Annotated in this window: 43 protein-coding genes and 1 tRNA gene (1 of these 44 only partly in view); 23 read left to right on the top strand and 21 right to left on the bottom strand. The window is 45.3% G+C overall.

What is annotated here, in order from left to right; translation table 11 throughout:
* On the top strand, positions 1–837 hold an 837-nt coding region (locus QUB06_RS00885; RefSeq protein ID WP_333433828.1), incomplete at its 5' end, for a tetratricopeptide repeat protein.
* Positions 838–1,043: 206 nt separating this feature from the next.
* On the opposite strand, the gene QUB06_RS00880 is transcribed toward QUB06_RS00885, so the two are convergent.
* Positions 1,044–1,283 (bottom strand): hypothetical protein, encoded by a 240-nt coding sequence (locus tag QUB06_RS00880; protein ID WP_333433827.1) that lies wholly within the window; start codon positions 1,281–1,283, stop codon positions 1,044–1,046.
* A gap of 77 nt (positions 1,284–1,360) precedes the next feature.
* On the bottom strand, positions 1,361–2,050 hold the full coding sequence (rppA, locus tag QUB06_RS00875) for a two-component system response regulator RppA (protein ID WP_333433826.1): 690 nt from the start codon (positions 2,048–2,050) through the stop codon (positions 1,361–1,363).
* Between the two features lie 307 nt (positions 2,051–2,357).
* Between rppA and QUB06_RS00870 the strand changes: the two genes are divergently transcribed.
* The 4 genes from QUB06_RS00870 to QUB06_RS00855 all read left to right on the top strand — a co-directional run bounded on the left by QUB06_RS00870 (position 2,358) and on the right by QUB06_RS00855 (position 5,838).
* The gene (locus QUB06_RS00870) at positions 2,358–3,362 is read left to right on the top strand and encodes a multicopper oxidase domain-containing protein (protein ID WP_333433825.1); all 1,005 of its coding nucleotides are present in this window, start codon (positions 2,358–2,360) and stop codon (positions 3,360–3,362) included.
* A 160-nt stretch (positions 3,363–3,522) separates the two neighbouring features.
* Complete coding sequence (locus QUB06_RS00865) at positions 3,523–4,551, top strand: helix-hairpin-helix domain-containing protein (protein WP_333433824.1); 1,029 nt, start codon at positions 3,523–3,525, stop codon at positions 4,549–4,551.
* Between the two features lie 87 nt (positions 4,552–4,638).
* Positions 4,639–5,583, top strand: a complete 945-nt coding sequence (locus QUB06_RS00860) for an FTR1 family protein (RefSeq protein ID WP_333433823.1) — start codon at positions 4,639–4,641, stop codon at positions 5,581–5,583.
* Positions 5,584–5,703: 120 nt separating this feature from the next.
* Positions 5,704–5,838 carry a hypothetical protein gene (locus QUB06_RS00855; RefSeq protein WP_333279970.1) on the top strand — a complete coding sequence of 45 codons (135 nt, stop codon included), beginning with the start codon at positions 5,704–5,706 and terminating at the stop codon, positions 5,836–5,838.
* On the opposite strand, the gene QUB06_RS00850 is transcribed toward QUB06_RS00855, so the two are convergent.
* From QUB06_RS00850 to QUB06_RS00825, 6 genes are all read right to left on the bottom strand, one after another.
* Complete coding sequence (locus QUB06_RS00850) at positions 5,828–6,331, bottom strand: hypothetical protein (RefSeq protein ID WP_333433822.1); 504 nt, start codon at positions 6,329–6,331, stop codon at positions 5,828–5,830. The genes QUB06_RS00855 and QUB06_RS00850 overlap by 11 nt on opposite strands.
* Positions 6,332–6,370: 39 nt before the next feature.
* Complete coding sequence (locus tag QUB06_RS00845) at positions 6,371–9,484, bottom strand: efflux RND transporter permease subunit (protein WP_333433821.1); 3,114 nt, start codon at positions 9,482–9,484, stop codon at positions 6,371–6,373.
* A gap of 250 nt (positions 9,485–9,734) precedes the next feature.
* The gene (locus tag QUB06_RS00840) at positions 9,735–11,024 is read right to left on the bottom strand and encodes an ABC transporter substrate-binding protein (RefSeq protein ID WP_333433820.1); all 1,290 of its coding nucleotides are present in this window, start codon (positions 11,022–11,024) and stop codon (positions 9,735–9,737) included.
* 326 nt (positions 11,025–11,350) lie between these two features.
* Positions 11,351–13,309, bottom strand: a complete 1,959-nt coding sequence (locus QUB06_RS00835) for an efflux RND transporter periplasmic adaptor subunit (RefSeq protein ID WP_333433819.1) — start codon at positions 13,307–13,309, stop codon at positions 11,351–11,353.
* Positions 13,310–13,524: 215 nt separating this feature from the next.
* Complete coding sequence (locus tag QUB06_RS00830; protein WP_333433818.1) at positions 13,525–13,722, bottom strand: hypothetical protein; 198 nt, start codon at positions 13,720–13,722, stop codon at positions 13,525–13,527.
* A gap of 348 nt (positions 13,723–14,070) precedes the next feature.
* Entirely contained in the window at positions 14,071–14,793 is a 723-nt protein-coding gene (locus QUB06_RS00825) for a DUF305 domain-containing protein (RefSeq protein WP_333433817.1), read from the bottom strand.
* 319 nt (positions 14,794–15,112) lie between these two features.
* Here QUB06_RS00825 and QUB06_RS00820 point away from each other — a divergent pair, with 319 nt between their 5' ends.
* The 4 genes from QUB06_RS00820 (at position 15,113) to gloA (ending at position 18,434) form a co-directional block, all read left to right on the top strand.
* Positions 15,113–15,307, top strand: coding sequence for a heavy-metal-associated domain-containing protein (locus QUB06_RS00820; RefSeq protein WP_333135789.1), 195 nt, complete (start codon positions 15,113–15,115; stop codon positions 15,305–15,307).
* Positions 15,308–15,343: 36 nt separating this feature from the next.
* Positions 15,344–17,599, top strand: a complete 2,256-nt coding sequence (locus QUB06_RS00815) for a heavy metal translocating P-type ATPase (protein WP_333433816.1) — start codon at positions 15,344–15,346, stop codon at positions 17,597–17,599.
* A 95-nt stretch (positions 17,600–17,694) separates the two neighbouring features.
* Complete coding sequence (locus QUB06_RS00810; RefSeq protein ID WP_333433815.1) at positions 17,695–17,931, top strand: hypothetical protein; 237 nt, start codon at positions 17,695–17,697, stop codon at positions 17,929–17,931.
* A 74-nt stretch (positions 17,932–18,005) separates the two neighbouring features.
* Entirely contained in the window at positions 18,006–18,434 is a 429-nt protein-coding gene (gene gloA / locus QUB06_RS00805; protein ID WP_006634328.1) for a lactoylglutathione lyase, read from the top strand.
* 111 nt (positions 18,435–18,545) lie between these two features.
* On the opposite strand, the gene QUB06_RS00800 is transcribed toward gloA, so the two are convergent.
* The 3 genes from QUB06_RS00800 to QUB06_RS00790 form a co-directional block, all read right to left on the bottom strand.
* A complete protein-coding gene (locus QUB06_RS00800; protein ID WP_333433814.1) occupies positions 18,546–20,321 on the bottom strand; it encodes a hypothetical protein in 1,776 nt (591 codons plus the stop codon).
* A gap of 276 nt (positions 20,322–20,597) precedes the next feature.
* Positions 20,598–21,569, bottom strand: a complete 972-nt coding sequence (locus QUB06_RS00795; RefSeq protein ID WP_333433813.1) for a DUF459 domain-containing protein — start codon at positions 21,567–21,569, stop codon at positions 20,598–20,600.
* Between the two features lie 5 nt (positions 21,570–21,574).
* Positions 21,575–22,990 (bottom strand): MBOAT family O-acyltransferase, encoded by a 1,416-nt coding sequence (locus QUB06_RS00790; RefSeq protein WP_333433812.1) that lies wholly within the window; start codon positions 22,988–22,990, stop codon positions 21,575–21,577.
* A 275-nt stretch (positions 22,991–23,265) separates the two neighbouring features.
* Here QUB06_RS00790 and QUB06_RS00785 point away from each other — a divergent pair, with 275 nt between their 5' ends.
* The 3 genes from QUB06_RS00785 (at position 23,266) to QUB06_RS00775 (ending at position 26,872) form a co-directional block, all read left to right on the top strand.
* Positions 23,266–26,187, top strand: a complete 2,922-nt coding sequence (locus QUB06_RS00785; RefSeq protein ID WP_333433811.1) for an AAA family ATPase — start codon at positions 23,266–23,268, stop codon at positions 26,185–26,187.
* An 86-nt stretch (positions 26,188–26,273) separates the two neighbouring features.
* A complete protein-coding gene (locus QUB06_RS00780) occupies positions 26,274–26,504 on the top strand; it encodes a DUF433 domain-containing protein (RefSeq protein WP_332947108.1) in 231 nt (76 codons plus the stop codon).
* Complete coding sequence (locus tag QUB06_RS00775; protein ID WP_333433810.1) at positions 26,501–26,872, top strand: DUF5615 family PIN-like protein; 372 nt, start codon at positions 26,501–26,503, stop codon at positions 26,870–26,872. Before QUB06_RS00780 ends, QUB06_RS00775 begins: the two co-directional genes overlap by 4 nt.
* A 166-nt stretch (positions 26,873–27,038) precedes the next feature.
* Here the strand turns inward: QUB06_RS00775 and QUB06_RS00770 are convergent, their stop codons facing one another.
* On the bottom strand, positions 27,039–27,269 hold the full coding sequence (locus QUB06_RS00770; protein ID WP_006634333.1) for a photosystem II protein, Psb35-related: 231 nt from the start codon (positions 27,267–27,269) through the stop codon (positions 27,039–27,041).
* Between the two features lie 588 nt (positions 27,270–27,857).
* Here QUB06_RS00770 and treS point away from each other — a divergent pair.
* A complete protein-coding gene (treS, locus tag QUB06_RS00765; protein ID WP_333433809.1) occupies positions 27,858–31,241 on the top strand; it encodes a maltose alpha-D-glucosyltransferase in 3,384 nt (1,127 codons plus the stop codon).
* A 198-nt stretch (positions 31,242–31,439) separates the two neighbouring features.
* Here treS and QUB06_RS00760 read toward each other — a convergent pair whose 3' ends face one another.
* Positions 31,440–31,760, bottom strand: coding sequence for a 2Fe-2S iron-sulfur cluster-binding protein (locus tag QUB06_RS00760; protein ID WP_333046751.1), 321 nt, complete (start codon positions 31,758–31,760; stop codon positions 31,440–31,442).
* A 112-nt stretch (positions 31,761–31,872) separates the two neighbouring features.
* Positions 31,873–32,520 carry a sigma-70 family RNA polymerase sigma factor gene (locus QUB06_RS00755; protein ID WP_333155212.1) on the bottom strand — a complete coding sequence of 216 codons (648 nt, stop codon included), beginning with the start codon at positions 32,518–32,520 and terminating at the stop codon, positions 31,873–31,875.
* 362 nt (positions 32,521–32,882) lie between these two features.
* Here QUB06_RS00755 and rpsH point away from each other — a divergent pair, with 362 nt between their 5' ends.
* Positions 32,883–33,842, top strand: a complete 960-nt coding sequence (gene rpsH / locus QUB06_RS00750) for a 30S ribosomal protein S8 (protein WP_333433808.1) — start codon at positions 32,883–32,885, stop codon at positions 33,840–33,842.
* On the top strand, positions 33,826–34,437 hold the full coding sequence (locus tag QUB06_RS00745) for a HEAT repeat domain-containing protein (protein WP_333433807.1): 612 nt from the start codon (positions 33,826–33,828) through the stop codon (positions 34,435–34,437). Before rpsH ends, QUB06_RS00745 begins: the two co-directional genes overlap by 17 nt.
* Positions 34,438–34,503: 66 nt before the next feature.
* On the opposite strand, the gene QUB06_RS00740 is transcribed toward QUB06_RS00745, so the two are convergent.
* Entirely contained in the window at positions 34,504–38,211 is a 3,708-nt protein-coding gene (locus tag QUB06_RS00740) for a hydantoinase B/oxoprolinase family protein (RefSeq protein WP_333433806.1), read from the bottom strand.
* Between the two features lie 145 nt (positions 38,212–38,356).
* Positions 38,357–39,205: a M28 family peptidase gene (locus tag QUB06_RS00735; RefSeq protein ID WP_333433805.1), complete on the bottom strand. Its 849-nt coding sequence runs from the start codon at positions 39,203–39,205 to the stop codon at positions 38,357–38,359.
* A gap of 47 nt (positions 39,206–39,252) precedes the next feature.
* On the opposite strand from QUB06_RS00735, the gene QUB06_RS00730 reads away from it, so the two are divergent.
* From QUB06_RS00730 to QUB06_RS00715, 4 genes are read left to right on the top strand one after another with little or no spacing between them, the layout of a single operon-like run.
* The gene (locus QUB06_RS00730; protein WP_333433804.1) at positions 39,253–40,422 is read left to right on the top strand and encodes an AAA family ATPase; all 1,170 of its coding nucleotides are present in this window, start codon (positions 39,253–39,255) and stop codon (positions 40,420–40,422) included.
* Between the two features lies 1 nt (position 40,423).
* Positions 40,424–41,101: a phage tail protein gene (locus tag QUB06_RS00725; protein WP_333433803.1), complete on the top strand. Its 678-nt coding sequence runs from the start codon at positions 40,424–40,426 to the stop codon at positions 41,099–41,101.
* A gap of 50 nt (positions 41,102–41,151) precedes the next feature.
* The gene (locus QUB06_RS00720) at positions 41,152–41,448 is read left to right on the top strand and encodes a hypothetical protein (protein WP_333433802.1); all 297 of its coding nucleotides are present in this window, start codon (positions 41,152–41,154) and stop codon (positions 41,446–41,448) included.
* On the top strand, positions 41,445–41,864 hold the full coding sequence (locus QUB06_RS00715; RefSeq protein WP_333433801.1) for a PIN domain-containing protein: 420 nt from the start codon (positions 41,445–41,447) through the stop codon (positions 41,862–41,864). Before QUB06_RS00720 ends, QUB06_RS00715 begins: the two co-directional genes overlap by 4 nt.
* Positions 41,865–41,877: 13 nt before the next feature.
* On the opposite strand, the gene QUB06_RS00710 is transcribed toward QUB06_RS00715, so the two are convergent.
* Positions 41,878–42,951 carry a DMT family transporter gene (locus tag QUB06_RS00710; protein ID WP_333433800.1) on the bottom strand — a complete coding sequence of 358 codons (1,074 nt, stop codon included), beginning with the start codon at positions 42,949–42,951 and terminating at the stop codon, positions 41,878–41,880.
* Between the two features lie 234 nt (positions 42,952–43,185).
* Between QUB06_RS00710 and sppA the strand changes: the two genes are divergently transcribed.
* Both sppA and aroH read left to right on the top strand, forming a co-directional pair.
* Positions 43,186–44,004, top strand: a complete 819-nt coding sequence (gene sppA, locus QUB06_RS00705) for a signal peptide peptidase SppA (protein WP_333433920.1) — start codon at positions 43,186–43,188, stop codon at positions 44,002–44,004.
* 273 nt (positions 44,005–44,277) lie between these two features.
* Positions 44,278–44,685 (top strand): chorismate mutase, encoded by a 408-nt coding sequence (aroH, locus tag QUB06_RS00700; RefSeq protein WP_333433799.1) that lies wholly within the window; start codon positions 44,278–44,280, stop codon positions 44,683–44,685.
* A 165-nt stretch (positions 44,686–44,850) separates the two neighbouring features.
* On the opposite strand, the gene crtR is transcribed toward aroH, so the two are convergent.
* Entirely contained in the window at positions 44,851–45,741 is an 891-nt protein-coding gene (gene crtR / locus QUB06_RS00695; protein ID WP_333433798.1) for a beta-carotene hydroxylase, read from the bottom strand.
* Between the two features lie 455 nt (positions 45,742–46,196).
* On the opposite strand from crtR, the gene pyk reads away from it, so the two are divergent.
* Together pyk and QUB06_RS00685 are read left to right on the top strand one after the other, a co-directional pair.
* Positions 46,197–47,984 (top strand): pyruvate kinase, encoded by a 1,788-nt coding sequence (gene pyk, locus QUB06_RS00690; protein WP_333433797.1) that lies wholly within the window; start codon positions 46,197–46,199, stop codon positions 47,982–47,984.
* A 94-nt stretch (positions 47,985–48,078) separates the two neighbouring features.
* Positions 48,079–48,150, top strand: a tRNA-Thr gene (locus QUB06_RS00685).
* A 484-nt stretch (positions 48,151–48,634) separates the two neighbouring features.
* Here QUB06_RS00685 and QUB06_RS00680 read toward each other — a convergent pair.
* From QUB06_RS00680 to QUB06_RS00670, 3 genes are all read right to left on the bottom strand, one after another.
* Positions 48,635–49,693 carry a potassium channel protein gene (locus QUB06_RS00680; protein ID WP_333433796.1) on the bottom strand — a complete coding sequence of 353 codons (1,059 nt, stop codon included), beginning with the start codon at positions 49,691–49,693 and terminating at the stop codon, positions 48,635–48,637.
* Between the two features lie 125 nt (positions 49,694–49,818).
* Positions 49,819–52,632, bottom strand: a complete 2,814-nt coding sequence (locus QUB06_RS00675; RefSeq protein WP_333433795.1) for an AAA-like domain-containing protein — start codon at positions 52,630–52,632, stop codon at positions 49,819–49,821.
* Positions 52,633–52,642: 10 nt separating this feature from the next.
* Positions 52,643–53,143 carry the 3' portion of a type IV pilin-like G/H family protein gene (locus QUB06_RS00670; RefSeq protein ID WP_333433794.1) on the bottom strand. The gene runs 30 nt beyond the window's last position, so only the last 501 of its 531 coding nucleotides appear in the window; its start codon lies off the right edge, out of view — the gene reads right to left on this strand; it ends in the stop codon at positions 52,643–52,645.

The raw sequence follows: 53,143 nt of genomic DNA, 5'->3' as shown, positions 1-53,143 counted from the left end.
ATCGCCCGAGAAATTAAAGACCGCCAAACCGAGGGGAAAGCTCTGGGAAATCTGGGAAGTGCTTACACTTCCCTCGGAGACTACGCCAAAGCCATCGACTACCAACAGCAGTCATTGGCGATCGCCCGAGAAATTAAAGACCGCCAAACCGAGGGGAAAGCTCTGGGAAATCTGGGAAGTGCTTACACTTCCCTCGGCGACTACGCCAAAGCCATCGACTACCAACAGCAGTGGTTGGCGATCGCCCGAGAAATTAAAGACCGCCACAGCGAGGGAATAGCTCTGGGAAATCTGGGAACTGCTTACGCTCACCTCGGCGACTACGCCAAAGCCCTCGACTACCAACAGCAGTGGTTGGCGATCGCCCGAGAAATTAAAGACCGCCAAAGCGAGGGAGCCGCTTTAGGAAATTTGGGAAGTGCTTACACTTCCCTCGGAGACTACGCCAAAGCCATCGAACACACTCAGCAGTCATTGGCGATCGCCCGAGAAATTAAAGACCGCCAAGGCGAGGGAATAGTTCTGGGAAATCTGGGAACTGCTTACGCTCACCTCGGCGACTACGCCAAAGCCCTCGACTACCAACAGCAGGGGTTGGCGATCACCCGAGAAATTAAAGACCGCCACAGCGAGGGAAGGACTCTGGAAAATCTGGGAAGTGCTTACTTTTCCCTCGGTGACTACGCCAAAGCCATCGAGTACGCTCAGCAGTCGTTGGCGATCGCCCGAGAAATTAAAGACCGCCAAAGCGAGGGAATAGCTCTAAAAATTCTAAGATTGGCTCGCTCCAAATCTGGCAATCTCTCAGCAGCAGAGAAAACCCTACTCGATAAGTAGACCTCTTGCGAAAATAGCTGGCACGGGCTCTCCAGCCCGTCCCACAAAAATCTTTTTTCTTGTGAGATGGGCTTCTAGCCCGTCCCAAAATTTGATTAAAAGGACTTTTGCAAGAGGTCTCTTAAATAATCAGGTTGCTGACCCGTGCCGAATTCCTATTAACATAAAGATTCTCCGGGAAATAATACATTTTTTATACGGGGCGGTCATGCCAAATCCTCATGTTTTAGGAGTTCTGCATATTCGCTTATTCCGAGTTCCGCAAGTTGTCGGTCTTCTTCGGCAAATTCGCCGTAGAGGGCAGCTAAGTTAGTTTCATCGATTGCGGGAACAGTACCTAATCTGGCACGGAATTTTAGGAAGGCAATAAATTCAAATACTTGTTTGAGTTGTTCTATATCGAGATTTTCTAACTCTTGTTGGATTAAATCTTTCATAGCAGTCATTTTTACGATCTAATTTTCTATATTATAGCCAGATACGGGAAACGAGATATAATCCGCACGCTGTTTCCCCTACAGCTTTAATTTCTCATGCGGTATCCGACGCCGTGAACGGTTTCTATTAAATTAGCGCCGCCAACCGACTCAAGTTTGCGCCGCAGCAAGCGCACTTGAGCTGCTACCACATTGCTAAAGCTATCTGCACTCGCCTCCCATAGCTGATTCCGAATTTGGTCAGTAGTGATAATTTGGTTGGGATGTTTCATAAAGTATTCTAGCAGTTGAAACTCTTTGTTTGTTAGAGAAATTATCTGGCTGTTACCACTTCGATCGAGATGGCACACGGTTCGATTTCCGCAGTCCAAAACCAGATTTTCTACCTGTAGCTGTTGCGGTTGAATTTGGGGCGATCGCCTCTGCAAAGCCCGCAATCTTGCTAACAGTTCCGCCATCCCGAACGGCTTGACTAAATAATCGTCAGCCCCGGCATCCAATCCCGCAACTTTATCTTCCATTCGGTCTTTTGCTGTTAGCATCAAGACGGGCAGGGCGCTATTTTTAGCACGCAATCTCCGCAGCAGTTCCAATCCTGACAATCCTGGTAGCAACCAGTCAAAAATAGCCAGGTTATATTGCGTCCACTGACTGTCTAAATATTCCCAAGCTTCACTGCCATCCAAAGCCCAATCAACTATATATTTTTCCTGCTTTAAAGTGCGATCGATCGCTTTCCCTAAATCGGGCTCATCTTCAACTAGCAAAACTCTCATAACTCTAATTTATAGCGGTACATCCTTATACATTGTTACGGATCGACCCCCAACATATAAGCTCGCATACTTAGATGAAATCAGCATGAAATTTTATGACCAAAACTAATTGGATCGCAAGCCCCCGGATTCCTTCCAACGCGCAGGCTGACTGACGGGAATAAATCTAAAATCTAAAATCTAAAATCTAAAATCTAAAATCGATTGGCTTCCCAGAAAAACATAACTGTTGACAATAATTGACAACAAGCTGGTAATGTCTTATAATCAACCACGAGTAAATTTTTGATAAAAATTTTCAATAAGTATGACAGATTTATCCGATCGCCCCGCCATGAAAAAGCCGGGGCGCTGGAGTCGCCGCCAACTACTACAGCTAGGAATAGCTGGTGCTGGGGTAGCGGGCGGCGCGATCGCATTGCAAAATTTGGCCCAAAAACGATCGGCTGTGGCGAGAGTACCGCCAATGCCCGCAGATGCAGTCACCATCAGCAATATCAACCCGATGCAAATTGCGCGGGATTTTGATTATGGCACGGTGACGCGCGAAAACGGGCGCACGGTTCGGGAATTTCGCCTGGAAGCTAATACTTCGATCGTCCAACTTAACAGCGCCGTCACTTTCAACACCTGGAATGTCAACAATCGCGTGCCGGGGCCAACATTGAGGGCAACAGAGGGCGATCGCATCCGCGTCATTTTTTATAACAAAGCCGGAGATTCTCATTCGCTGCACTTTCACGGCGTTCATACCAGCGAAATGGATGGCGTTAAACCAGTGAAACACGGTTCGGTATTTATTTATGAATTCGATGCCAATCCCTACGGAGTGCATTTATATCACTGCCATATTGAGCCCGTAACTCGCCATATAGGTAAAGGACTCTATGGAATGTTCATCATCGATCCGCCAAAAGCCCGCCCTCCCGCCGATGAAATCTTGTTAATCATGGGAGGATACGACGTAAACGACGACAAAAAAAACGAACTATACGCTTTTAACGGGTTGCCCAATTATTATATGAACAACCCGATCCCTATTTACCGAAATCAGCTAATCCGGCTGTACGTTCTCAACATGATTGAGTATGAAGCTGCAGTAACTTTTCACCTGCACGCCAACTTTTTTGACGTATATCGCACGGGAATGACTTTGACTCCCAGTGAAAGAACCGATGTAATCACAATGGGAGTAGCTGAAAGACATATCTTAGAATTTACCTACGGCTACGCCGGAAAATATATGTTTCATCCCCATCAAGATGAGATCGCCGAAGCAGGCTGCATGGGGGTATTTGAAGTCATCACTTAAACCACATCCTGCTACCAGAGTGCGCCGATTCAAATAAAGTATGAAATTATTTGACAAGCTCGATCGCAAATAGGTAGAATGAATAGCTCGCAAATAATTGAGAATTATTCTTAATAACTTGCGAAACCAAATGCACATAACATAAAAATTAGCAACTGCCATGTTACCATCCTTTCGCTTATTACCTACAGTCACTGCTACAGCCATCCTCGTTGCTCTGGCTGGTTGCGCTTCCCCCACAGCCAGCAACACCGAGAGCACACCCTCACCCGTGGCCACAGCCAGTCCCGCATCCACAAGCGGTCACAGCGGGAATCACGGGGGCAAAGGCGGCATCAACATCAATACTGCCATTCTTTCAGAGTTAGATAAACTCGAAGCCAAGTTAGGAGTACCGGCACTTTCTAACAAAATTCAAGCCAGCCGCCCTTACGGAAAAGTCGAAGAATTAGTCTCAAAAAATGTCATTACTCAAGCCCAATTCGACCAAATCAAAGACTTGGTAACTATTGAAAATGTGGTGCTGACAGGCGAACCCAGAGATGTAGATTACATGACTAAACTTGGCTTGATGAAAGGGCATCTTTTCGTAGCCCAAGAACTCTTGGATCAAGGCAAACCCGACCAAGCCGAACCGCACATCGGGCATCCAGTCGAAGAAATTTATGCCGATGTGGAAGATCAGCTAAACGAGCGTAAAATTCCTGAATTTAAGGCTACTTTAATTAAATTGCAGGATTTAGTTAAAGCGGGTGCAAAAGATCCGGCTCAAGTGAAAGCAGAATTTAACACATCAATGCAAGCAGTTGATGGAGCAATTGCCGCCCTTCCCGAAGCACAGCGCAAAGATCCGAAATTCGTGCTGCAAGTGATTAACGGCTTGCTAGATACAGCTAATTCCGAATACGGAGCCGCAGTTGCTAACGGCAAGATTTCCGCAATTATTGAATATCAAGATTCGCGGGGTTTTGTCATGTACGCGGAAAGCCTGTACAAAGATATTGCCGATCAAGTGGCTAAAACCAGCCCGGAAATTGACAAAGCAATTGTTGCCAACATGACTGAACTTAAGGCAAATTGGCCAACTGCGATCGCACCCGCCGCCCCCGTAAAAACCACCGAACAAGTCAACCAGCTAGTTAAAGCGATCGAAAGCGACAGCCAAAAAGTTCTCAAACCCGCCTCTTAAAAACATTACTCTCATCAAGAGCGGTAATTGGTAAATAATCTGCCAATTACCTCGCTCCTTAACCAGTCCCATTCCCACCATAAAAAAATGAATTTTGGCGAAGCATTGCCCACCTTTGTAATTACTCTCCGCGAAGGAGTCGAAGCCGCCTTAGTTGTCGGAATTGTTCTCGCTTGCCTCAAAAAATCAGGCCAAAGTTATTTAAGTCCTTGGGTTTTCGGCGGTGTTGGCGTTGGAATTATTGCCAGCGCTTTGATAGGTGTACTGTTCGGCTGGACTCTTCAAATTTTGTCCGCATCCAATCAGCCTTTTGCACCGATTATGGAATCGCTGCTAGAGGCCACCTTTGGGGTTATAGCAATAGCAATGCTGAGCTGGATGCTGATTTGGATGACCAAGCAAGCGCGATTTATGAAAGCCGAAGTCGAAGGCGCTGTGAGTGCCGCCTTAACGCAAAACTCTCATGCCGGTTGGGGCGTATTTAGTTTAGTTTTTATTGCCGTTTTGCGCGAAGGGTTTGAAACTGTTTTGTTTGTCGTCGCCAAGTTTCAACAAGGCATTATTCCAGCCCTCGGCGCTTTGGCGGGCATTCTCTCAGCCACCGGACTTGGTGTCCTGCTGTTTAAATGGGGAGTCAAAATTAATATCCGCCTGTTTTTTAAATATATGGGCATTTTATTGCTGTTCATTGTAGCGGGTTTAGTGGTATCTACTTTGGGATTATTTGACAGCGCGGTGAATATTTTATCGCAAGCAAATCGCGAGTCAGCAGCGCTGTGTTTCTATTACGAAAGATTTACTAAAATCCACTCTTGCATTCTCGGCCCAATGGTCTGGAATACCTCAAAACTGCTTCCAGAAGACAAGTTTCCCGGTTTGCTGTTGAGTGCGTTGTTTGGCTACACGGAGAAGCTTTATGTGGTGCAGGCGATCGCTTATTTCGTCTTTTTAATTACCGTGGGCGGGATTTATTTTCAAAGTTTGGCCGGTCGAGTCTTTTTTCCGTTTAAGAAAACTCAGGTAACGAAATAGGAAATTAAGTGCGATCGAAACGCGATCGGCTTTGTAGTCGAAATTCAGGAGGCAGTTGTTTGTTGCTCATCACTAATGCGCCCATAAGTTAGAGCGCATTAGGAAATCGGGAGCATCTCAATGAAAGCAGCAAAGCTCGAAATTGGAATTAGGAGTCAGGAGTCAGGAGCCAGGAGAAAAGAGTCAGAAGGAAGAAGAAAGAAGTGTTTTTGCAAATCTGAGATGCTCCCAGGAAATCAGCCATCTATTGATTGAAGGTAAAACGACCGTCAACTTTTTCTCCCTTAATATCCGCTATCACTTTCACTGGATATTGTCCGGCTTCTGTACCTGGAAAAATCCCGTAGTAATGTTTGCCCTCAGCGTCGTATTTGAGTTCCAGAGTTTGTAGTTTTCCATTCGCTAACTGCACTTGAGCGATGACTTTGGCGTCGGTAACTGGTTCGCGTTTGTCCCCTTTTTTCAAATAAATATCTAAGTGAGTTCCGGTTGCTTGTTTCTGAGTTAGAAACTCTAAGTAATAAGCTCCCGACTCGACAACTTGGCCTCCTTGAGATGTTTTCGTATGCTCTGTTTTAACTGTTGCTGCCGGGGAAGCATTTGGAGGTGAAGGCGCAGTTTGAGAGGCTGCTGGATTGGATGTCGGGCTGTTATTTGTATCGCTTGCTTGGTCGCCTTTACTGCAAGCTCCCAAAAACAGCAATCCAACACTACCTAGAACAATTAAATTTGACTTGAGCGATTTCATTGGTTTGACTCCTTGCTGACGGACAATAATTAGAAAATATCACACCTTAACTACCTTCCCGTCTTCAATAACTGGCTGAGGTTGTTGAGGTCGTAAAAAATGCCCAAATTGAGCATACAAAGCTGGCAAAACTAACAGAGTTAGTGCTGTAGAAGTAAATAACCCTCCTAAAACTACGACAGACAGGGGTTGCAAAATTTCCTTGCCCGCCCCACCTTCAAATACTAAAGGTGCTAAACCCAAAGCTGAAGTTAAAGCGGTCATCAAGATGGCGTTGAGCCGTTCCATCGAACCTTTAATAATTGCTTCCTTAAAAGGCAGTCCTTCAGCAAATTTAGTGTTGTAGTTGTCTACTAAAAGCAAGCCGTTACGGGTAGCAACGCCGAATAATGTGACAAAGCCAACCAGGGAAGCTACAGAGATGATGCCGCCAGTCAAAGCTACCGCAATTACTCCTCCTACTAATCCGATCGGCAAATTAATCATAATCATAGCAGTTGAAGGAATTGACTTGACGGACAAGTACATCAATACTGTAATTACCAAAAAGGCGATCGCACTAAATATCATAATATTTTGCGAAGCTCTTTGCTCGGCTTCAAATTGACCACCGTACTGGATAAAATAGCCAAAAGGCAACTCTACCTCTCGTTTTACTTTAGCTTGAATTTCATTCACAACCGATCGCAAATCCCTACCTTTAGCATTAGCCGCTGCCACAATCAAGCGAGAAACATTCTCGCGATTAATCGTATTGGGGCCCGTACCGTATTTGACAGTCGCAACTTGGGCGAGGGGAATCTTGTTGCCGCTTGGAGTATCAACCAGCAAATTCTGAATAGTTTCTAGGTTGTTTCGGGCTTCAGGCTGCAACCAAACAACTAAATCAAAAGTTTGCTGCATCTCCAAAACTTGAGAAACAACCTTGCCGTTTAAAGCTGTTTCAATTATTTCTGAAAGTTCTCCTATCTTTAAACCGTATCTACCCGCAGCTTGACGGTTAAACTTAATTTGAATTTGTTGCACTGGCACCTGGGGTTCTAGTTGCAAATCCACAATTCCTTCAACTGTTTTCATTTGCTCTTCAACTTTCGCACCGATGCTGCGAAGTTGATCCAAATCCGGGCCAAAGATTTTGACAGCAATCTGGCTTCTGACACCAGATAAAACCTCATCCATCCGGTGAGAAATAAAACCGCCGATATTTGGTGCAACTCCCGGCAATTTACCAAACTCCTGCCGCAACGCTTCCAAAGTTTTCGGCCTGTTTTTCATGCCCTCCTCGCTTAAACCAATATCAATGTGAGCCAAATTAACTCCCGCAGCATCAGCATCACCCGGAGCTCTGCCCGATCGCACTTGCACGTATTGAAACCTGGTATCATCCTTCAGTGCATCTTCAATAGCAAAAGCCGCGCTATCTGTTGTCTCCAAAGACACCCCCGGATAAAGCATAATAGTATTCACCAAAGTTTGCTCCTGAAACTCCGGCAAAAACACCCGTCCAAAGGATGGCAAAATAATTAATGCCGCCACCATACTAGCAGCAGCAAAAGCTAAAATAATCGCCGAATAACGCATTGATATCCTGATACAAGAATGATAAATATGCTTGCAAAATCTCGGCAGCCAAGGTTCTTTACCACTCATACGTTTGTTAGGCAATAAAATAGCGCAAAGGGCCGGAGATATTAACAGCGATTCCAGACTAGAAATCACCACAACTACCAGATAAGTAATCCCCATCGGTGTAAAAATGCGACCTTCTACACCGGGCAAAGTAAAAATAGGAGAAAACACCACAATGCCAATAACAGTCGCTCCAATTAACGAATCGCGCACCTCCTGACTGCCGTCAAAAATCACATCCATTACCGGGCGCGGATGAAGAGAAGACGTATTTTCTCTCAAATTGCGGTAGGTATTTTCCGCATAGACGATCGCATCGTCGATCGCAGTGCCGATCGCCACCGACAAACCCCCCAAAGTCATCGTATTCAGCCCCAGCCCCATCCAATACATCGCCAGCAGCGCCAACAGCCAAGTCAGAAAGAAATCTAGCAAAACAACCGCCAGAGTTCGCCAATTCATCAAAAACGGGATGAGAATCAGGGTGACGATAATGCTGCCTTCAACTAAAGCCGATCGCACATTCTCCACCGAGGAATTGATATATTCTTCCTGTCGAAAAGTCACAGTAACTTTAATATCTTTTGGGAGAGCTTCCTGCACCTCAGCCATTGCTGCCTCCACCGCTTTCGTTACCGTCGGAGTATCAGCAACCGGCTGTCTGTTTACCATCACAATCACAGCTTTTTTGCCGTTAAAACTGCCGTCGCCCCGCTTGATTGCAGCACCAATCTTGACATCAGCGACATCAGAAATTCGGACGGGTGTTCCGTGGCGAGAGTCGATCGCCGATTGCTGCAAATCTTCCACAGACTCAATTCGCCCCACCCCCCGGATTAAAGTTTCTCGATCCGGCGTAATTAAATACCCCCCCGGCGCGTTAACATTCGCAGCCGCCGCCGCTTCAGCTACTTGCTGCAAAGACACATTAAAAGCTTTCAACTTTGCAGGTTCTACTAATACTTGATACTGCCTTTCTTCGCCACCGTAAGCCACCACTTGAGCAACGCCAGTCACTGCCAAAAGCCGATTTGTGACTTGCCAATCAACCAGACGCCGCACTTCCATCAAAGGAGTAGTTTCTGACGTAAAAGCATAGGTAATAACAGTGCCCACAGGAGAAGTTGTGGGAGAAATTTGTGGTGTTTCTACCCCAGCCGGGAGTTTGCTTTGCGCTTGCTGCAACCTTTCTGTGATCAACTGCCGCGCTTGATAAATTTCAGTTCCCCAATCAAAGATTACCTTAACCGCAGAAAGGCCCACAGCCGAAGACGATCGCACTGCTGTCACCCCAGGAGTTCCATTAATCGCACTTTCGATCGGTAGTGTTACCAAAGACTCGATTTCTTCCGGCGCGAGTCCCGGTGCTTCCGTCTGAATTTCGACTTGCGGGGGTGCAAAAGGAGGGAAGACATCAAGGGACATTTGGGGGATGATATACAATGTCCAAAGACTAACAATAATGGTGGCGATAACGACTAGCCAGCGGCGGTTAATTACCCATCTAAGAATAGTGCTGAACATTTTATAATTTTATAGAGGTGATGACTACCAGCCACCGTTGGGCGATCGACTATTTAACAATAAAATTTAGCAGATATTAAAGGCTCCGGCTGCCGTAGCTTTCCCCGCGATTCCTTGGCTGAACAGTGTTAAATACCCATTCTATTTAGCTTGACACCCAAAAATGAAATTAGGATGAAATTTTAAAAAATTTCACCCGGATTCATAAGTCATCTCAAATCTCAAATCATATAAAATGCACTCTTTTGACTTACTTCAAAAAGATGAACTTGCCATTATTTCCATCTACATCCATCTTGATTTGAGCAATATAAAACTGGCTCTGTACAACTTCACCTTCAGGGGTAAAGGCAATTTCACCGAGAGGGGTATTGTACTTTCCAGCTAGGATTTGCTGATTCAGCTTTGTGCGTAACTCTGCCAATGACAACGCGCTGAGTTTGGTTTTACTATCCAAAGCTTTCAAGGCTTCCACAAATACTTGTACGGCAGTGAAGGCTTGAGCACTAAACTGCGGTGGTTCCTTCTTGTTTTGCTTTACATAAGCATCGCGGAAGGCAGCATTGATTTCGCCGGGGGCTTCGGGACTATAGGCTTGAGCAATGATAATACCATCGCAGAGTGCTTGACACACCGAGAAGATATTAGACGTGTTCAAACCATTGCCGCCAACGATCGTACCTTGATAACCCAGTTCCCGCAGTTGCCGGATCGAGTTACCTCCATCGGCTGCCAATCCTGAAATAACAACTAAGTCGGGTTGGAGAGCGAGTGCATTACCAATTTGAGCTTGGAAGTCCGTGTCAGTAGTTTGGAACTTTTGGACGGTGACGATATCCAGCCCTTGGTTTTTAATCGCTTGCTGGAAAATTTCTGTTTCCGATGTCGTGAAAGCGTCATTTTGAGCATAAAAGACAGCGACTTTTTTAATCTTAGGATTAAGCTTAAGCGCTGCCTTTACTGCATTGGGAGCTACAAGCGAAATAGGTGCAGAGACACGCGCAATATACTCACCAATCTCAGGAATCCCTTTGGCAGTATTCGATGCACCAAGGACTGGCACTTTTGCTCGTTCTGCGATTGGATTGGCACTAAATGCCTGCTGAGAAGACGATGGCCCAACAATGCCAACCACTCGATCTTGATTAATTAGAGTTTGGAAGGCGTTGATGGCTCCTGCTTCATCTCCTCCAGTGTCTTGAAACACCATTTTAATAGGAGTACCATTAACACCTCCCCTGTCGTTGAAATATTTCTCAGCAATTTTGACACCACCCACTGATTCCTGAGCTAAAAGAGCATAGTTGCTGGTTTGCGAGAATGCTGCTCCAATTGGCAGGGCAGTGCCCCAATTGGGTGTAGCTGCTGCTGGTGTATTGCTCGGAGTATTAGTGGTGGTGGTGGTAGGTTGATTGGTTTGACTGCAAGCAACAACCAGTACAAAAGTGATGAACGAGGTGAGAATTTGAGTAAAGATACTTTTCTTAAACATCTTAGGACTTCCCCATTGAGTATGTGCAACTACAATATTGCTGAACATTTAGTTAGGTAATTGGTAGTTGGAAATTGGGAATTGGGAATTGGTAATTGGTAATTGTATCTTACTCCGAACTTTCGCCAACTGGGATAAGGCGAGAACAACTATAGCCTTTCTCAGTAACATGAGCCGCTCTCGCGGGCATAGGGCATCAGTTGCGAGCGGTGTGTACCTCATTTTATTGAGAACCGCTATAACCAGCGGCGGTTAATTACTCATCTGAGAATTGTGCTGAACATTTAATAATTTGGGCATTGGGCATTGGGAATTGGGCATTGGGCATTGATAAAAACAGCTATCCGTATATCCGTGACTTCCGTGTCGTGCTGTTACTTCAAACTCTTGACTTCTGTCTCTGTATTTTTAACGTGATGGTTGTTATTGTTTAACAGCAATTCCTCGTCCCAGGTCGATGTAGAGGCGGAAAAACCATTATTTGCAGCATTGTTTCCAGAATCCGCTGCTATTGCTGGCAATTTACGCCGATTTCCCCACCAAACCCCTGCTGCAAAAGTCAGGGATGCGATCGCAACTCCTCCCCCTATTCCCGCCCACCATAAAGACACGGGTAAATTATTAAAATTAATTTCTGTTACCTTTGGAGATGTCTCTTTCTTTGCCTCGTCTTCTGAGTGTTTATTGCTGCCACCCCGCAAAGATTGTGCGTAAAGTTGAGGTGCTCGCTGCGTTACTATCAAATCTCCCTCGAATAAACCCCTCTTCACTTCAACTAAATCTCCGGCCGTTTGACCTTGTTCAATTTCAACAGCTTGATAAGCATTGCCATTTTGGACGTAAACGGTTTTTTTCCCGCTAACATCCACTACCGCCGCACTCGGAATTGCTAAAATATTTGTGGCAGTTTTGTCGGTTAAAATCTCCAACTCAGCAAACAGTCCTGGCTTTAATTCACCGTTAATATTATCTAGTTCTGCTTTGACCGGCACCACCCGCGTTTCTCCTGACACGGATGACCCAATTAAGGCGATTTTTCCATTGAAAGTGCGATCGGGTAAATTAGCGACTTTTACCCTGACTTCCTGACCCTGTTTTACTTTATTCAGGTCTTTTTCGTAAATATTGGCTGTGGCAAAAACGCGGCTGTCATTTAAGAGACTCATCAACGGTTTTTCAGCGTTTACTGACTCTCCTGGGGTGATTTCGCGATCGGCTACCGTCCCCGAAATCGGAGCAACTACGGTAACGAGTCCTCGATCGTTGGCAACAGTTCCTAATTGTTGGAGCCGCGCTTGATAGGCTGCGTCAGCCAAGCGAATGCGCGACTGAGCGACTTCGACGGCAGTTTTGCCGCGTTTGACTTGGTTCTCGGCTTCTAGGACTTCCCGGCGGCTCTGAGCTCTGGTAAGTTGAGCTTTTGCTTCTGCTACTCTGCCTTGAGATTCCCGCAATTCCCGCATTGGGAGGTCTACTTCGGCTTGTTTAATTTCGGTTTGGGCTTTGATAACTTCTGGACGGCTTTTTGCCTTAGCAACAGCCGCTGTTGCTTCGGCGAAGTGGGCTTGCGATTCCAGCATTGTGCGCCGCGCGATCGCCCCTGATGCCACTAATTCTTTGTCGCGATCGAACTGTTCTTTAGCAATAGTTAATTCTGTTTCTGCCCGCGCTACTTCGGCTTGCGCTATTTCAACTTGACGCTGATAGTTTTCTTTAGCGGCTTGCACAACTGAACGCTTGTTTACTAATTCTTGTTCTTGTTGGTACTGCTTAGTTACCGCTGCCAATTGGGTTTGGGCTTGGGCGATTTCTGCTGCGGATATTTGACTTTGGCGATCGTAATTTTCTCGTGCTAGTTTGAGATCGCCTTCCGCTTGCTGCAAATCTGCCTCAGCTTCGGCACGTTTCGAGAGAGATTCAACCCGCAACTGTCCTAATTCTGAACTCGATAACACCGCAACGGGTTGGCCTTTTGATACTTTGTCCCCAGGCTTAACCAGCAACTCTATTACTTTCCCAGCAACAGGAGCCGTAACTTCTACTTTTTCGTTGGGTAAAGTTTCAATTTGTCCTGTGGTTTTGATGCCGATATCTAGCCGCTGGCGAGCTGCAGGGGAAACTTTAATTCCTAATCGTTTTGCTGTTGCGGCATCGACAGAAATAGCAGTAGGAGTTTCAGTTGCTTCGTCGCTATGCTGAAATTCATCTCCGTGGCCAGCGTGGGCAAACACAGCGGCAGGAGAACTTAGCAAAATTAGGCTGAGCAAACTTCCCGAAAAGCTGCTAATAATTGCCGGACATTGAGCATATTTGTGGAATATCATCGTTGGCATTGTCCTTGAAATCAGGTTGAGTGCCACAGGTTTAGCAGTTGGTATTTTGCCAAAGTAAGTAAGTTATACCCCTTAAGTAAAGTTACTTATTAGCATTTTCCAAGAAGCGACCGCTAAGCAATGACCAAGAGCTAGAAATGCTCTACTCAACCTAGTATTTCACGGTCAAATGAAATTAGGATGAAATTAGGATGAAATTAGGAGAAAATTTTGAATCAGCAGCCCAGATGCCCACCAGATTCTAAAATACGAAGATAAGTTTCGCCTAATGACAAGCGATTGTGCTGTAGATTTTTTTCCGGTTTTTTTATCTCTGCTGGCGCTGCAATTTCTTTTGTCAATTCGCTCAGTAGCTCATCTACGGCTGCATTTGATTTATAAGTGCTGTTTAATTCCAAGGTATTCAATATCATAAACTACCCTCTCTATGTATATAGCTTTTTGCTGACCTATCTATTACTTTAGAGGTAGGGCAGATCCATTGTCTACAGTATTCTTACGTAACTTTCTACGACTTTAGAGGTAGGACGGCTCAATTATCTACAGTATGTGTAGGTACTCTCAGGAAACTGAGGTGGAGTCAGACCAATGCTGACAGCCACTGTCGAGCTACATTACTTTGTCTACCAAGGTTGTCGCCACTTTTTCATTTGCTCAATTTCTTGCTTTGGTGAAGCAAGTCTTTTCGGAACTCTTGAGCTACTGTGATTAAGGTCACTCATTTTCGGGATTTGGGTCACGTTTTGTTGAAGTGAGCAAAATTACTGTTTGTACCAAGCTTGCCGCCACTGTTTCATTTGCTCAATTTCTTGCTTTTGCGAACTCAGAATTTCTTGAGACAATTTCTTCATTTCCGGGCGTTTTGACTTCTTCAAAGCATCTTCAGCCATCACTAAAGCTCCTTCGTGGTGAGGAATCATCGCATTGATAAATCGCAAGTCAAATTGGTCGTCAGCGGCCCCTAAATCCATGCTCATCATCATGCTTTGCATTTGTTCGGGAGTCATTGCCATCATGTGACCCATTGGAGCGTGATAAGCCATCGGGGTACTGCTGGCTTTGGGATACCAAGCTTTTCGCCACTCTTTCATTTGATTGATTTCGCGGTTTTGAGCAGCAATTATATCAGTGGCAAGTTTTTTCATTTCCGGGCGTTTTGATTTATTCAGCACCTCTTTTGCCATGTTTACAGCACCTTGATGGTGTACTGTCATGCCATCAATAAATCGCAAATCGTAGTCGGCATCAGCAGGGCCTAAATCCATTGACATATCGTGATTCGTGCCATGATTCATGCCATGATTCATGCCACCGCCTTGGGCCACGTTTTGCTTGTTGTTTGCTTCGGTTGCAGCCGTAACGTTTGGGGCTGGAGTTTCACTGGAAGGGGCTTTTGAACAAGCTGCAAGCACTCCGCTGGTTAAAGCGGCTGTGGCGGTCAATATCAGGGCTGCAAAGCCTGTTTTTAATGAAATTGGTTTCATCGATTTTATATCCTTAAAACGGCCATTTATCTTCAGCTTTCCACATATAAATGAAATTAGGATGAAATTTTTGCCTCGGAATTGTAAAGAATTATTGCTGTGCCGTCGATCGAAATCAAATTTAAGATTTACAGGACTGACAACCGAATTATGTAGGGTGCACAGTGCGCGCCTTACCCTTATGGGTAGCGTGTCAAACCACTTTTTTGAGAATTTCGGATTTATTTCGCAATTCCTCTTGACTCTCCAGTGAACAGGAGACTTTACAATGGAGTTAATTCATTTATTGAGCAGAGTAGTTTCTGCTGAGGTTCAAACTATGACTTTACAGCTAAAAGTTCCTAAGATGGCTTGTTCTGCTTGTGCGAATACAATAACAAAAGCAGTCCAAGCCATTGACTCAGCCGCTGGTGTTGAGGCGGATCTCAAGACAAAATTGGTCACGATTCAAACCGCTAAGTCGGAAAGTGAAGTTAGGAAAGCGATCGCATCTGCGGGCTATCCAACTATTTAAAGACAAAGGGTAAATGTCTCATTGAGGATGGCATATATGGACAATCTCACACTTAAATTGCGGGGCATGAGTTGTGCTTCTTGTGCTTCCTCTATCGAACAAGCAATTCAATCTGTTCCCGGCGTACTTGAGTGTCGTGTCAATTTTGGGATGGAACAAGCAACCATCCAATACGACTCCAAGCAAACCAACTTAGAAACAATTCAATCGGCGGTTGATGATGCGGGATACCAAGCTTTGCCACTTCAAGAAATGGCGGCGACAGAGGATGATTCCGAACAAGCCGATCGCAAATCTGAATCTCAAACATTGCAGCGGAAACTCTGGACATCAGGTATCATAAGCATCCTGCTAGTTGTGGGATCTATTCCAGCGATGACTGGCTTGCATCTGCCATTTATTCCCGCATGGCTGCACAATTTTTGGCTGCAATTAGTCCTGACATCACCCGTACAATTTTGGTGCGGCAAATCGTTTTATGTGGGAGCTTGGAAATCCCTAAAACGGCGTGTAGCAACAATGGATACCCTGATTGCTTTGGGTACGAGTGCTGCTTACTTTTATTCTGTATTTGTGACATTTTTTCCCGGTTTCTTCACGGCGCAAGGTTTGACTCCTAGCGTTTACTACGAAGTAGCAGCCAGCGTTATCGCCTTAATTTTGTTGGGGAAAACCCTAGAAAATCGGGCGAAGGGAGAGACTTCCGAAGCCATTCGCAAACTCATGGGTTTGCAAGCAAAAACTGCTCGGATAATTCGCAACGGGGAAGAATTAGAAGTGCCGATCGCCCAAGTGGAGATTGGCGACATCGTGCAGGTGCGGCCGGGAGAGCAAATCCCTGTAGATGGAGATGTTATTGAGGGTGCTTCGACGGTAGACGAAGCAATGGTTACGGGAGAAAGTTTGCCCGTTAAAAAGCAGCTTGGCGACGAAGTTATCGGAGCCACAATTAACAAAACTGGCAGCTTCAAGTTTCGGGCGACAAGAGTTGGCAAAGATACATTTTTAGCTCAAATTGTCAAGATGGTGCAGGACGCACAGGGTTCAAAAGCACCGATTCAAAAGTTAGCCGACCAAGTGACTGGTTGGTTTGTTCCTGTAGTAATTGCCGTCGCTTTAGCTACTTTTATTATCTGGTTTAACGCGACTGGAAATATCACTTTAGCAATCGTAACAATGGTGGAGGTGCTGATTATAGCCTGTCCCTGCGCTTTGGGTTTAGCGACTCCGACTGCTGTGATGGTGGGAACTGGTAAAGGTGCAGAAAATGGGATTTTAATTAAAGGAGCCGAGAGTTTAGAATTGGCTCACCAAATCCAAATTATCGTGTTAGATAAAACAGGAACTCTCACAGAAGGCAAGCCGACTGTAACTGATTTTGTGACAATTAAAGGAACGGCGAACAGCAATGAGTTAAAGTTGCTGCAATTGGCGGCCTCTGTAGAACGAAATTCGGAGCATCCTTTGGGGGAAGCTGTTGTGAGGTACGCTCAATCTCAAGAGGTTAATTTGACGGATGTTAAGGATTTTGAGGCGATCGCGGGGAGTGGTGTGCGCGGAGTTGTAGCCGGAAAGTCGATCGCCCTGGGAACGCTGAGGTGGATGCAGGAACTAGGCTGCGATACTGAATATCTGGAACTGCGCGGGAGAGCTTTGGAAGCTGCGAGCAAAACGGTTGTTTGGATGGCTGTAGAAGGCAAAATAGAGGCAATTCTGGGCATTGCCGATGCTCTCAAACCATCGTCCGCGCAGGCGGTGAAAGCCCTTCAAAAGCTCGGTTTAGAGGTGGCGATGCTGACGGGGGATAATCGCGCGACTGCGGAGTCGATCGCCCAATCCGTGGGCATTACTCGCGTTTTTGCCGAAGTTAGACCAGACCAAAAAGCAGCTCAAATCCAAGCCCTGCAACGCGGAGGAAAAATTGTCGCGATGGTGGGAGACGGGATTAACGATGCACCGGCTTTGGCCTTAGCAGACGTGGGAATTGCGATCGGCACCGGCACCGATGTGGCGATCGCAGCCAGCGACATTACCTTAATTTCAGGAGATTTGCAAGGCATAGTTACAGCAATTAAACTTTCCCGCGCCACCATGCGGAACATCCGCGAAAATCTGTTTTTTGCGTTTGTTTACAACATCGCTGGAATACCGATCGCGGCGGGCATTTTGTTCCCCATTTTTGGCTGGCTGCTAAATCCAATTATCGCCGGTGCAGCAATGGCTTTCAGTTCAGTCTCTGTAGTTAGTAATGCTTTGCGATTGCGTAATTTTCAAGCCAAATCTAGTGGCTAAATTAGGAGTTTCCCCAAACCTCCTGGTAGGCAAGGCGCACAATCCATCGATTTATTAACGCACATCTCTTGCATAAACTCGGATAAATTTTAAAAATGTTGAACCAACGTCAAATCTTAGGAAGCCTCGGAAGTTTAGGAATTATGCTCGGAATTGCATCGGGAGTTCGAGCAAATCAAATATCAATCCCTCCTGCAAATTCAACCGCTCAATTTCGGCATATCGAACAGCCGTTAAGTTTAAAAATTGGCGTAACAGCAGCCGGATTGACATTAATTGGTTTAGAATTATGGTGGTTTTTGTTCCGTAAAAAGCCAGCTAAAACCAGGTAAACTTTGCCGGCGCGGTTTTTTCCAGCAAGAAATGGCTAAAATTGAGGAAGCTTAAAAAATTTGGAGTGAGCTAAATGAAACTACTACACACGATGCTCCGAGTCGGCAATCTGGAAGAATCCCTCAAATTTTACACCGAGGTTCTGGGCATGAAATTGCTGCGGCAAAAGGACTATCCAGACGGTAAATTTACTCTGGCTTTTGTCGGTTACGGCGACGAATCAGACACTACAGTTTTGGAGTTAACATACAACTGGGGCGTCACAGAGTACAATTTGGGAGATGCTTACGGTCACATTGCGATCGGCGTTGACGACATTTACGGTACTTGCGAAGAAATTAAAGCCCGCGGCGGTAAAGTCAGCCGCGAACCCGGCCCGATGAAGCACGGTTCAACAGTCATCGCTTTTGTGCAAGACCCAGATGGATATAAAGTTGAATTAATTCAACTGGCAAATCAAGGTAGCAACGCCCAGAAAGTAAGTGCGGCGAGCGCATCTTAGAGTTCGTCCTCCTAGTCCTGGTAGGGTGCGTCAGAAACAAACTTTTTGAGTTAAGTTGAAACTGTTTCTGTGACGCACCCTACTGAGGGGATTTAGGGGTTTTCAACACTTTTAATTCGATCGCACCGACGGTACAAACTGCTGCAAGTAACTCTTTTGCCACAAAATAGAAAAACTGGTGCCTATTTGGCTTAAGCTATCAAATTTAGGAATTAATTTAGATTCTCGGCGCTTGTCTAAAGCAGCGAGTACCGAAAAAAACACAGCTAATACTAACAAAAATACCACCATCACAATAAAGAAAATAGTCCAATAAACTACAAATTCGCTTGTGTAGCTGACGGTAAACATCGAGTTAATCACTGAATCCGATATATACAAGAGCAGCCCTACTGAAAACCACACCCCCAACAATACCCATGTCCACTTAAACATATCTGTGGCAGTCTTATTATTCTTAGACACAGAAAGTTCTAAATCTCTAATTAGGCTGTTAATTTTGGATGTTACTTCATACAAAGTATATTGCAAAGAATCTCTGATAGAATTTAGCTCGTTGTCGAGATTTATGCACTGCTCGGAGGTGCTTTTGTCTAAACTGAGGTTTTGGAGTTTCTTGCGGTGCACAGACAGTTTATGGCCTAGGGTGTAATCCCATTTTTGCAGCCGCTCTATAGTCAAATACAAAAGTTCCCTATTAGCATCTAACAAGCTCTGGCAATCTACGATCGACTTAACTAACTTGCTGAGATTGTTGATCTGCTCGTCTACCGTATTTTGGTCTTCACTCTGTTTAGCTGACAAGAAACTTGCCATCTCGACATCCCGATCGCCGCACAGCGACAAAGCCTCACTATACACCTTGTCAATTTCCATTTTATCTAGATACAGTGACGCTTTGCACTCCTCTATTTCGGGAATAGTCAAACCTTCTAAGGGCTGATGTTTTACTACATTAAATTTATATACTAGGGCTGTCAGAATCAGCGCCGATTTCCGGTCAAGCTTGTCTTTGTAAGGTTCTAAAATAATTACAGCTAGATTTTTGACTCTCGCTTCCGGGTGGTGCAGGAACTCAAAAATTTTGGCAAGTATTTTGGAGAATTCCAAGTCATTAAAATTCTTTTCCGCAGCTTCCAAAAAGTTGGTTGCGCCTGCATCCTTTTTGGGATTCAATTTGTAGGAACCCGTAACTGCGATCGCAGCAAATACTCTCTCGATCCAAAACAGATATTCTTCGCAATCCATTGGCATACCCGGCAGCAGCCAGCTCGGGCCGTACACCCAAAAATCTAGACAATTCTCATATTCCTTACTGCTGTCATTTCTACTGTCGCCCAAAGCAAATTTGTTGCTTGCTAACAGTTTAATTTGCTCTTCTACAACCAGCCGCTCAATTTCCCCTGCATTGATTGTGACATTGACAGCACATTCCTTGTTTTGTCGTTGCCCTGCTTCATCCAACCAAATTGACTTAATACTAACAGCCGCAGACCACCGAATTAAAGGAGTCGATCCCTTTCGCGCTTCTTGTTCTAACGCCGCCAGCAGATTTTTGCTAAAATCACTTGCTCTACCTTCTCTGTCACTTGCTCTCAGCTCATCTCGCACCTTTCCCAATGCCTGAATCCCCAAAGCGCGAAACAGCAAATTCGGATGCGGTTTTCTGACGGACTCGGGTATATTTTCTCTGAATATTCCGCTTTTCGCTACGCCCACAACTTCAGCAAAAGGCTCGCTCCCGCACTGTTGCAGGATTTTTTCAACTATGTTTATTCTTTGCCAGGGTTGAGTATATTTAGTGAGAATGAAGATTAGCGCTGTGCCGCTGCACCCGATCGACTCAGGGATGCTACTGCGATCGAGTTTCCACATATTGCTCGTCATAATTTGTCCCCAGGACAATTACTAGATATGGACGCCGTTGTTTGATGCTAAATTCAGCATTACATTTACTGCTGCTTTTTGTCAATATTAGTCCTGGAGGCATAGGGAGTTATAAACCCGGTTTCACCAGTAAATTTCTCCTGACTAAACCCCAGATTTTTCTGATAAACCGGGTTTAGCAAGGCAAAGGCGCGCCCCTAACTCAATATATAATTTTGCAGTAACCAGTGAAATGTCAAAATTTTAGGTTGGGTCACGAAACCCAACCTACTATAGTCATTTTTTTGTCGGAAGTTTTAAGATTTTGTCGCTCACCATTTGGTCAACTATTAAGTCGCTGATAATCTGAGCCCCGTGGGAGGTAAAGTGCAAGCCGTCATTATTTTTTACATAACCTCGCTTCCCCGATTTATTAGCCACTACTGGCACAAATCTTCCTGCTTGTGCAAAAGTGTCCCAAGTAGAAATAAATTCGATTTTGGCTGAAGATTTGCTGGCATTTTTATAAATATCGTTCATGATGGGAAAAGCTTTGAGATACGAAGATTTGTTAGGCATCGATTGACCGACCCAATACACTTTTCTCACCGATGACGAATCAAGTAAATTGGCATATTTTTCAACTCTTTCTTGATAAGCTTTTTGCCATTCTTTTGTCATAACAGCCCGACCTTTTCCTTGAGAATCAATGATATTTTGACGGTCATTGGCACCGAACAAAACTACCACTACATCCGGCTGGTAATTATTAATAATTTGGCGAGTTCTGGCATACCAGTCATAATAATCTATCCGATTTAATCCGGTCGATACCTTGTAGTCGATTTTCGTATCGGCGATATTGTATTTTTTCTTAAGAGTGTACTGGAGTTGAATTCCTAAGTCGAACATTACGGAATCTCCAATAAATAAAAATCTGCGATAAGGTCTGGTTAGTTTAGGTTTAGCTGGGGTTGGTTTTTTAGCATTAGCAGGCTTTGGGGGTTTAACGGCCGCTTTTGTTTCGGTTTTGACCGGAGGAAGTTCTGATTCTTTGGGGAGGCTATCGAAGTTAATATCTTTAATTTTGCTCCAAAAATTTTGTTCTGATTTTCTGAAACCGTCTATTTCGATCTGGCGCGCTGCTTCTTTAATTTCTGCACTGGCGAAAGGAGTTGAAGCAAAGCTTTTCAGAAATAATGATAAGTTTGAAAATATTAAAGTGAGAATGACAGAAGTAACAATTAGCAAAAATTCCCGGTCTTTCATATTTCTTAGAAATTAAAGTAAATAAAAGGCGGAACGGTACTAGGGCCCAACATCAAGATAGTATACACGAGCAGCGAAACTAAGACAACCCGAAAGAAAATGTTTTTTAATGACAATAAGGTTTGCAATAGTTTCGCGATGCGATCGCCCCACAAGTTGATCGCGCCAATGACTGCAATTACTAAATACAATTGCCAAAAGTTAAATTGAAAAGTTGCGACTGCAGGATGGAAAATTCTTTCAAAAAAACTCACCGCCGTTTCCCAGTTGGGAGTGCCGAAAAATACCCAGCTACAAGTAACAAAAGTAAATGTTAGCAGCCAACTGCAAAATTTAGCAACTCTGGGAAAGGCATAGTCTAATTTAAAGTGGATAGCTTGGGGGATATCTTTACATAAATGGTTGACAATTAATCCTAAACCGTGAATTGCTCCCCAGAAAATAAAGTTTAAACCTGCCCCGTGCCAAAATCCGCCGATCGCCATTGTCATCAGTAAATTTAGGTACTTCCTCAACTTGCCGTATTTGTTGCCGCCAAAGGGAAAGTAAACGTAATCCCTCAGCCACTCGGAAAGACTGATGTGCCACCGTTTCCAAAATTCTTGCAGGCTGAGCGATCTGTATGGCATATTAAAGTTCGCAATGGGTTTAAAACCCAGCAAACACGAGATGCCGTTGGCTAAATCCGAGTAGCCGCTGAAATCTACGTAAATTAGACAGGAATAGGAAATTGCCGCGAGGATTAAATCGATGCTGCTGTACTGCTGGGGGACTTTGAATGGCAAGTCAGTGAAGTTAAACAAAAAGCTCGATAAAGTATATTTTTTGAAGAGTCCAGACAAAATCACAACTATAACTTCTTCAATTTTATAGTCGTATTTTTCCGGTGAATTTAGCTGCCAGTAAAATTCGCGAGCTCGCGAGATTGGCCCGGAGGCAATTTGCGGAAAGTAGGTAATGTAGGCGGCATAGTCTACAAATTTCGGACAAGGGATTTTTTGCTGGTAGCAGTCGATTAAATGAGAAATCATTCTAAAAGTGTAGAACGACACGCCGACGGGGGCGATTATTTGCAAAACGGGAAAGTTGGCTGGAATTTGTAGCTGGTTCAGTCCCTCAAATAAAGAAGTTACAAAGAAGTTGCAATATTTAAAGATGCCGAGATAGCCAATGTTGAAAACTAAGCCGGAGATGAAAGCAATTTTTTTATACTTACTGTTGCCGAGAAGCCGGAGAATGATATAATTGTAGACTGTAGAGAAAATGAGGAGCAAGAGAAAGTCAAAGCTCCAAAAGGAATAAAATAATAAACTCGAAGCTAACAAGACAATTTTATACAAATCGACTTGGGGTTTCACCGAGACGATCAGGCTAAAAATAATGAGGAAAAATACTAAAAATTGGTAAGTGGGAAATAGCATAAATCTCAGCCGATAAAAAATCTTGTTTGTGGCAATATTTTTATAAGTACAGCCAGCGAACCTATCCCCAAGGGAATCGCCAGAGTCGGTCTGAACGCACCAAATTTCGGGGTGGATTGCGGACTGTAAGCTTTTGCAAGAGGTCAATTAGGTCATAACTTCCCCCCTAGTTAACCGCACTCATAAATTCATAATCCTGTTTAAAGATTATGATGGTTGTGAGACGATGTATTAACGGATAACAACAGGAATCCCCTTGATTGCGAGGAACCAACGTGCAGCCAACAGACCCTAGCAAATTTACAGATCAAGCCTGGGAAGCCATTGTCAAATCCCAGGATGTAGCCCGCCGCTTTGCCAATCAGCAGCTAGAGGTTGAACATTTAGCCATCGCCCTTCTCGAACAGCAAGGGCAGGCCAACAGCATTCTCAGCAAAGCTGGAGTCGATGCCCCCCGCTTGGCCCAGCAGTTAGATGCTTTTGCCAAACGACAGCCCAGAGTTGCCAACGCTGACCAACTATACCTCGGTCGCGGCTTAGAAGTTATGTTAGATGTTGCCGAGGCCACCAGGGCGACTTGGCAAGATAATTTTATCGCCGTTGAACATTTATTAATTGGTTTAGTAGAAGACGAACGAGTCGGCCGCAGGTTGCTGACAAAAGGCGACGGGCCGCCGGGCCGCCCCGGTTACGATCGCAAACCCCCAGCCGGTACACTCGATCGACCAAAACTCGAAGAAGCCATCAAATCTTTCCGCGCCACTGCTAAAGCCCAAGAAAAAAATTCCGAAACGGGGAAAGGCAGCCGCAGCAACGCTAAAGCCCAAGATCAAGATGGGGAAGCTAACTCGGACGCCCTCAGCAAGTACGGCCGCGATTTGACAGAAGCCGCCAAAGCCGGCAAACTCGACCCAGTAATTGGCCGCGACGAGGAAATCCGCCGCGTGGTACAAGTTCTTTCCCGCCGCCAAAAAAACAATCCGGTGTTAATTGGCGATCCGGGAGTCGGAAAAACTGCGATCGCCGAAGGTTTAGCCCAGCGAATTGTCAACGGCGACGTACCGGAATCTTTGAAAAATCGCCAGCTATTTAGCCTCGACATGGGGAGTTTAATTGCTGGGGCAAAATTCCGGGGCGAATTTGAAGAACGATTGCGGTCTGTTCTGCGGGAAGTCATAGATTCCGACGGGCAAATTGTCCTATTTATTGACGAATTGCACACAGTTGTCGGCACCGGAGGCGGTGGCAGTTCCGGTTCGGGGATGGATGCGGGAAATTTGTTAAAACCCATGTTGGCGAGAGGCGAATTGCGCTGCATCGGCGCTACAACTCTCGACGAATTCCGCAAGAATATTGAAAAAGATCCTGCACTAGAACGTCGATTTCAACAAGTATTTGTCGGCGAACCCAGCGTGGAAGATACTGTTTCGATTTTGCGCGGATTGAAAGACCGTTACGAACGCCACCACGGGGTAAAAATTACGGATTCGGCCCTGGTAGCTGCTGCAACTCTGTCTTTTCGCTATATTTCCGATCGCTTTTTGCCGGACAAGGCGATCGACCTCGTAGATGAAGCGGCCGCCCACTTGAAAATGGAGATTACCTCTAAACCTGTGGAATTGGAAGGAATCGACCGCCGGGTGATGCAGTTGGAAATGGAAAAATTGTCGATCGAAGGCGAAGGAAAAGGTGCTCTAGCCCCTGGGCTCGGCTTCCGCGTCGAACGCATCACATCGGAGATTGACATCTTAAAAGTCAAGCAGGAAAAATTGTCTTCTCAGTGGTTGGGCGAAAAGCAGTTGTTGGATGCAATCAATAAATTGAAAGCAGAAGAAGACCAACTGCGAGTGCAAATCGAACAAGCAGAAAGGGCTTACGATTTGAATAAAGCCGCACAGTTAAAGTACGGCAAGTTGGAAACTGCGGTGCGCGATCGCGAAGCGAAAGAAGCGGAACTTTTGAAACAGCAAGCTCAAGGTTCTTCCCTGCTGCGGGAAAAAGTTACTGAGGGCGATATTGCGGAAATTGTCGCCAAATGGACGGGCATTCCGGTTAACCGATTGTTAGAATCCGAACGCCAAAAATTGCTGCAATTGGAAAAACACTTGCACCAAAAAGTCATCGGTCAAGAGGAAGCTGTAACAGCCGTGGCGGCGGCAATTCGGCGCGCTAGGGCGGGCATGAAAGACCCCGGAAGGCCGATCGGCTCTTTCTTGTTTATGGGCCCGACAGGCGTGGGAAAAACTGAGTTAGCCCGGGCGTTGGCGGAGTTTTTGTTTGACAGCGATGATGCGATCGTCCGCATCGATATGTCGGAATACATGGAGAAACACAGCGTTTCCCGGTTGGTAGGAGCTCCCCCCGGATACGTCGGTTACGATGAAGGGGGACAACTTTCCGAAGCAGTGCGGAGACATCCTTATTCGGTAGTGCTGTTTGACGAAGTGGAAAAAGCGCACCCGGACGTATTTAACATTTTGCTGCAAGTGTTGGATGACGGCAGAATTACCGATTCTCAAGGTCGAGTGGTTGACTTTAGAAATACCGTAATTGTGATGACTAGCAATATCGGCAGCGATCACATTTTAGACGTGTTTACTAAGAAGGAAAAAACCGTCAAAAAACCTGCTAGTCGGAAGCAGGAAACGAAAGATTTGTCAAGTCAAAAGACAGATTATAAAGTGGCTGCCGATGGTACTGTTGAGGTGTCGGCCGAGCGAGTCGATACTGCCGAGAAGAGTGAAAATGAAAATTTATTGACTCAAGAACGGGAGACAGACCAAGAGTACGAACAGATGTTAAAACGGGTGATGACAGCGCTGCGATCGCACTTCCGGCCGGAATTTCTCAATCGGGTGGACGAAATAATTTTGTTCCACACTTTGAGCAAGGTGGAACTGCGGCAAATAGTCAGTATCCAAGTGAAGCGGATCGAGCGTTTGTTGGCAGAGCAAAAAATCACTTTGGAACTGTCGGATGCGGCGAAAAACCATATCACAGATGTTGGTTACGATCCGGTTTACGGTGCTCGTCCCTTGAAACGCGCCATCCAGCGGGAGCTGGAAAACCCGCTGGCTAACAAGATTCTGGAAAATGCGTTTGTGGAGGGTGATACAATTGCGATCGACTGCGAAAATAACTCTTTGCAATTTCGCAAAAAAGATTCTCGCCCAGCGCTGACAGGTAACAGTTTGTAGTTGCCGAATAGTTTGGAACAGGCAAGATGCCTGTTCCACCAAAAATTAATCTTCTTTTGTCCCAGAAAGCCTGGTAGTTTAAAATCATGAAACAACTAACTAGAATCACTCTGAATCCAGAAGTAATGGGAGGAAAACCCTGCATTCGCGGCTTGCGAGTCACTGTGGGTACTATAGTCGGACTGATGGCATCGGGACACTTACCGTCAGGCATTTTGCAGGCTTATCCCTACCTGGAAGAAGCAGATATATATGAAGCACTTGCCTATGCAGCGTGGCGAGTTGAAGAAGTAGAAATTCCTCTCAAAATAGCGTGAAAATTTTGATTGATATGAACCTGTCACCTGAATGGACTGTCGTATTTACTAAATACGGAATAGAGTCTATTCATTGGTCTACAGTCGGCGATCCTCGTGCCACCGATCGCGTTATTATGGAGTGGGCGCGAGTAAATGACTATGCCGTATTCACTCATGATTTAGATTTTGGCGCACTGCTGGCCGCAACCCAAGCTGATGCTCCCAGTGTCATTCAAGTCCGTATTCAAGACGTGCTGCCTGCTAATATAGAGAGTTTGATTGTGGAAGTGTTCCATCAATTTGAGCCACAAATTGAGTCGGGGGCGTTCATTTCTGTGGATGAAACGCGCTCTAGGGTGAGAATTTTGCCGATTACACTTCGATAATTATTTATGGCCTGTTTCACAAAAATTAATCTGCTTGTGGAACAGGCATCTTGCCTGTAATTCAAAAATTAAGAACAGGCAAGATGCCTGTTGCACAAAAAATAAATCTGCTTGTGCAACAGGCATCTTGCCTGTTCTTGAAAATAGTCAAGCCTGCTACTTAATATTACGAATTGCTCATCGTGCGGCTGCCATAGGCGTCCATGCTGTAGGCGGGAACGCGAACGCGGTAATCAATTTCTGTTCCCGTCACTGATTTTGCCAGTTGTTCAAAAGATTCATCGTTCCAATTCCGCTCGTGGATAGGCTTTGACTGTTCGCCCAGGAAATATGCTTGAGTGCCAATTACTGAGGCCGCGACCCAACCGACGATTAAAAGAGCGATTACAATAGTCATTTTTGCTTTTTCCTTAACTTTTGTTGCTTTATGTAAACTAATGTAACGAAAGTTTGTAATAAACGTCAAGGTACTGTAAGGTCGTGGCAACCGTCCGGCAGGTAGTAAATACCGCACCTAATCCTGAGTCTGTAGGGTGTGCTTAGTGTCAACAAGGGCTCGATCCCCCCTAGCCAACCCCTACTCCCCTTAAGAAGAGGGGGGGACAAGAGTGTTCTCAAAGTCAACCCCTACTCCCATTATCAAGGGGGATTTAGGGGGATCTAGACTGGGCTACCAGCGAGAGATACAGAGGGGTTTCAGGCTTAAGTTGACACGCTTTGGTAGGGTGGGCACTACCGCGCATCGGTAGCTAGCACAGTACCCGGATTGTGAACTGTATCCGAAATAGCAAAACAGATTGTTGAGAGTTTATAGTTAAGAAATTATAAGTTTTGCGTTAATAAATTACGATTAAAAGTCTGCCGCTCGCATGAGGAATAGCGGCCAAATTATGAGTTATGATTTATCAGTTTGGATTGGAACTAACAAATCCCAATTACCAAATTTTAAGTACAAATTACTAATTGCCAATCATCGCTACAAATCATGCCAAACTCAATGTTAAATAACGACCCGTTGTGGTTCAAAGACGCGATTATTTACGAAGTACCAGTTCGCGCTTTTGCAGACAGCAATGCAGACGGGATCGGCGACTTTAGAGGACTGACAGAAAAACTGGATTACCTGCAAAACTTGGGAGTAACAGCAATTTGGGTACTGCCATTTTTTCCCTCGCCGCTCCGAGACGACGGCTACGATACATCTCACTATACTACCGTCAACCCGATTTACGGCACATTAGAGGACTTTAAAGACCTTTTAGAAGCAGCGCACCAGCGGGGAATTCGGGTCATTATTGAGTTAATTGTCAACCACACTTCCGACCAGCACGCTTGGTTTCAGCGAGCACGCCGCGCCCCGAAAGGCAGTAACGAAAGAGATTTTTATGTGTGGAGCGACACGCCGGAAAAATATCAAGAGGCTCGGATTATTTTCAAAGATTTTGAAACCTCTAATTGGGCTTGGGATGCGGTAGCAAAAGCTTATTACTGGCACCGTTTTTATTCCCACCAACCCGATTTGAATTACGACAATCCGGCCGTCCGCCAAGCCATCTTAGATGTGGTAGATTTCTGGTTGGCTCTGGGAGTAGACGGACTGCGAATGGATGCGGTGCCTTACCTTTACGAGCGCGAAGGTACTAACTGCGAAAACCTGCCAGAAACTCACGTATTCCTCAAGCACTTGCGGAAGCACGTAGATGAGAAATTCCCGAACCGGATGCTGCTTGCTGAGGCGAATCAGTGGCCGGAGGATGCGGTTGAATATTACGCGGCCGGCGATGAATGTCACATGAACTTTCATTTTCCGCTGATGCCGCGTTTATTTATGGCTTTGTATATGGAAGATAGCTTCCCAATTAGCGATATTCTCCAGCAAACTCCGCAGATTCCCAATAACTGTCAGTGGGCATTGTTTTTGCGGAATCACGATGAATTGACGCTGGAAATGGTGAGTGATGAAGACCGAGATTATATGTATCGGGTTTACGCTCAAGACACTCAGGCGAGAATTAATTTGGGCATCCGCCGCCGCTTGGCTCCTTTGATGGGAAATAACCGCCGCCGCATCGAGTTGATGAATGCTTTGCTGCTGTCTCTTCCGGGTACGCCGGTGCTTTACTACGGCGACGAAATTGGCATGGGAGACAATATCTATTTGGGCGATCGCAACGGGGTGAGAACTCCGATGCAGTGGAGTGGCGATCGCAATGCCGGTTTTAGTCGTGCTAACCCGCAGCGGCTGTACGCACCGCCAATTGTTGACCCTGAATATCACTACGAATCTGTTAACGTGGACGCGCAGCGGGCGAATCCGAGTTCTCTTTGGTGGTGGATGAAACGCCTGATTGCAATTCGGCAGCGTTTCCAAGCATTCGGCCGCGGAACTTGCGAGTTCCTGTACCCGGAAAACCGCAAAGTTTTAGCTTTTGTGCGGACTTATCAAGACGAACACATCCTCGTAGTGGCTAATTTGTCACGCTTCGTCCAGACGGCAGAATTAGACCTTGCGCCCTTTAAAGGTGCTGTTCCGGTGGAGATTTTCGGCCGCACTGAGTTTCCTGCCGTTGGGGAGCAGCCTTACTTTTTGTGCTTGAGTCCTCACACGTTTTACTGGTTTACTCTTACTGCTAAACACGAAGATTTTTTGTCGCACGGTCATCCTACAGACTTGCCGAGTTTGGCGGTGATAGGCAATTGGAAAACAGCTTTTGCTACAAGTCAGTTAAGCGATATGCTGCTCAATATTTTGCCGGGATACCTGCGGCGCAATCGCTGGTTTAGCGGTACAGACAGGACAATTCAATCATTAGAAATAAGTGATGTTGTACCGGTTGAATGTAAAGATAGTGCGGGGGAGCAATCTCAAGTTTACATTCTGTTCTTGCAGTTGAATTATACTGAAGGTATGCCGGAAACTTACGTTTTGCCTTTAGGGTGGGAAGAGATTAAAGGCGATGTGGACGATCGGGCGATCGCGCGCCTGCAATTCCCAGAAACCAACAAGGAAGTCGGGGTACTATTTGATGCTGCAGGGGACAAAGGTTTTCTGAGCGCGCTGCTGGGGACGATCGCCAATTCTCGCAGTTACAGAGGTGTTGCAGGTCAACTGCTAGGAATTGCCGACAGTGCATTCAAATCAGAAGAAGAGTTAGGGCAGCTCGAACCTCACCTGTTCAAAAAAGAACAAAGCAATACATCCGCAGGTTACGGCGACCGCTTCGTCCTGAAAATATTGCGAAAAATCGAGGAAGGAATTAACCCCGAATTAGAAATCGGACGCTTTTTAACAGAGGGCAACTCGATCCAACACTACGCTCCAATTGCCGGAGCATTGGAATATCACACACCAGCAAAACAAGTCCTTACAGTCGGAATCCTACAAAAATTAATCCCCGACAGCGTAGATGCTTGGTCTTATACATTAGACACGCTGCGCGACTATTTCGAGCAAGTAATGACAGTAGAAGCAAAGCATTCCGGCGAGAATTTATCTACTGCCCCCGAAAATTATTTGCCGAACGCTTTGACCGGACAAACCCAGCGGCAGCAAAACTCGCTAGTAGCCGATTTATCCCTAGAAATTCCGGCATTAGCTCGCGAACTCATCGGCTCTTACTTAGCATCAGCCGAACTTTTAGGTCAGCGGACAGCCGAACTTCACCTCGCTTTAGCTGCTGACACAGAAAATCCCGCTTTTGCCCCAGAAAGCTTTACCTCCTTTTACCAGCGTTCCATCTATCAATACATGAGAAATGTGGCCGGAAGAACTTTGCTGGAGCTGAAAAAACGGATGTCCAAACTGCCGCCAGAAATACAAAAATCGGCGCAAAAGCTGCTCAACCGCGAAGATTTGCTCATGGAACGTTTCAAGTCTATTTTGAACTTGAGAATCACGGCCGATAGAATTCGCTGTCACGGGGACTTTCATTTCGGGCAAGTTCTTTATACAGGCAAAGACTTCGTAATTATTGATTTCGGAGGAGAACGCGATCGACCCTTAAGCGAGCGGCGGATGAAGAGGTCGCCCCTGCGAGATGTTGCAGGAATGCTGCAATCTATAAGTTACGCTGTTACTTTGGCACTCCGCAATGAAGTAGAAAGTGGGATGATTCGCCCGGAAAATCTCCCGGAGATGCAGCAGTGGGCGAACGTTTGGCACCGCTGGGTCAGCCTTACTTTTGTTAAGAGCTATTTGGCAACAGCAGCCGATGCAGATTTCTTGCCCAAATCTATACCGGAACTACAAGTTTTGCTAGATGCTTACATTTTGGAAAAAGCGGTTGGCGAGCTAGCCTACGAACTTAATTACCGCTTGGATTGGGCGCACATTCCGCTTCAGCGGATTGTAGAATTGCTGAATTTATAAGGGCGGGTTTATCTATACTCGTTAGGGTGCGTGACTTTCTAGCCACTCAAGTGGCAGCCCGATTCTTGAGAGTCACGCACCTTACATCACGAAATCTGCTTTGATAACGATTTTCTCGGCGAAGAGAATTCGCTCCTATAAAAACAAAGTCCGTGCAACCCCAGACTAGAAGAAAGATGGTAAAAAACCGATTTCGTATTACTTAAAATAAAGAGCGGCTTGATACAAAACTTGTTCTTGATGCGTTAACAAAGTGCAGTCAGAAAGCGGGTAAGCCACACAAGTAACAGCGTAGCCAGCTTGCAATTCTGACGGCTTCAAAAACTTTTGTTCGCTTTGGTCGATTTCACCACTCAGCAGTTTGACAACGCAAGCAGAACACTCGCCTTGCTTGCATCCATTCGGCAAGCGGATGCCGGCATCTTCTGCCATATCTAGGATATACTGGTCGTCTGGTACTGCGATCGTGCGATCGAGCGCGAGAGCCTCATTCACCAACCGAACTTGATAAACTGCCATTTTTTCCTTCTTCCTCGCGAAAGGGCGGGTTTACGATGCTGTTAGTCCTAGCAAATATTTCGGGTAAAACCCGCCCCTACAACTAGAAAGGGCGGATTTATATCGTGTATATCTAGACAAGTGCTTCTTGATAATCGAGATTTTCATCTAGATAAATAGCCCGAATATCCTCCGGCAAGTTTGATTCTAAACTTTGATATCCTTTTTGCAGCAAAGCCTTTACCTGAGCCGGCGAAATAGCTTCGCCTTCTGCTTGCAAATAAGCTGCAATTCGAGTTTCGCTCCAGCGGAAAGTCTGAGCCATCAACACGACTAAACGCGGCAGGGGCGCTAACAATTCTAAGGCTTGTTTGACGTAACACCACAGGGGAGGCGGAGCCGATTGCAAAGAGTAGTGAATCGACTCAACAGGGGGCAATTCAGCTTGATTTATGCAGACTGCGGTGACATTAATCAGCCAGTTTTGGAGACTGAGATTTTCGCCATCAGACTCTTGGATTTCGCGGCGCAAATCGAGGCCTCGGAGTTCGTGATAGATGTGCAGCCAAGTGTGGGCAAACAGGTAATCGCCTTGTACGGGCGATCGTACGGAATGGCGAATCAGGGAGTGGACAATTTGAGCGTAGCGGCAAAAAATCGCCGTGAAGAAGCGACCCTGATCGGGATGGTTTTGAAACAGAGTCAATAATTCCTGGTCGCTGTGATGGAACAGGGATTTGACCACAGGATGGTTGAGTTCTGAAAAATTAGGTGTTTGCACAATTGTTCTGAAAAGGTTTGGAGAATAAATGCGGGTGCAGCCCGATTCTACACGATTTGTCGATCGATGTTCCAGAGTTGAGGCTGATTTTGTTGGGGCGATGTGCGATAGATATCAGGAGGGGTGCGATCGCGCTCAATAGCCTTAAACTTCATCTTGTCTGCCTTTCAAGATTGTTAAGACATATCCTGCACTTGTCGCTTACCTAAAAATTTGAATGATTCCAGGCAAGCGACAATTACTTTATTGTGATATAATAAGATAGTTGACAGATTAGTGATTCATCAATCTTTTTTTGAGATCGGCGTGGGAAAATAGCACTATTGGTGAATATTTAGTAAGTTACTTTGAGGGTTAAAGCTATGCTGATAAGTAATCCAGTGCAAGGTAAAGCGACTACCCCAGTTAGCTCTAGAACAATATATTCTAAGTTGACAACTATATATATTACTAAAAAACTCATCAAATTTGGAGATGTTGTATATCAATTTTGTAACGTTACTGGATTTAAAATAACTGAAGTTAATGTTATAAATACACCCGACGGGAAATATTTTATATTTTTTCTGATCGGCTGTTTTTTGACTTTTATCGGCTGTTTTTCGATTTTTATAAATATAAATTTTTGGGGAGCATTTTTATTTACGATTACAGTAGTAATTGTAATGCTAAACATTTTGCCAAAAAAACATGGACTGGAAGTATCTATGAATTCTGGTGAAAAGGCTGTATTTACGACAAACGATCTAAAGGGACTCAAAACAGTAATTGCAGAATTATCCAAATTCATCGAGAGTGAAAATGAAAGAGAAAATTGTGCCATCGATATTAACGCTCGAAAGATCACATTTGCAAGATATATCGAAAATCAGGCAAGAAGCTGGGCAGATTTTGGTTCTGCATCGTTATACGAACATCTTAATCAGCCAACCAAAACATACGAGACAAGTGCAAATTCGGAAGATGCGATCGCCCAAACGCTCGCCTGCATTCGAGAAGCCAACCTAGCAGGGAATTTAACCACCGAAGTTCCAGCAACATGGGCAACTATCCACCTGGCACAAGTAATAAAAAGTCAAGGATTAATCGCTAACTTCGAGTTAGTAGCCGACGCAACGAGCAAACATTTGCTCCTGCACCTCAATCCTAAAGGGAACAACAGTAGCACTGACAAAATTGCTGACAGTCAATTCGACTGGCTAAACCAGGAATTTCCAAAAGAGATACTTCCCTTACTGCAAGATTTGGAAAGTGAAGATCCTGCTGTTCGTGCTAAAGCTGTATTGTCCTTGGGAGAATTCTACCGTGAGCGAACAAAATGAGTTCACCGAGTCAAAAACCAGGACAATTCAATTGATATGTCATATTTTGGAAAACGATCCGTCTTCTCTCGTTCGCACTAACGCTGCTGAAGCTTTGGCTAAAATGGGTGCTGACAGCAAAGAGGCGATCGCTACTCTATATCAAGCTGCATTGGAAGATAGCGACCCAACTGTTCGGGCTAGTGCAGTCGCCGCCCTAGGAGAGATTTACAGAAATGCTATAATTTTTAATGTACTAAATCAAGCCATTAAAACTATGTCAGAGCGCAAAGTACAAATGAACTTTAACGCCCCCGTCACAGGTGCTGCTGGGAATGTTGAAGGTGATTTCATCAATAATCCACCTCAGAATTTAGTTGATGCAGCAGCAGAAATTCAGCAATTGCTGAATCAACTAGCTCTGATTACTCCAACTCTGACTCAAGCCGCTGTAGCTGAAGTAATTCAGCATGAAATCAAGGACAATCCGACCCTTAAACAGCGGTTGCGGAGTGCATTAAAAGCAGGTGGCATTGAGGCTTTGAAAGCAATCTTCAATCATCCGCTAGTCAGTGTTCCTATTGAAACTATTAAGGGTTGGATAGAAGCTGAATAATATTAAGCGCTCGCACTTTTTATATACCGAAAGCGGGAGTTATCACCCTTGAGCAGATCGAGGCTATCAACCGTGAAGCCCGCTAGGAAAACCACATCCTCCGCCCCCAGGAGTCTCAATGACAAACACATCCCCCGGCTGCATTTCCACAGTCGCCGTACTCCCCAAATCCTCAACTTTTCCCTCCACCGTTTCAACATAATTACGCCCAACTTTCCCCGCTTCACCCCCCTTCAAACCGCAAGGAGAAATCACCCGCCGCCCCGATAAAATTCCCGCCGTCATCGCCTCCCGAAACCGCACTCGCCGCACCACTCCATTACCGCCGCGATGACATCCATTCCCGCCGCTATTAGCCAGAATTTCAAAACTTTCCAACAACACCGGAAACCGCCATTCCAAAACTTCGGGATCGGTTAAACGCGAATTAGTCATGTGAGTTTGTACCGCATCAGTGCCGTCAAAATCTCCACCAGCACCCGAACCGCCGCAAATTGTTTCATAATATTGATAGCGCTGATTTCCAAAGGTAAAATTATTCATAGTTCCCTGAGAAGCCGCCATCACTCCCAAAGCACAATACAAAGCATCGGTAATATTCTGCGATGTTTCCACATTTCCGGCAACTACCGCCGCTGGATAGCGAGGATTCAGCATACAGCCTTCGGGATTGATGATTTCTAGAGGTTTCAAACAGCCCGCATTTAGAGGAATATCGTCATCTACCAACGTGCGGAAAACATACAAAACAGCGGCTTTGCACACGGCTGCGGGAGCATTAAAATTGTTGGTTTGTTGACCTGAAGTGCCAGTAAAATCTATTTTTGCACTGCGCGCCGATTTGTCAATTGTAATCGCTACCTTAATTTGTCCGCCACTATCCATCGGATAAGTAAATTCGCCATCACTCAAAACATCAATTACTCTGCGTACAGACTCCTCAGCATTGTCTTGTACGAAGCCCATATAAGCTTGCACAGTCTCTAATCTATAATGTTCTACCATCTTGAGCAGCTCTTCTGCGCCGCGCTTGTTAGCTGCAATTTGTGCTTGCAAATCGGCTATATTTTGAGCGGTATTGCGAACAGGAAAATTACCAGCTATCAGAATTTCTAGTAATTCTTTTTCTCGAAAAAGTCCCTCGCTTACTAACAGGAAATTGTCAAGCAATACGCCTTCTTCGGTTACTGTTGTACTGTTAGGAGGCATGGAACCGGGAGTGATGCCGCCGATGTCGGCGTGGTGTCCCCGCGAGGCAACATAAAACAAAGGAAGGGAGGAATCACGATCGAATACTGGAGTAATAACGGTGATATCGGGTAAATGCGTGCCGCCGTTGTAGGGATTGTTAGAAACATAAACATCGCCGGGTTGAATCGCATTGCCTTGTGCTAAAATTAAAGCTTCAACGCTTTCGCTCATCGATCCCAGATGTACGGGAATGTGCGGCGCGTTGGCAACTAATTGCCCGTTTTTGTCGAAAATTGCACAGGAAAAGTCGAGACGTTCTTTGATGTTGACTGATGAACTTGTGTTTTGCAATGTGACGCCCATTTGTTCCGCGATCGCCCGAAACAAATTATTAAAAATTTCCAGCAAAACCGGATCTGATTTAACCGCAGATAAACGCGAATGAACGCGGATATTATCTGCGTCCATCTGCGTGCATCTGCGGTTCAAAATTAAATCATTATTTTCGGTGATTTCCCCTTCCCAGCCCGGTTCTATGATATTAGTTCCCGTAGCTTCAACAATCATAGCAGGGCCTTCTATGCAGTCGCCCGATCGCAAATCATCTCTCTGATAAACAGGCGTTGCCCGCCAACCGCCAGCAACATAGGTTTGCACCGTTGAAATTGGTTGCACAGGCAAAATGCCCGTGCCACCAGAGGGGGAAATTGTGGATGCTTCCGGCACATCCATTCTTTCTACAACTTCCACCGAAACCGCTTCCACAATCAGCGGTTTTTCTGGCATAATAAAACTGTAACGCTGTCGGTGTGCTGCTTCAAATTCAGCCTGCATAACATCAATATTGTCAGCAAAATCAACCGCCAAAACCGAGTCAGTCCCCTGATATTTTAAACGCAACTTCCTAACAACTAAAATCTCTGACTCATTCTCTGTGTTCTCTGCGCCTCTGCGGTTCAATTCCCTCTTCCCCTCAGCCTCCAATGCAGTTAAAATATAATGCAAATCAGCTAATAATTCTGCATTTAATTGTTGCTCGATCGCCCTTTCGCGAATAGCCCGCACATCAGCCAAACCCATACCGTAAGCCGACAACACACCCGCATAAGGGTGAATAAATACCCGTTTCATCCCCAAAGCATCGGCGATCGCACAAGCGTGTTGACCGCCCGCACCGCCGAAACAGCACAATGTATACTCCGAAACATCGTAACCGCGCTGAAGCGAGATTTTTTTGACAGCATTTGCCATCTTTTCCACAGCGATCGCCAAAAAACCCTCCGCCACCTGTTCCGCCGTCCTCTCGCCCCCAATTTCCCCCGCTAATTGCCCAAATTTTTGCTTTACTACGTCAGGGGCGATCGGCAAATCTCCATTCAATCCAAATACTTTCGGGAAAAAATCCGGTTGAATTTTCCCCAACATCACATTGCAATCAGTCACCGTCAAGGGGCCGCCTTTGCGGTAGCAAGCAGGCCCAGGATTCGCCCCTGCAGACTCCGGCCCGACGCGGTAGCGAGCCCCGTCAAAAAAGACAATTGAACCGCCGCCGGCTGCTACAGTGTGAATTGCCATCACGGGCGATCGCAATCTCACCCCAGCAATTTCCGTCTCAAATTCGCGTTCGTATTCGCCGTTAAAATGGGCAACATCTGTGGAAGTTCCGCCCATATCAAAGGTAATAATTTTATCAAAACCTGCCTTTTTGCTCGTTTGAACTGCGCCGACAATTCCCCCAGCAGGCCCGGATAAAATACTGTTTTTTCCTTGGAATTGTGCCGCGTCCACTAAGCCGCCATTCGATTGCATGAACATTAATTTGGGGGGCGGGGAGGGCGAGGAGGAGGAGGGCGGGCACGGGGGCACCGCCCCTACAGATAATTGACTGGTTACTTGTTCGACATAACGCCGCAAAATCGGAGACAAATAAGCATCGACAACCGCAGTATCTCCCCGCGAAACTAATTTCATCAGCGGGCTAACTTCGTGAGATACTGAAATTTGAGTAAAGCCAATTTCTTTCGCTATTTTAGCAACTTGTTTTTCGTGTTCCGAGTAGCGGTAGCCGTGCATGAATACGATCGCACAACTGCGAATTCCCTCATCGTATGCTTGCTGCAAACACGGGATAAATTCTGGATTGACAGCAGATAACTCCTCACCTTGAGCGCTGTAGCGTTCCGCAACTTCAATAACTCGATCGTACAGCATCTGGGGCAAGACAATGTGGCGGGCGAAAATATTCGGGCGGTTTTGATAGCCAATTCTCAGCGCATCGCGGAAACCTTTGGTGATTAACAGAATTGTGCGATCGCCCTTTCGTTCCAGCAAAGCATTTGTCGCCACCGTCGTCCCCATTTTAATCGCTTCAATTTCGGCGGCGGGTATCGCTGCGCCGGCGGGAATTCTCAAAATATCGCGAATTCCTTGGACTGCGGCGTCGGTGTAGCGTTCCGGGTTTTCCGACAGCAGCTTGTGAATGACTAATTTACCGTCGGGGCTGTTGGCGACAATATCGGTAAAAGTGCCGCCGCGATCGATCCAAAATTGCCAGCGAGTGCGATCGGGATAAGTAGGATTCATATCTCTTTTTGTTCAAATTTTTGCTTGACTAATTTACAAGTATTCAACAAACTTTTGTTCGAGTCAATTCATAAAACTCATAACTTCTGGTCATAAAAGTCATAATTTCTGGTCGCTCAAACTAGCAGGCGATCGATCGTGTTAATTATAGATGTCGAATGCCCTTGACTAACCCCTGACAAACACCAGCCAGAAAATCCAAATCCAAAGTCTCAATCCTATCGCTTTCTCGATGATAATGAGGATTTCGCATATTAGCAGTATCAGTCACCATAATAGCGGGATAACCATTATCCCAAAAAGGAACATGATCGCTGCGGCGAGTATCGGGGACAATTAAACCTCGATTCGGCACCGGCAGCCACTCGCAGGGCTGACCCGATTTGCGAATTTTGCCGCTCAAATTAATCAAATGGGGAACCGTCCGCAAAGTGCCAATTAAAGCAATAAAATTACCACTATTTGGATAAAAATTTTTCAAGCCAGCCGGATAGCTTTGAGAATTAGGATTGTGGTTGCAATAACCCAACATTTCCAAAGAAATCATTAACCGGATTGACTTTTGCTGTTGCTTGTATTTAGCTGCATGATGACTGCTTCCCAAATAACCGTATTCTTCCATATCGAAGGCGACTAATTGCACTGGATATTTGAGCGGCGCAGATGCGATATCCCGTGCGAGTTCCAGCAAAACAGCAACACCAGTAGCATTATCATCGGCCCCAGGCGATCCGGGTACAGTATCGTAATGAGCACCAATTACGATCGGCGGCAAGCCCTGTTTACTCGCCTTTTCGGAGGGGGGTAAATCCAAAATCAAATTGTGATGAATTCGCCCGCGCACCGAAAAATCGTCAATTTCTACAGTTCCCCACTGTGCCAACTGTTCGCGGATGTATTGCTGAGCATAAAAATGCCCTTCGGATGCGAGGTATGGGTTGCGATCGCGTACAATTTGAATCAGATGGCTGTGCAAGCGTTCTTTGAGATTCATGCGATCGGAGATACAATGAGTACACTAAGATTATATGGGATTGAATTATGATTGGAGAAGTCAGAATCGAAAATTATAAGTCCATTCAAAAGCTGAAGCTAGAATTAGGACGAGTAACTGTATTGATCGGTGAAAATGGCTGCGGCAAGAGCAATATCCTAGAGGCGATTGCCCTTGCTTCTGCTGCTGCTAATTATAAGCTTGATAACGAGTTCTTAGCTGCACGGGGCATCAGAGTTACTGAACCTCAATTTATGCGATCTGCTTTTGAAAAAGAAAATTTAGTTAAAAATATCAAAATTGAGTTAAAAGCAAATAAGGAACAACAATTCCGTTGTATTTTACAAAATAATAATGCTCCTTATTCTCAGTGGATGACTAAAAACTTTTGGGGCAACAATGAAACCTCTACAGAGAATATTCTTAATTTTTTTACTCAGAAATACGGAGGGCAAGACAGACTTCTATCAATTTTAAAAAACACAACGGAACTACCAGAACAAGATGTATCAAAATTGAACCAGGATATAGACTTATTTATCCAAATACTTCCCTTAAATCTATTTATAGTTTACTCTCCTGAAAATCCAGCTTTACGAACATTTGAAAAAGAAGGCCAAATTCAACCGTTAGGCATTAACGGCGAAGGCTTGTTTAAACTTATTAATTTTTTGAGTTTAGATGAAAACCCATATAAATTTAATGAAATTAAAAACAAGCTGCGCTTGATAGATTGGTTTGAAGATTTTGAAATTCCTCATAATTTAGCAGCAAGGCAAACTTCTATCCAAATCACAGATAGGTACTTAGATACTGATGTAAGTTATTTCGACCAAAGAAGCTCTAATGAAGGCTTTTTGTTTTTACTCTTTTACTTTACCTTGTTCGTAAGTGAACTGACACCTAAATTTTTTGCAATAGATAACATTGACGCTTCTCTCAATCCCAGATTGTGCCGCCGATTAATGCAAGAATTAGTCGAATTAGCAAAAAAACACGACAAACAAGTCATTTTTACCACTCACAACCCGGCAGTTTTGGACGGTTTGGATTTAGATGATGACGAACAGCGGCTGCTTGTGATTTCCCGGAACCAATTAGGTTATACTACAGCTAAACGCATTCTCAAACCTAAACCTTTGGAGGGACAAGAACCTGTGAAATTATCAGAGGCATTTTTGAGAGGCTATATCGGCGGACTTCCTAAAAATTTTTAATATGATTAGTTTTGGATTGATTACAGAGGGACTTACTGACCAAATTGTAATTGAGAATATTTTAGCTGGATATTTCAAGAGTCTCGATCTAGATGTCGAACCACTTCAACCAGAAAGAGATAAAGACAATCAGAATAAATCTAAATACGGCGGTTGGACTCTAGTTTTTGATTATTGCAAGTCAAAAGATTTTCGAGAATCATTTCAATTTATTGACTATATCATTATTCAAATAGATACTGATGTTTCAGAAGATTATAATATCGCTCACCAAGATGAAAATGGTGAGTTTACTCCTCAGCAGTTGAGTGCAAAAGTTCTTGAGAAATTTAGAGACGCGATTGGTGAGGATTTTTACAACACCAATCAACAGAAGATAATTTTTGCAATATCTGTACATTCTATTGAGTGTTGGTTGCTCCCACTGTATTATACAGAGAAACAGAAAAAAGCTAAATGCAAAAACTGTCTTAATACGTTAAATGATGAGCTTTCCAAGCAACACAAATTTACAATTGACAAAAATGCTAAAAATCCTGAATATTATCGAGAGATTGCCAAACAATATGGCAAGCATAAAGTTTTAATGAAGCATTACCAACATAATCCTAGTCTGAAAATTTTTATAGAAGAGATTGAGACTAGAAATATTCAAATTATTGAAGAGGATGACTGGTAACGATGCAGATTTTCATGCCGTATAATAGAGACAAAACTTAGGAGATTACTATGCAGGCCTACAAACTGAGAGGTAAAATCGATGCAACTGGCAACTTGGTAGTTTTGGAATCCGTGGATATGCCACCCGGAGATGTCGAAATCATCGTTTGGCCAGTGACTGATGCGGTTACACTAGCTAGCGAGTCGAAAAGTGCGATACCTGAGACACCTCAGACAAAGTTTAAAACTAGAGTGAAGGCATTTCAAGCTTTGTTTGAGCGAGATGCTGTACCCGAACCGCTAGATTTTGACGATCCCGACAAACAAGCAAAATGGGAATATTTGAACGAGAAACATAACTTGTGAAAGTCCTCATAGACACCAATGTGATAGTAGATGTTGCGCTTGAGCGAGAACCTTTCTATGCTGAGAGCGATCGCATTTTAACTTTTGTTGAAAAAGGCCAAATTCAAGGCTATGTTTCTGCCTCAACTTTTAGCGACCTTTACTATATCATTCGCCGAGACAAAGGTCGTGATTGGACACTTGAGTTTTTGCGGCAGTTAGCCACATTTTGTCAAGTAGGAACAGTAGATAACTCTGTTATTTCAATGGCATTAAGTTGCAACTTCAAGGATTTTGAAGATGCGATTCAGTACAGCACTGCTGCAATCAATCGGATTGATGCCATTGTCACCCGCAACCCGCGAGATTTTCCGGTTACTACTCCTAGGATTGTAACTCCCAATCAGTTAATTCAAGAATTAACCAATTCTCCCTAAATTTCTCAAAGCATTAAACTTCTGATTCCAATTCGCTAACCCGCAACTGCACGGGTAATTCTACAGAATTCAACTCAGACGACTCTAACAATCCTGTTGCTTCAACTTCTGCACTCGCTTCGCCGTGCCGCACTTTGTTCAATTTCTCAGCCAAAGTATCCCGCTGGTTAATCAAATAAATACTCACCAAAGTCAGCCCAACTCCCATCGATTGCAGCGGATTCAACACTTCGCCCAAGAACAAATTGCCGAACAGCAAAGCAAAAACAGGCGTAAGAAAGGTAAGAGAACTTAAACTGGTTAGACTCCCGGTAGAAGCAAAATAAAAGAATAAACCGTAGGCGATCGCACTTCCGAACACAGTAGAATAACCTAACGCCATCCAGCCCGAAAAATCGATATTCACAAACTGTTCGGACTCAGTTGCAGCCGAAATTGCCAACAGTGGCAAACCGCCCAAAATCATGTGCCAACCAGTCGCCACCACCGGGTCAACATAACGGCAAACCCAGCGCACCAAAACCGTACCCACAGCCATCGACAAAGCAGCCAACAGCATCAACCATTCTCCACCCTGAAACAACTGTTCGATACCCGCAGAAACCTGCCTGTTTTCAGGATGAAAAAGCCCCACAATCCAGCCATCGGGCAACCCAATTAAACTAATCCCAGCAACGCCAATCACTAATCCCAACCAGCCCCAAAAACCAATTTTTTCTTGAAATAGCCACAAACATAAAATCGCCACAGCTAGCGGTTGAGAATCAATCATCACCGAACCCAAACCCGCACCGGTTCTCGCCAAACCTTCAGCTAAAAAGCCTTGAAACAAAGTAGCGTCAACCAAAGCAAACAGCGAAATCCACAGCCAAGCTTTCCAACCCTGCGGCTGCGGTTTTCCCATGAATGCCGCGGCCAGCAGCACCAACACGCCGGCAGGTACTAAACGCACGAATGCCACAAACAGCGGCGTTGTGTGCGGCATCACGCCCTTCATGGCTACCATCGCGGTTCCCCACAGGAAAAACGGCGCAATTAGCAACAGGGGGGCAAAAGGCAATTTTGAATCGGTAAGTTTTAACTGCATGGCGGAGACTCCAAATAATTGATGAGAGTGGCTCTCATGAGAATGATGTAGATTTGTTAAGCAATTTTTACAATTATATATCGCTGTTGAGTTAAATTCGATCGCACCAACCTCGGCAATTATGAACAGGCCGAAAAGCCTGTTGCGAACACAGGCACAACATCTACCCCGATGAATAAGGCACACTATAAGAAGTTAGCTACAAAAATCCGTAACATTGCCTGTACACTGCCCATGATTTGGCCATTCAAGCCCCGCTACCGCAAACAAATCGCCCGTATCGAAATCACCGGCGCCATTGCCGGAGAAACCCGCAAACGAGTCCTAGAAGCTCTCAAAACCGTTGAAGAACGCCAATTTCCAGCCTTGCTGCTGCGGATAGACAGCCCCGGCGGCACTGTCGGCGATTCCCAGGAAATTTACAGCGCACTCAAGCGTTTGCGCGAAAAAGTCAAAATTGTTGCCAGTTTTGGCAATATTTCAGCTTCTGGCGGAGTTTACATCGGCATGGGAGCCTCGCATATCATTGCTAATCCGGGTACAATTACCGGCAGCATTGGCGTGATTATCCGGGGCAACAATTTAGAACGGCTGTTAGAAAAAGTAGGCGTTTCTTTTCAGGTGATTAAATCGGGGCCGTATAAAGATATCTTGGCATTCGATCGAGAATTGACAGATCCTGAACAGCAAATTCTGCAAGACTTGATCGACACCAGCTACCAGCAATTCGTGGAAACCGTTGCTGATGCCCGGAAATTGGCTGTTGAAAAAGTCAAAAGTTTTGCAGACGGTCGGGTTTTTACCGGTCAGCAAGCCTTAGAATTGGGTTTGGTCGATCAACTGGGAACAGAAGAGGACGCTCGCCGCCTTGCCGCCGAACTCGCAGGCCTCGACCCGGAAAAAACCGAGTCTTGCACCCTAGAAAAACAAAAACCTTTCCTAAATCGCGTCTTGGGGAGTAGTCTGGATATATCTGGGCTTTCAGCTTACAATAATTTGCTGGAATTCGAGCTTTCTACTAGCGGTTTGCCGCTGTGGATGTATCGCCCGTGATTAAATAGTCAGTTGGCACTTGGCAGTAGTCAGTTGACAGTGGTAATTGGTAATTAGTAATGGGTAATTGCAACTATAGCAATCCTAAATGATTTGGGTAATTATTGTAGGGGCAATCCCCCCGTGGTTGCCCCAATAGATAGGGGGTAGGCACGGGGGAACTACCCCTACAAATTTATCTGAATGATTTAGGATTGCTATAGCAACTGACAACTAGCAACTGACAACTGACAACTAGCAACTGACAACTAGCAACTGACTAATAACAAAAATATGGAGGAAATTTGCGTGGAGTGGCAAGTGCGGGGGATTCGTGGGGCAACAACTGCTAGCGAGAATTCGGTGGCAGCAATTCGAGAAGCGGTGAAAGAATTATTAGATGAATTAGAAGCAAAAAATGATATAAATCCAGATTTAATTATTAGTGCTACGTTTTCTGCTACTCGCGATTTAGATGCTGTGTTTCCGGCCGCGATCGCCCGCGAACGTTCTCACTGGTGTAATGTTCCTTTGTTGGATGTACAGCAAATGCACGTTGAAGGTGCTTTGGAACGCTGCATTAGGTTTTTAATTCACGTCAATTGGCCGGCACATACTGAAATTTATCATCCTTATTTGCGGGGAGCTCAAAATTTGCGTCCCGATAGGAATTTAGCGGTGGCGGTGGCTGGGGAAAAATAAATAATAGATTCACTTTGGGCTTGATTTAAAAGTTAACTCACCATTACAGGTGGGTTTATTTTTTACGACGGGACTTGATACAGGACAAAACCTGCCCTGGGGATATATGCTTAAAAGCTTTTATTAGAAAAAAAACCCGGTTTCTTTGAGAAGCCGGGTTTTTTGTCAATCAGACGCTTTTTTGTGATGCAACCTAATCCCTAAAAAAATGTCATATATAAAACTCCAAAAGTCCTTTTTCCCTTCCAATATTCCCAAAGTTTGAGGAGAACCCTTTTCATCTAGCAGCGGCTTCACAGCTTCGTAAGCAGGCTTGTAATTGTACCAAGGAATTGAAGGCCACAAGTGATGGATCAGATGATAATTCTGCCCCAAAATTAAGATATTCAGAATAGGACTCGGATATACTCTGGCATTTTTCCAGCGATCGCGCTCGTGAAACGGACGGTGCGGTAAATAATCAAAAAATAACCCCAAGGCCAATCCCACCACCAAAGCCGGAGAAAACCAAAAATTCAGGACGTAATCTAAATGGCCGTATTGAATCGAGATATACACGATCGCGATCACAAACAAACGGCTGAGAAACCATTCCAATAGTTCGTATTTCCGCCACAGTTTGCGCTTAAAAAAGAAAATCTCGTGGTAAAAAAACCTCGCAGCAATCAACCACAAAGGCCCGCCGGTCGAAACATAATGGTCTGGATCGTTATCTGGGTCATTAACGTGGGCGTGATGCTGCATGTGTACCCGTGTAAACACCGGAAAAGCAAAACCCAACATCAGCGCGCTACCGTGTCCCAAAATAGCATTGATCGTGCGATCGCGATGGGCCGCATTATGAGACGCATCGTGAATCACAGTTCCGGCCATGTGCAACGCCAACACGTTCAGTGTAAAACAGCACCACTGCGGCCATCCCCAACACCAGAAACCCAAGTTAGAAATCACGATAATCACTACTGCACTCAAAAACAGCAGCAGTGTCGGATTCAAGTCACCGGGAGGACTCAGAAACTCTTTCGGCACTGTCAGCGGCCGTCCTGCCTCCGACATCTTTGTTAAGACTCCTTAATATTTCACACTTGCGTAGTATAAGATACAAGCCAGACAATAGTAAAGTTTTGTCAGGAACCTCAGCCTCAAAGCATGAAAGAACAGAGTTCGATCGCCAGAAACTAGCCTCTGCACAAGCAAAAAAGTATTGCTGTTGTACAAGGATACCAGTCCTAGATTAGCCAAAAGAGCTCAGCAGACCAAATAAAATCAATGGGTATGTCTGTATATATGTCAAGCCTGAGAGCGGAAAAATTGGCAAAAAAAGGCGCTCCCCAAGAAAAGATTACCGATCGGTAAAAAGTCAGATATTCTATATATTGTTCAATACCTGCTTTTTTGACGACTATCAAAATTTTTAAGACATGAGACTAGCGTCATTGCTTGTAGTGCAAAGATGAAACGTTAGCCGAAATTTAAACAAGAAATCCACCTGCCTCCCCAGAACACCGCTGATGCAATTGCCAAAAGCCCTACGCCGGACTAAAATCGTCGCCACCATTGGCCCAGCAACTTCGGACCCACAAGTGCTGCGCCAGCTCATAGAAGCAGGTGCCACAACTTTGCGACTCAACTTTTCCCACGGAACAGAAGAAGACCACCAGCGCAGCATTCGCTTAATCCGGCAAACGTCCTTTGAACTCAACCAGCCGGTTGCCATCCTCCAAGACCTCCAAGGGCCGAAAATTCGTTTAGGGCGCTTTGAGACAGGCTCTATAGTTGTCAAAAACGGCGATCCTTTCATTCTCACCAGCCGCCAGGTTCCCGGCACCCAGCTAATATCTTCCGTCACCTACGACCCCCTAGCAGACGAAGTTCCAGAGGGATCAGTGATTCTGCTCGACGACGGCAAAGTCGAAATGCTGGTCGAAAAAGTAGACCGCGCGGCGCGGGAATTGTACTGCCGTGTCGTAGTCGGCGGGCCGCTTTCCAACAACAAAGGGGTGAATTTTCCGGGAGTTTACCTGTCAATTAAAGCGCTGACTGATAAAGACCGCAAAGATTTAATGTTCGGCCTCGACCAAGGTGTCGATTGGGTGGCCCTGAGCTTTGTGCGGAATCCCCAAGATGTGCTCGAAATTAAAGAGCTCATTGCCAGTGCGGGCAAGCAGGTACCGGTGATTGCCAAGATCGAAAAGCACGAGGCGATCGAACAAATGGAGGAAATTCTCACCCTTTGCAACGGCGTGATGGTCGCCCGCGGCGATTTGGGAGTGGAACTGCCCGCCGAAGACGTGCCGATCTTGCAAAAGCGGCTGATTGCTACCTCCAACCGCCTGGGTATTCCGGTAATTACCGCTACCCAGATGCTCGACAGCATGGTCAACAATCCCCGTCCCACCCGCGCCGAGATTTCCGACGTGGCAAACGCGATTCTTGACGGAACTGATGCGGTGATGCTCTCGAATGAAACTGCTGTCGGCAAGTTCCCCGTCGAAGCGGTGGCGACGATGGCGAGAATTGCGGTGCGGATGGAGAAGGAAGGAATTAAGCGGAATATTAGGAATGTAGAAGATATTGGTCGATCGATCCCCAACGGTATCAGCCAAGCAGTCAGCCAAATCTCCGAACAGTTGAACGCGGCCGCCATCATGACGCTGACCAAAACCGGCGCCACAGCCCGCAATGTCTCGAAGTTCCGACCGAAAACTCCGATTTTGGCAGTTACTCCTCACGTAGACGTAGCCCGACAACTGCAATTAGTATGGGGAGTAAAACCCTTGCTGGTGCTGGATTTGCCCTCCACCGGCCAGACATTTCACTCGGCCATGACAGTCGCCCAGGAAAAAGAGTTAGTGTGCGACGGAGATTTAGTGGTAATGACCGCCGGTACTCTGCAAGGGGTTGCCGGATCGACGGATTTGATCAAAGTTGAGGTAGTGACAGCAGTTTTAGGCAAAGGCACCGGTGTCGGTTTGGGATCGGTGAGTGGTCTGGCCAGGGTTGCTCGCACTGCTGCGGATGTAGGCAATTTCCACCCTGGAGAAATTTTGGTAGTGGAACACACAAGCGTCGCTTTTGTGGAGATGATTCGGAAAGCAGCAGGTGTGGTGACGGAGGAGGACAGTTTGACTTCTCACGCCGCGATTATCGGTTTGCGCTTGGGCGTGCCGGTGATGGTGGGCGTAAAGAATGCCACGCGCGTAATTCGGGACGGAACTATGCTGACGCTGGATATGCAGCGGGGTTTAGTTTATTCCGGGGCCAGAGGTGGCTCAACTGACGCGGAAGTGGCTGTTTAACTGTTGGTGAGCTAGGAGTTGTGGAGTTTTGAATTAAATTCTACAACTCGTTGCTTTTTTCGCTTAGGTTGTGCTATAATTCAAAATTGTCTGTGCCGATGTAGCTCAGGGGTAGAGTATTCGATTCGTAATCGAACGGTCGTGGGTTCAAATCCCACCATCGGCTTTGGGTTTCAGCGATTTTTGTCTATGACTTGTCTATGATTGTTGCAAATCTGTAGCAAAACGCAGTTTAACTGCTCAAAAATGCTCTGGGCAAAGTAGCCGAGAGCATTTTTATTTGCCCTAAATCCTTGTGTGGTGGAGATTATGAATTTTTTAAATCATATCGTTTCCGGTTGCATCGGTATTGTTCAAATGTCCAAACAGTCAGTTGTCATATCAATTCCGGTTGTATTGGAATGATGAAACCGCAGAGGACACAGAGGATACAGAGAAAGGGAAGAGAGAGATGAATACAGGACGAGGCCAACGGATTTGATATCATATCATTTCCGGTTGCATTGAAATCATAAAATCGAGTCAACATTTAACACTCAACAATTCAGTTTTTAGACCCCTCCTTCAACAGTCAACAGTCAACAGTCAAAAGTCAACAATCAACAGTCAACAATCAAGAGGAGTGCAACCGGAATTGATATGACATCGTATTAGTTCGGGGGCCGGGGGAGGCGAAAACTCAGGGGACTGAGGATTTGATTGAGAGTTCGCAGTTGTTCACCAGTACCCAAACAAATCAGCGTATCTCCTCCTTCGATCGCAGTTTCTCCAGTAGGCCCCACAATCAAAGTCCCGCCAGCGCGTCGCACTGCTAAAACCAAGGCCCCCGATTGCGATCGCAACTTGGCATTTCTCAAAGTTTCCCCAACGTAGACACAACTATTGGGATCGACCAAAAATTCTTCCATGTAAAAAGAACTCTCGGTGCCGGTCAAAACACCGTCTAAAAAATCCATAACTTGAGGCCGCAAAGCCGCAGCAGCCATGCGTTTTCCCCCGGTAATGTAGGGGGATACGACGGCATCTGCCCCGCCCCGCTGCAACTTCTTTACCGCCTCTTCTGTGGTGGCGCGGGCGATCGCCCGTACCTTCGGATTCAGAGTTTTCGCTGACATGACAGTGTATAAATTCTCGGCATCCGAAGGCAAAGCTGCTACTATGCAAATTGCGCGATCGATCCCCACACTCAGCAAAATTTCGTCCAAAGTCGCGTCTCCTTGGACAGCCGTGTACCCCAGCGCCAAAGCTGCCTCAACCGACTGCACCGCCGAATCTATCACCACAAAAGAGATATATTCGGCCTGAAATTCCAAGGCAATTTGGCGACCAGTGCGCCCAAAACCGCAGAGAATGTAATGCCCGATCAAAGAATCTACCAATCGTCGCTGCTGCCTAATTCTTGCTCCTTCTTGAAAATATCCTTCAATCAGCGCTTCTGTAAAGCGGTTGACGATGAAACCAATCACAATCACGCCCATCAAAATCAGGCATATGGTAAACATTCGCCCGCGTCGGCCGAGGGGGTGAAGTTCACCGTAGCCGACAGTTGCTAGGGTAAATACTGTCATGTAAGCGGCATCGAGCAAAGACCATTTTTCCACCAGCCGATACCAGAGAGTACCCGTGCATAAAATGCCGCCAAGGGCGATGACTCCGTTTCTTAAGTCTTTTTGCAGGCGCTGGTACTTTTGTTCTAGAGTTGAATACACCGATCGGGCTGACCTATTACCTATTAGCTGCTACCAATTTTAACCATATCAGCCCTAGACGCAGGGGCGCTCAAAAAGCCAGTTTCTGCCTAGATACTTTGCTGCCAAACTCAACATTTTGACTCTTAACCCGGTTTTTTTTGCGTGAGTTCCGACTGAGTTCCAATCCCGTCACAGAGGTGGCGATTGTTTTGATTTGCGATCGGATTTGTCTGAAAATAATTGCGGGCTCCATCGCAACCCTGCTGCAACAAATCGTCAAGATTAAAATTCCACAGCATCACCGTACCGTCAGCACTAGCACTAGCGATCGCTTTGCCGTCTGGACTAAAACTCGCACTCCAAACAGCATCCTTGTTACCTTTTAAAGTTTGGAGCAACGTACCGTCAATATTCCACAGCCTCACCATTTTGTCTGTGCTTGCAGATAGCAACATTTGACTGTCGGGACTAAAGCTGATATTTGTCACTCCACTTGTATGCTTTAAAATACTTAGCGGTGTGCCGTCTTTGCTCCAAATTCTCGCCGTTCCCCCAGCACTTGCAGCGGCCAGCATTGCTCCGTCTGGACTGAAAGTTACACTCATAATTTTATCACTTTCCATCTGTAAAGTTCGGAGCAATTTGATATCGCTGCTGGCTTCGATTGACTGCTGTTTTTGCAGTTTTTCCGCAACCTTTCTCAAACTCCAAAGTTTAACAGTGCCATCAGTGGCAGCCCCAGCAATTATCTGACCGTCTGGGCTAAAACTCGTGCTGGTTATCCAACCTCGCTCCACTTTTAAACTTGACAATTCTTCCCCGTTGATTTTCCATAGTTTAACTTTTCCATCGGTACTTGCTGAAGCAATAATTTTACCATCTGGACTCAAAGATACGCTTGTTATTTGACCGCTGTGTTCTTTTAAATCATGAAGCAATTCGCCATTTTTTTGCCAAATTTTGACAGTTTGATCGTCGCTGGCTGAGACAATTATCTGACCGCTAGAATTGAAAATTGCCCTTCTAATTTTATCAGTATGCCCTGTCAATGTTGCTTGCAAAGCTCCATTAGTTTGCCAAAGCTTGATATAATTATCGTCGGTAGCAGTCACAATTGTTTGACTGTCGGGACTGAAACTCGCGAAAGCGAGGGTACTCGCTTGACTCTGCAAGCGGCGGCGTTCCCGAAAGTTGTAAACTGCCTGTTCGAGGGCGATCGCCACTCGCATCTGAATATCTGAGCTGACTCCGAGCGATCGTTTCATTTCTGTAACAGCTCTAATGCTTTCTAGCAAAGCTTCTTCTTTTTTATCTGCGGCAAATAGCGTTTCTGATAGCAAACTGAGAGTGAGAATTTTGTTGTTTCTTTCTTCGATTGATGGTTTTACCCAAAAAGCTACTATCAGGATTGATATTAATAGGACTGCGGCTCCTGTAACTGTTTGCACTCTCAGTTGTTGCTCGCGCCACAGTTTAACTGCAATTGCTTTTTTCTGCTTTTGTGCTTCGCTTAGTTCCTCTAGTAACTTTTTTTCGCGGCGCAGTTGTTCAATTTCCGTTTGGGTTTGTTTTTCGCGATCGCGCAATTTGGCAAATTCCGCTTCTTGACTCGCACCTAAAAATTGATAATCTTGGGTGCTCAAGCTTTTATTTGCCGCCCACTGTCGGGCATCTTCCAGTGCTTGACCGCGCAACAATCGAGATTCGTCTTGACAATTTGTCGCTACCCATGCTGTTAGGGATTCAGCATAGGGGCGCAAGTCGCAGAGCGCTTTTTCTACCCAGTCATGGCTGAATATAGCTGCGTAAATGCGGTTGGATACGGTTAATTTTCCGGCTCGTTTTACTACTAATCCGCTCAGCCGCAATTCTGTTTGTTCGGGAGTATCATCCGCCCAGATTCCTCCTACCAGGGCGGGCACGGGGGCACCGCCCCTACAATCGGGGGGTTCTGAAAGTGGCAATATTTTTTGATATAGTCCTAATAACCTACTGGCGCGGTGCTGACTTCTGAGAAGGCGATCGCGAATTGTTTTGATGTGCACTGGTTCATCGGACGATTCCCAATTATCAATAATATGAGATTGCACTATCTCGCTAATTAATAATTGATTTGTAGTAAAATTTTCAGTTTTGCTTTCATCAGTTGAGTCTGATATAATAGACGCCGAAGCTAAGCTTTTTACATGGTGCAAAATCAGCTTGCAAAGCTTTTGAGTGAGAAATGGCTGCCCTCCAGTCCAGTCCAAAATCTCTTTTAAAACCTCTTGAGGATTGTCTACTTTTCCCTCAAATCCATTTGCTAAAGGCAGAGCTTCCTGTAATGTAAAACCGTGCAATTCAATTGCTAAACCGATATTAAAGGGCGTGCGGGTTGCATCGCTAATTAAATCCGATGGCGTAGCTACTCCCAGCAAAGCAAATGTAATGCGCTGGTATTCTGAATTGTGAGCGCGTTTATTGTAGCAACATCTAATTAATGCAAAGAAATCGTCTAGCGGTTCTTGGAAACTCAGAACGCTATCAATTTCATCAATAAAAATAACCAGGTTTTGAGAAATTTTTACCAGCAGCAACTCTTCAATTAACTCTCCTAAGCGCTGCACTGGCGGCATCAACTCTCTCTCCCGCCACCAAGTCATAAACTCGACTGGGTTAAACAGGTTGAAACTGCACAATAGCTTGTAAGCGACGCCGCCGTACCACTTATCTAGAGAGACTTGCTGGTTGCCAATGTCCGAAAGGTCGATCGTAGCACAGGCAATGCCATCAGCCGAGAGTTTTTGTACAGTTCGCACCAGCAAACTGGATTTGCCCATTTGTCGGGAATTGAGCACGTAACAAAACTCTCCAGCTTTGAGGGCTTGATAAAGTTCTGAGTCAGCTTGTCGCACTACATAAGTAGGTGCATTTTGCGGGAGACTGCCGCCGATTTGATATTGGTAATCGACTGTCATTATATTGCCTCTATTGATAACTTTGTCTCAGTTCTATGGTGCCTGTAGCACAAGCAATTTTACCATTTTGATTGGTGGGTTCTGGTGGTTTAATTGTACCAGCAGAATCAGCTCCGCACAATATAGATGTGGTCGTTGTTATATTTTTAGAAGCATTTGACTCAACTTTTGTAGCAGGAATTACAAAGACACCACCCACAAAGCTTTTAAGGTCTTTTTGCTTTGAGACTCCATAATTAAATGTTGCTTTTTTTGTGGTCAGAAGGGAATATTTGTAATTTTCTGTCTCGGTTTTAATAATGCGAATTCCTAAAGCCTTAACTGAAGTGCTAAAAACACTTTTTTCGCCAAAATAGGCTTGCTGACGTTTGTTGATTAAGCTAATATAATCTCTGGGTTCCCATTGCTTGTTGATCCTAACCCTAACCTGAAAGGATGGCACAACAAATACCCAAGCCAATACTCCCACCACCATTAAACTCACTAAGCATCCACCAACATTCGATGCAAG

The sequence above is a fragment of the Microcoleus sp. D2_18a_D3 genome, from assembly GCF_036702455.1.
In the GTDB taxonomy this organism is placed as follows: domain Bacteria; phylum Cyanobacteriota; class Cyanobacteriia; order Cyanobacteriales; family Microcoleaceae; genus Microcoleus.
Note: the sequence above shows the minus strand (reverse complement) of the source record. Positions and strands in the feature narration are given on the sequence as shown.

Bases quoted from the DNA above. Each gene is read 5' to 3' on its own strand.
- QUB06_RS00880 (WP_333433827.1), bottom strand. From the start codon at position 1,283: ATGACTGCTATGAAAGATTTAATCCAACAAGAGTTAGAAAATCTCGAT.
- rppA (WP_333433826.1), bottom strand. From the start codon at position 2,050: ATGAGAGTTTTGCTAGTTGAAGATGAGCCCGATTTAGGGAAAGCGATC.
- QUB06_RS00870 (WP_333433825.1), top strand. From the start codon at position 2,358: ATGACAGATTTATCCGATCGCCCCGCCATGAAAAAGCCGGGGCGCTGG.
- QUB06_RS00865 (WP_333433824.1), top strand. From the start codon at position 3,523: ATGTTACCATCCTTTCGCTTATTACCTACAGTCACTGCTACAGCCATC.
- QUB06_RS00860 (WP_333433823.1), top strand. From the start codon at position 4,639: ATGAATTTTGGCGAAGCATTGCCCACCTTTGTAATTACTCTCCGCGAA.
- QUB06_RS00855 (WP_333279970.1), top strand. From the start codon at position 5,704: ATGAAAGCAGCAAAGCTCGAAATTGGAATTAGGAGTCAGGAGTCAGGA.
- QUB06_RS00850 (WP_333433822.1), bottom strand. From the start codon at position 6,331: ATGAAATCGCTCAAGTCAAATTTAATTGTTCTAGGTAGTGTTGGATTG.
- QUB06_RS00845 (WP_333433821.1), bottom strand. From the start codon at position 9,484: ATGTTCAGCACTATTCTTAGATGGGTAATTAACCGCCGCTGGCTAGTC.
- QUB06_RS00840 (WP_333433820.1), bottom strand. From the start codon at position 11,024: ATGTTCAGCAATATTGTAGTTGCACATACTCAATGGGGAAGTCCTAAG.
- QUB06_RS00835 (WP_333433819.1), bottom strand. From the start codon at position 13,309: ATGCCAACGATGATATTCCACAAATATGCTCAATGTCCGGCAATTATT.
- QUB06_RS00830 (WP_333433818.1), bottom strand. From the start codon at position 13,722: ATGATATTGAATACCTTGGAATTAAACAGCACTTATAAATCAAATGCA.
- QUB06_RS00825 (WP_333433817.1), bottom strand. From the start codon at position 14,793: ATGAAACCAATTTCATTAAAAACAGGCTTTGCAGCCCTGATATTGACC.
- QUB06_RS00820 (WP_333135789.1), top strand. From the start codon at position 15,113: ATGACTTTACAGCTAAAAGTTCCTAAGATGGCTTGTTCTGCTTGTGCG.
- QUB06_RS00815 (WP_333433816.1), top strand. From the start codon at position 15,344: ATGGACAATCTCACACTTAAATTGCGGGGCATGAGTTGTGCTTCTTGT.
- QUB06_RS00810 (WP_333433815.1), top strand. From the start codon at position 17,695: ATGTTGAACCAACGTCAAATCTTAGGAAGCCTCGGAAGTTTAGGAATT.
- gloA (WP_006634328.1), top strand. From the start codon at position 18,006: ATGAAACTACTACACACGATGCTCCGAGTCGGCAATCTGGAAGAATCC.
- QUB06_RS00800 (WP_333433814.1), bottom strand. From the start codon at position 20,321: ATGACGAGCAATATGTGGAAACTCGATCGCAGTAGCATCCCTGAGTCG.
- QUB06_RS00795 (WP_333433813.1), bottom strand. From the start codon at position 21,569: ATGAAAGACCGGGAATTTTTGCTAATTGTTACTTCTGTCATTCTCACT.
- QUB06_RS00790 (WP_333433812.1), bottom strand. From the start codon at position 22,990: ATGCTATTTCCCACTTACCAATTTTTAGTATTTTTCCTCATTATTTTT.
- QUB06_RS00780 (WP_332947108.1), top strand. From the start codon at position 26,274: ATGAAACAACTAACTAGAATCACTCTGAATCCAGAAGTAATGGGAGGA.
- QUB06_RS00770 (WP_006634333.1), bottom strand. From the start codon at position 27,269: ATGACTATTGTAATCGCTCTTTTAATCGTCGGTTGGGTCGCGGCCTCA.
- treS (WP_333433809.1), top strand. From the start codon at position 27,858: ATGCCAAACTCAATGTTAAATAACGACCCGTTGTGGTTCAAAGACGCG.
- QUB06_RS00760 (WP_333046751.1), bottom strand. From the start codon at position 31,760: ATGGCAGTTTATCAAGTTCGGTTGGTGAATGAGGCTCTCGCGCTCGAT.
- rpsH (WP_333433808.1), top strand. From the start codon at position 32,883: ATGCTGATAAGTAATCCAGTGCAAGGTAAAGCGACTACCCCAGTTAGC.
- QUB06_RS00740 (WP_333433806.1), bottom strand. From the start codon at position 38,211: ATGAATCCTACTTATCCCGATCGCACTCGCTGGCAATTTTGGATCGAT.
- QUB06_RS00735 (WP_333433805.1), bottom strand. From the start codon at position 39,205: ATGAATCTCAAAGAACGCTTGCACAGCCATCTGATTCAAATTGTACGC.
- QUB06_RS00730 (WP_333433804.1), top strand. From the start codon at position 39,253: ATGATTGGAGAAGTCAGAATCGAAAATTATAAGTCCATTCAAAAGCTG.
- QUB06_RS00725 (WP_333433803.1), top strand. From the start codon at position 40,424: ATGATTAGTTTTGGATTGATTACAGAGGGACTTACTGACCAAATTGTA.
- QUB06_RS00720 (WP_333433802.1), top strand. From the start codon at position 41,152: ATGCAGGCCTACAAACTGAGAGGTAAAATCGATGCAACTGGCAACTTG.
- QUB06_RS00710 (WP_333433800.1), bottom strand. From the start codon at position 42,951: ATGCAGTTAAAACTTACCGATTCAAAATTGCCTTTTGCCCCCCTGTTG.
- sppA (WP_333433920.1), top strand. From the start codon at position 43,186: ATGATTTGGCCATTCAAGCCCCGCTACCGCAAACAAATCGCCCGTATC.
- aroH (WP_333433799.1), top strand. From the start codon at position 44,278: ATGGAGGAAATTTGCGTGGAGTGGCAAGTGCGGGGGATTCGTGGGGCA.
- crtR (WP_333433798.1), bottom strand. From the start codon at position 45,741: ATGTCGGAGGCAGGACGGCCGCTGACAGTGCCGAAAGAGTTTCTGAGT.
- pyk (WP_333433797.1), top strand. From the start codon at position 46,197: ATGCAATTGCCAAAAGCCCTACGCCGGACTAAAATCGTCGCCACCATT.
- QUB06_RS00675 (WP_333433795.1), bottom strand. From the start codon at position 52,632: ATGACAGTCGATTACCAATATCAAATCGGCGGCAGTCTCCCGCAAAAT.